The sequence below is a fragment of the Streptomyces sp. NPDC126497 genome (assembly GCF_040302425.1).
Lineage (GTDB): Bacteria > Actinomycetota > Actinomycetes > Streptomycetales > Streptomycetaceae > Streptomyces.
Genome location: NZ_JBEORT010000036.1, coordinates 1 through 53,637, shown reverse-complemented (window position 1 = coordinate 53,637; position 53,637 = coordinate 1). Strand labels below are relative to the sequence as shown.

The 53,637-nt window shown below is 70.7% G+C and carries 60 protein-coding genes, 1 tRNA gene, 1 pseudogene and 1 riboswitch; of the genes and pseudogenes, 37 read left to right on the top strand and 25 right to left on the bottom strand.

Annotated features, from left to right (window positions below):
- Positions 1–39: 39 nt before the first annotated feature.
- Together ABTY20_RS17455 and ABTY20_RS17450 are read right to left on the bottom strand one after the other, a co-directional pair.
- Positions 40–633 carry an isochorismatase family protein gene (locus ABTY20_RS17455; RefSeq protein ID WP_351997877.1) on the bottom strand — a complete coding sequence of 198 codons (594 nt, stop codon included), beginning with the start codon at positions 631–633 and terminating at the stop codon, positions 40–42.
- 161 nt (positions 634–794) lie between these two features.
- Positions 795–2,141 carry a nicotinate phosphoribosyltransferase gene (locus tag ABTY20_RS17450; protein WP_351997876.1) on the bottom strand — a complete coding sequence of 449 codons (1,347 nt, stop codon included), beginning with the start codon at positions 2,139–2,141 and terminating at the stop codon, positions 795–797.
- Between the two features lie 97 nt (positions 2,142–2,238).
- Between ABTY20_RS17450 and clpS the strand changes: the two genes are divergently transcribed.
- The 7 genes from clpS to ABTY20_RS17415 all read left to right on the top strand — a co-directional run bounded on the left by clpS (position 2,239) and on the right by ABTY20_RS17415 (position 7,144).
- Positions 2,239–2,556 (top strand): ATP-dependent Clp protease adapter ClpS, encoded by a 318-nt coding sequence (gene clpS, locus ABTY20_RS17445; protein WP_073931623.1) that lies wholly within the window; start codon positions 2,239–2,241, stop codon positions 2,554–2,556.
- A 71-nt stretch (positions 2,557–2,627) separates the two neighbouring features.
- Entirely contained in the window at positions 2,628–3,230 is a 603-nt protein-coding gene (locus ABTY20_RS17440) for a DUF2017 domain-containing protein (RefSeq protein ID WP_351997875.1), read from the top strand.
- 400 nt (positions 3,231–3,630) lie between these two features.
- Positions 3,631–5,055: an amino acid permease gene (locus tag ABTY20_RS17435; RefSeq protein WP_351997874.1), complete on the top strand. Its 1,425-nt coding sequence runs from the start codon at positions 3,631–3,633 to the stop codon at positions 5,053–5,055.
- A gap of 132 nt (positions 5,056–5,187) precedes the next feature.
- Positions 5,188–5,610 carry a M67 family metallopeptidase gene (locus tag ABTY20_RS17430; RefSeq protein ID WP_351997873.1) on the top strand — a complete coding sequence of 141 codons (423 nt, stop codon included), beginning with the start codon at positions 5,188–5,190 and terminating at the stop codon, positions 5,608–5,610.
- Between the two features lie 98 nt (positions 5,611–5,708).
- The gene (locus tag ABTY20_RS17425) at positions 5,709–5,804 is read left to right on the top strand and encodes a putative leader peptide (protein ID WP_351997872.1); all 96 of its coding nucleotides are present in this window, start codon (positions 5,709–5,711) and stop codon (positions 5,802–5,804) included.
- Positions 5,805–5,908: 104 nt separating this feature from the next.
- Entirely contained in the window at positions 5,909–6,187 is a 279-nt protein-coding gene (locus tag ABTY20_RS17420; RefSeq protein ID WP_351997871.1) for a MoaD/ThiS family protein, read from the top strand.
- 6 nt (positions 6,188–6,193) lie between these two features.
- The gene (locus tag ABTY20_RS17415) at positions 6,194–7,144 is read left to right on the top strand and encodes a PLP-dependent cysteine synthase family protein (protein ID WP_351997870.1); all 951 of its coding nucleotides are present in this window, start codon (positions 6,194–6,196) and stop codon (positions 7,142–7,144) included.
- A gap of 45 nt (positions 7,145–7,189) precedes the next feature.
- Here ABTY20_RS17415 and ABTY20_RS35375 read toward each other — a convergent pair whose 3' ends face one another.
- Positions 7,190–7,330: a hypothetical protein gene (locus tag ABTY20_RS35375; protein WP_502991826.1), complete on the bottom strand. Its 141-nt coding sequence runs from the start codon at positions 7,328–7,330 to the stop codon at positions 7,190–7,192.
- Between the two features lie 201 nt (positions 7,331–7,531).
- Between ABTY20_RS35375 and ABTY20_RS17405 the strand changes: the two genes are divergently transcribed.
- Positions 7,532–8,284: an MBL fold metallo-hydrolase gene (locus ABTY20_RS17405; protein WP_351997869.1), complete on the top strand. Its 753-nt coding sequence runs from the start codon at positions 7,532–7,534 to the stop codon at positions 8,282–8,284.
- 131 nt (positions 8,285–8,415) lie between these two features.
- On the opposite strand, the gene ABTY20_RS17400 is transcribed toward ABTY20_RS17405, so the two are convergent.
- Together ABTY20_RS17400 and ABTY20_RS17395 are read right to left on the bottom strand one after the other, a co-directional pair.
- A complete protein-coding gene (locus ABTY20_RS17400) occupies positions 8,416–9,678 on the bottom strand; it encodes a PTS transporter subunit EIIC (RefSeq protein ID WP_351997868.1) in 1,263 nt (420 codons plus the stop codon).
- Positions 9,679–9,959: 281 nt separating this feature from the next.
- A complete protein-coding gene (locus tag ABTY20_RS17395) occupies positions 9,960–11,267 on the bottom strand; it encodes a PTS transporter subunit EIIC (RefSeq protein WP_351997867.1) in 1,308 nt (435 codons plus the stop codon).
- Positions 11,268–11,457: 190 nt separating this feature from the next.
- Here ABTY20_RS17395 and ABTY20_RS17390 point away from each other — a divergent pair, with 190 nt between their 5' ends.
- From ABTY20_RS17390 to rdgB, 4 genes are all read left to right on the top strand, one after another.
- Positions 11,458–11,706: a PTS sugar transporter subunit IIB gene (locus ABTY20_RS17390; RefSeq protein ID WP_351997884.1), complete on the top strand. Its 249-nt coding sequence runs from the start codon at positions 11,458–11,460 to the stop codon at positions 11,704–11,706.
- Between the two features lie 110 nt (positions 11,707–11,816).
- Entirely contained in the window at positions 11,817–12,554 is a 738-nt protein-coding gene (rph, locus tag ABTY20_RS17385; RefSeq protein WP_351997866.1) for a ribonuclease PH, read from the top strand.
- A 145-nt stretch (positions 12,555–12,699) separates the two neighbouring features.
- Entirely contained in the window at positions 12,700–13,098 is a 399-nt protein-coding gene (locus tag ABTY20_RS17380) for a hypothetical protein (protein WP_351997865.1), read from the top strand.
- A 37-nt stretch (positions 13,099–13,135) separates the two neighbouring features.
- Positions 13,136–13,738: an RdgB/HAM1 family non-canonical purine NTP pyrophosphatase gene (rdgB, locus tag ABTY20_RS17375; RefSeq protein ID WP_351997864.1), complete on the top strand. Its 603-nt coding sequence runs from the start codon at positions 13,136–13,138 to the stop codon at positions 13,736–13,738.
- A 44-nt stretch (positions 13,739–13,782) separates the two neighbouring features.
- On the opposite strand, the gene ABTY20_RS17370 is transcribed toward rdgB, so the two are convergent.
- The 4 genes from ABTY20_RS17370 to bcp form a co-directional block, all read right to left on the bottom strand.
- A tRNA-Leu gene (locus ABTY20_RS17370) sits at positions 13,783–13,867 on the bottom strand.
- Between the two features lie 12 nt (positions 13,868–13,879).
- Entirely contained in the window at positions 13,880–14,545 is a 666-nt protein-coding gene (locus ABTY20_RS17365; protein ID WP_351997863.1) for an HNH endonuclease, read from the bottom strand.
- Positions 14,542–15,186, bottom strand: a complete 645-nt coding sequence (locus tag ABTY20_RS17360) for an HNH endonuclease signature motif containing protein (protein WP_351997862.1) — start codon at positions 15,184–15,186, stop codon at positions 14,542–14,544. Before ABTY20_RS17360 ends, ABTY20_RS17365 begins: the two co-directional genes overlap by 4 nt.
- A gap of 136 nt (positions 15,187–15,322) precedes the next feature.
- The gene (gene bcp, locus ABTY20_RS17355) at positions 15,323–15,790 is read right to left on the bottom strand and encodes a thioredoxin-dependent thiol peroxidase (protein WP_351997861.1); all 468 of its coding nucleotides are present in this window, start codon (positions 15,788–15,790) and stop codon (positions 15,323–15,325) included.
- 147 nt (positions 15,791–15,937) lie between these two features.
- Here bcp and ABTY20_RS17350 point away from each other — a divergent pair, with 147 nt between their 5' ends.
- The 3 genes from ABTY20_RS17350 (at position 15,938) to ABTY20_RS17340 (ending at position 17,157) form a co-directional block, all read left to right on the top strand.
- Positions 15,938–16,267 (top strand): DUF3618 domain-containing protein, encoded by a 330-nt coding sequence (locus ABTY20_RS17350; protein WP_351997860.1) that lies wholly within the window; start codon positions 15,938–15,940, stop codon positions 16,265–16,267.
- 51 nt (positions 16,268–16,318) lie between these two features.
- Positions 16,319–16,675: a GroES family chaperonin gene (locus tag ABTY20_RS17345; RefSeq protein ID WP_351997859.1), complete on the top strand. Its 357-nt coding sequence runs from the start codon at positions 16,319–16,321 to the stop codon at positions 16,673–16,675.
- A 66-nt stretch (positions 16,676–16,741) separates the two neighbouring features.
- A riboswitch (guanidine-III (ykkC-III) riboswitch) is annotated at positions 16,742–16,803 on the top strand.
- A gap of 33 nt (positions 16,804–16,836) precedes the next feature.
- Positions 16,837–17,157, top strand: coding sequence for a DMT family transporter (locus ABTY20_RS17340; RefSeq protein WP_030825380.1), 321 nt, complete (start codon positions 16,837–16,839; stop codon positions 17,155–17,157).
- Between the two features lie 207 nt (positions 17,158–17,364).
- Here ABTY20_RS17340 and ABTY20_RS17335 read toward each other — a convergent pair whose 3' ends face one another.
- The gene (locus ABTY20_RS17335) at positions 17,365–19,716 is read right to left on the bottom strand and encodes a transglycosylase domain-containing protein (RefSeq protein ID WP_351997858.1); all 2,352 of its coding nucleotides are present in this window, start codon (positions 19,714–19,716) and stop codon (positions 17,365–17,367) included.
- A 224-nt stretch (positions 19,717–19,940) separates the two neighbouring features.
- On the opposite strand from ABTY20_RS17335, the gene ABTY20_RS17330 reads away from it, so the two are divergent.
- The 4 genes from ABTY20_RS17330 (at position 19,941) to ABTY20_RS17315 (ending at position 23,361) form a co-directional block, all read left to right on the top strand.
- Positions 19,941–20,741: an ABC transporter permease gene (locus tag ABTY20_RS17330; RefSeq protein ID WP_351997857.1), complete on the top strand. Its 801-nt coding sequence runs from the start codon at positions 19,941–19,943 to the stop codon at positions 20,739–20,741.
- Positions 20,742–20,790: 49 nt separating this feature from the next.
- Positions 20,791–21,555 (top strand): ABC transporter permease, encoded by a 765-nt coding sequence (locus ABTY20_RS17325; RefSeq protein WP_351997883.1) that lies wholly within the window; start codon positions 20,791–20,793, stop codon positions 21,553–21,555.
- A gap of 2 nt (positions 21,556–21,557) precedes the next feature.
- Complete coding sequence (locus tag ABTY20_RS17320; protein ID WP_351997856.1) at positions 21,558–22,565, top strand: ABC transporter ATP-binding protein; 1,008 nt, start codon at positions 21,558–21,560, stop codon at positions 22,563–22,565.
- Between the two features lie 76 nt (positions 22,566–22,641).
- Entirely contained in the window at positions 22,642–23,361 is a 720-nt protein-coding gene (locus ABTY20_RS17315; RefSeq protein WP_351997855.1) for a DUF1707 SHOCT-like domain-containing protein, read from the top strand.
- Positions 23,362–23,478: 117 nt separating this feature from the next.
- Here ABTY20_RS17315 and ABTY20_RS17310 read toward each other — a convergent pair whose 3' ends face one another.
- Positions 23,479–24,846 carry an SGNH/GDSL hydrolase family protein gene (locus tag ABTY20_RS17310; RefSeq protein WP_351997854.1) on the bottom strand — a complete coding sequence of 456 codons (1,368 nt, stop codon included), beginning with the start codon at positions 24,844–24,846 and terminating at the stop codon, positions 23,479–23,481.
- Between the two features lie 209 nt (positions 24,847–25,055).
- Between ABTY20_RS17310 and ABTY20_RS17305 the strand changes: the two genes are divergently transcribed.
- Positions 25,056–26,411, top strand: a complete 1,356-nt coding sequence (locus tag ABTY20_RS17305; RefSeq protein ID WP_502991825.1) for a DUF445 domain-containing protein — start codon at positions 25,056–25,058, stop codon at positions 26,409–26,411.
- Positions 26,412–26,731: 320 nt separating this feature from the next.
- Complete coding sequence (locus ABTY20_RS17300) at positions 26,732–28,240, top strand: MFS transporter (RefSeq protein ID WP_351997852.1); 1,509 nt, start codon at positions 26,732–26,734, stop codon at positions 28,238–28,240.
- Positions 28,241–28,408: 168 nt separating this feature from the next.
- Here ABTY20_RS17300 and ABTY20_RS17295 read toward each other — a convergent pair whose 3' ends face one another.
- Positions 28,409–28,711, bottom strand: coding sequence for a hypothetical protein (locus ABTY20_RS17295; RefSeq protein ID WP_351997851.1), 303 nt, complete (start codon positions 28,709–28,711; stop codon positions 28,409–28,411).
- A 266-nt stretch (positions 28,712–28,977) separates the two neighbouring features.
- Between ABTY20_RS17295 and ABTY20_RS17290 the strand changes: the two genes are divergently transcribed.
- The 5 genes from ABTY20_RS17290 to ABTY20_RS17270 all read left to right on the top strand — a co-directional run bounded on the left by ABTY20_RS17290 (position 28,978) and on the right by ABTY20_RS17270 (position 31,778).
- A complete protein-coding gene (locus ABTY20_RS17290; RefSeq protein WP_351997850.1) occupies positions 28,978–29,406 on the top strand; it encodes an Hsp20/alpha crystallin family protein in 429 nt (142 codons plus the stop codon).
- A gap of 156 nt (positions 29,407–29,562) precedes the next feature.
- A complete protein-coding gene (locus ABTY20_RS17285) occupies positions 29,563–30,039 on the top strand; it encodes a DUF2267 domain-containing protein (protein WP_351997849.1) in 477 nt (158 codons plus the stop codon).
- A 165-nt stretch (positions 30,040–30,204) separates the two neighbouring features.
- A complete protein-coding gene (locus tag ABTY20_RS17280; protein WP_351997848.1) occupies positions 30,205–30,579 on the top strand; it encodes a VOC family protein in 375 nt (124 codons plus the stop codon).
- Positions 30,580–30,637: 58 nt separating this feature from the next.
- On the top strand, positions 30,638–31,222 hold the full coding sequence (locus ABTY20_RS17275; RefSeq protein ID WP_351997847.1) for a sugar O-acetyltransferase: 585 nt from the start codon (positions 30,638–30,640) through the stop codon (positions 31,220–31,222).
- Positions 31,223–31,232: 10 nt separating this feature from the next.
- The gene (locus ABTY20_RS17270; protein ID WP_351997846.1) at positions 31,233–31,778 is read left to right on the top strand and encodes a TetR/AcrR family transcriptional regulator; all 546 of its coding nucleotides are present in this window, start codon (positions 31,233–31,235) and stop codon (positions 31,776–31,778) included.
- Between the two features lie 19 nt (positions 31,779–31,797).
- Here ABTY20_RS17270 and ABTY20_RS17265 read toward each other — a convergent pair whose 3' ends face one another.
- Entirely contained in the window at positions 31,798–32,421 is a 624-nt protein-coding gene (locus ABTY20_RS17265; protein WP_351997845.1) for a hypothetical protein, read from the bottom strand.
- Positions 32,422–33,044: 623 nt separating this feature from the next.
- On the opposite strand from ABTY20_RS17265, the gene ABTY20_RS17260 reads away from it, so the two are divergent.
- From ABTY20_RS17260 to ABTY20_RS17250, 3 genes are all read left to right on the top strand, one after another.
- Positions 33,045–36,470 carry an RHS repeat-associated core domain-containing protein gene (locus tag ABTY20_RS17260; RefSeq protein ID WP_351997844.1) on the top strand — a complete coding sequence of 1,142 codons (3,426 nt, stop codon included), beginning with the start codon at positions 33,045–33,047 and terminating at the stop codon, positions 36,468–36,470.
- An 18-nt stretch (positions 36,471–36,488) separates the two neighbouring features.
- A complete protein-coding gene (locus ABTY20_RS17255; protein WP_351997843.1) occupies positions 36,489–36,617 on the top strand; it encodes a hypothetical protein in 129 nt (42 codons plus the stop codon).
- A gap of 71 nt (positions 36,618–36,688) precedes the next feature.
- Complete coding sequence (locus ABTY20_RS17250) at positions 36,689–36,877, top strand: hypothetical protein (protein ID WP_351997842.1); 189 nt, start codon at positions 36,689–36,691, stop codon at positions 36,875–36,877.
- A gap of 82 nt (positions 36,878–36,959) precedes the next feature.
- On the opposite strand, the gene ABTY20_RS17245 is transcribed toward ABTY20_RS17250, so the two are convergent.
- Positions 36,960–37,337 (bottom strand): nuclear transport factor 2 family protein, encoded by a 378-nt coding sequence (locus ABTY20_RS17245; protein ID WP_351997841.1) that lies wholly within the window; start codon positions 37,335–37,337, stop codon positions 36,960–36,962.
- A 252-nt stretch (positions 37,338–37,589) separates the two neighbouring features.
- Positions 37,590–38,036, bottom strand: coding sequence for a hypothetical protein (locus tag ABTY20_RS17240; protein WP_351997840.1), 447 nt, complete (start codon positions 38,034–38,036; stop codon positions 37,590–37,592).
- Positions 38,037–38,401: 365 nt separating this feature from the next.
- On the opposite strand from ABTY20_RS17240, the gene ABTY20_RS17235 reads away from it, so the two are divergent.
- From ABTY20_RS17235 to ABTY20_RS17225, 3 genes are all read left to right on the top strand, one after another.
- Entirely contained in the window at positions 38,402–38,779 is a 378-nt protein-coding gene (locus ABTY20_RS17235; protein ID WP_351997839.1) for a hypothetical protein, read from the top strand.
- Positions 38,780–39,206: 427 nt separating this feature from the next.
- Positions 39,207–39,782, top strand: a complete 576-nt coding sequence (locus ABTY20_RS17230) for a DinB family protein (protein WP_351997838.1) — start codon at positions 39,207–39,209, stop codon at positions 39,780–39,782.
- A gap of 84 nt (positions 39,783–39,866) precedes the next feature.
- The gene (locus ABTY20_RS17225; protein ID WP_351997837.1) at positions 39,867–40,175 is read left to right on the top strand and encodes a hypothetical protein; all 309 of its coding nucleotides are present in this window, start codon (positions 39,867–39,869) and stop codon (positions 40,173–40,175) included.
- 9 nt (positions 40,176–40,184) lie between these two features.
- Here ABTY20_RS17225 and ABTY20_RS17220 read toward each other — a convergent pair whose 3' ends face one another.
- A complete protein-coding gene (locus tag ABTY20_RS17220; protein WP_351997836.1) occupies positions 40,185–41,213 on the bottom strand; it encodes a hypothetical protein in 1,029 nt (342 codons plus the stop codon).
- A gap of 131 nt (positions 41,214–41,344) precedes the next feature.
- Here ABTY20_RS17220 and ABTY20_RS35370 point away from each other — a divergent pair.
- Positions 41,345–41,938, top strand: a pseudogene (locus tag ABTY20_RS35370) (DUF7919 family protein); the annotation flags it as partial.
- 150 nt (positions 41,939–42,088) lie between these two features.
- Here the strand turns inward: ABTY20_RS35370 and ABTY20_RS17215 are convergent.
- The 3 genes from ABTY20_RS17215 to ABTY20_RS17205 form a co-directional block, all read right to left on the bottom strand.
- Positions 42,089–42,472, bottom strand: coding sequence for a peptidase inhibitor family I36 protein (locus ABTY20_RS17215; protein ID WP_351997835.1), 384 nt, complete (start codon positions 42,470–42,472; stop codon positions 42,089–42,091).
- Between the two features lie 384 nt (positions 42,473–42,856).
- Complete coding sequence (locus ABTY20_RS17210) at positions 42,857–43,075, bottom strand: DUF397 domain-containing protein (RefSeq protein ID WP_351997834.1); 219 nt, start codon at positions 43,073–43,075, stop codon at positions 42,857–42,859.
- On the bottom strand, positions 43,076–43,921 hold the full coding sequence (locus ABTY20_RS17205) for a helix-turn-helix domain-containing protein (RefSeq protein ID WP_351997833.1): 846 nt from the start codon (positions 43,919–43,921) through the stop codon (positions 43,076–43,078).
- A gap of 216 nt (positions 43,922–44,137) precedes the next feature.
- Here ABTY20_RS17205 and ABTY20_RS17200 point away from each other — a divergent pair, with 216 nt between their 5' ends.
- Positions 44,138–44,764, top strand: coding sequence for an ATP-binding protein (locus ABTY20_RS17200; RefSeq protein ID WP_351997832.1), 627 nt, complete (start codon positions 44,138–44,140; stop codon positions 44,762–44,764).
- A gap of 58 nt (positions 44,765–44,822) precedes the next feature.
- Positions 44,823–45,758 (top strand): transposase family protein, encoded by a 936-nt coding sequence (locus ABTY20_RS17195; protein WP_351997831.1) that lies wholly within the window; start codon positions 44,823–44,825, stop codon positions 45,756–45,758.
- A gap of 157 nt (positions 45,759–45,915) precedes the next feature.
- Here the strand turns inward: ABTY20_RS17195 and ABTY20_RS17190 are convergent, their stop codons facing one another.
- The 4 genes from ABTY20_RS17190 to ABTY20_RS17175 all read right to left on the bottom strand — a co-directional run bounded on the left by ABTY20_RS17190 (position 45,916) and on the right by ABTY20_RS17175 (position 49,830).
- The gene (locus tag ABTY20_RS17190; RefSeq protein WP_351997830.1) at positions 45,916–46,773 is read right to left on the bottom strand and encodes a DUF6551 family protein; all 858 of its coding nucleotides are present in this window, start codon (positions 46,771–46,773) and stop codon (positions 45,916–45,918) included.
- 336 nt (positions 46,774–47,109) lie between these two features.
- The gene (locus ABTY20_RS17185) at positions 47,110–47,487 is read right to left on the bottom strand and encodes a very short patch repair endonuclease (RefSeq protein ID WP_351997829.1); all 378 of its coding nucleotides are present in this window, start codon (positions 47,485–47,487) and stop codon (positions 47,110–47,112) included.
- Between the two features lie 215 nt (positions 47,488–47,702).
- Positions 47,703–48,011 carry a hypothetical protein gene (locus tag ABTY20_RS17180; protein WP_351997828.1) on the bottom strand — a complete coding sequence of 103 codons (309 nt, stop codon included), beginning with the start codon at positions 48,009–48,011 and terminating at the stop codon, positions 47,703–47,705.
- A 904-nt stretch (positions 48,012–48,915) separates the two neighbouring features.
- Positions 48,916–49,830, bottom strand: coding sequence for an alpha/beta hydrolase (locus ABTY20_RS17175; RefSeq protein ID WP_351997827.1), 915 nt, complete (start codon positions 49,828–49,830; stop codon positions 48,916–48,918).
- Between the two features lie 107 nt (positions 49,831–49,937).
- Here ABTY20_RS17175 and ABTY20_RS17170 point away from each other — a divergent pair, with 107 nt between their 5' ends.
- Complete coding sequence (locus ABTY20_RS17170) at positions 49,938–50,384, top strand: MarR family winged helix-turn-helix transcriptional regulator (protein WP_351997826.1); 447 nt, start codon at positions 49,938–49,940, stop codon at positions 50,382–50,384.
- 431 nt (positions 50,385–50,815) lie between these two features.
- Here ABTY20_RS17170 and ABTY20_RS17165 read toward each other — a convergent pair whose 3' ends face one another.
- Positions 50,816–51,142, bottom strand: coding sequence for a hypothetical protein (locus tag ABTY20_RS17165; protein WP_351997825.1), 327 nt, complete (start codon positions 51,140–51,142; stop codon positions 50,816–50,818).
- Between the two features lie 514 nt (positions 51,143–51,656).
- Here ABTY20_RS17165 and ABTY20_RS17160 point away from each other — a divergent pair.
- Positions 51,657–52,493: an MBL fold metallo-hydrolase gene (locus tag ABTY20_RS17160; RefSeq protein ID WP_351997824.1), complete on the top strand. Its 837-nt coding sequence runs from the start codon at positions 51,657–51,659 to the stop codon at positions 52,491–52,493.
- Positions 52,494–52,517: 24 nt separating this feature from the next.
- On the opposite strand, the gene ABTY20_RS17155 is transcribed toward ABTY20_RS17160, so the two are convergent.
- Positions 52,518–53,534 (bottom strand): SEC-C domain-containing protein, encoded by a 1,017-nt coding sequence (locus tag ABTY20_RS17155; protein ID WP_351997823.1) that lies wholly within the window; start codon positions 53,532–53,534, stop codon positions 52,518–52,520.
- Positions 53,535–53,637 lie beyond the last annotated feature (103 nt).

The following is a 53,637-nucleotide window of genomic DNA, read 5'->3' as shown; positions in this document are numbered from 1 at the left end:
GCAGGCGCCGGGCTGCGCGACACCCCGGGCCCCGCAGGACTACTGCACGACGGGCTTGCCCGACAGCTCCACCCCCGCCGCGCGCAGCTCCTCCAGCGCGCGCTCGGTGGTCTCCGCCGCCACCCCGGCCGTGAGGTCGAGCAGGACCTGGGTGCGGAAGCCCTCGCGGGCCGCGTCCAGCGCGGTGGCCCGCACGCAGTGGTCCGTGGCGATCCCCACCACGTCCACCTCCTCGACCTCCCGCTCCCGCAGCCACCGCGCCAACGGCGTCCCGTTCTCGTCGGTCCCCTCGAAGCCGCTGTAGGCGGCCGAGTACGCCCCCTTGTCGAAGACGGCGTCGATCGCCCCGGAGGTCACCGCGGGGGCGAAGTTCGGGTGGAACCCGACCCCCTCCGTCCCGGCGACGCAGTGCGCGGGCCAGGACCGTACGTAGTCGGGGTTGTCGGCGAAGTGCCCGCCGGGCGCGATGTGGTGGTCCCGGGTGGCCACCACGTGCCGGTAGCCGCCGGCCGAGCCGGCCTGGCCGATCAGTTCGGTGATGGCGGCGGCCACGTCCGCACCACCGGCCACGGCGAGACTGCCCCCCTCACAGAAGTCGTTCTGCACGTCGACGACGATCAGTGCGCGGCGCATGGTCGGTTTCCTTCGACTATGGGATCGGGTGGGGGAGGGCCCTGCCGGGTGAACCTCCGAGCCTATGGAATCGCGGACGACGCGGACAGGGGCACGGCGGGGCGGGCGGAAGTCCCCGCCCGCGCACCGGGAGCCCTCGCCCGCGTACGGGGGGCACGCTTTCAGCTACCCGAGGGCCCGTGCGCGTACTCCGTCGGAAGGACGGGTTCCCCCCGGGAGAGCTGGGTGGCGGACAGCGGCAGGCCCGCCCGGGCCGCCGCGTGCCGGTCGCGGACCACGTCCAGCGGCTCACGGGCGATCACCTCGCCGCCCTCGACCAGCTTCACCAGGAGCTGCCGGTCGGCCAGCCCGGCGGGCACCGGGCCGGTGCCGATCACCTCGGCCTCGGCGACGCCGTACGCGTCCAGCCGCCGCGCGGCCCACTTGCGGCCGCCGACGGAGGTCTTGCCGCCGGAGGACTTCTTCGCCACCGGCACCAGCGGCGCCTTCGGGTCGGCGGACTCGGCGCGGGCGACCAGCTTGTAGACCATGGAGGCCGTCGGGTGCCCGGAGCCGGTCACCAGCTGGGTGCCCACCCCGTACGCGTCCACGGGCGCCGCCGCCAGCGAGGCGATGGCGTACTCGTCCAGGTCCGAGGTCACGACGATCTTCGTGCCGGTGGCGCCCAGCTCGTCCAGCTGCTGCCGCACCCGGTGCGCCACCAGCAGCAGGTCGCCGGAGTCGATCCGGACGGCGCCCAGCTCCGGCCCGGCGATCTCGACGGCCGCACGGACCGCCTCGGCCACGTCGTAGGTGTCCACCAGCAGCGTGGTGCCGCTGCCGAGGGAGTCCACCTGGGCCCGGAAGGCGTCCCGCTCGTCGTCGTGCAGCAGGGTGAAGGCGTGGGCGGAGGTGCCCACGGTGGGGATGTTGTAGCGGAAGCCGGCCGCCAGGTCGGAGGTGGTGGCGAAGCCGCCGACGTACGCGGCCCGGGCCGCGGCCACCGCCGACAGCTCGTGGGTGCGCCGGGCGCCCATCTCGATCAGCGGGCGCCCGCCGGCGGCGGACGACATCCGGGAGGCCGCGGCGGCGATCGCCGAGTCGTGGTTGAGGATCGACAGGATCACCGTCTCCAGCAGCACGCACTCCGCGAAGCTGCCCTCGACCCGCATGACCGGCGAGCCCGGGAAGTACACCTCGCCCTCGGGGTAGCCCCAGATGTCCCCGGAGAAGCGGTAGCCGGCCAGCCAGTCCAGGGTCTCCTCGTCGACGATGCCCCTCCCGCGCAGGAAGCCGAGGACGCCCGGGTCGAAGCGGAAGTTCTCCACCGCGTCCAGCACCCGCCCGGTGCCGGCCACCACGCCGTAGCGGCGGCCGTCCGGCAGCCGCCGGGTGAAGACCTCGAACACGCTGCGCCGGCCGGCCGTGCCGGCCTTCAGCGCGGCCTGCAGCATCGTCAGCTCGTACTGGTCCGTGAAGAGCGCCGTCGAGGGAACGTCCACCGGCAGCCCAAGGTCCGCTGTGTTCATGAGCGGGATGCTACCCCCATTTCGTCAGTTTGACGATTTAGGTGCGGGCACCGGGACGGCGGACCGGTTTGTGCGACCACCCCCCTGCGGTGGCAGCATGGGCTGTGTGACGTCACCCGCACCCCTGGAGATCGAACGCACCGAGTCCGCGGAGGAGGCCTTCGCCGTACCCGAGCCCGACGTCCCGTGGGTCACCATCGTCCACAACGACCCGGTCAACCTCATGAGCTACGTGACGTACGTCTTCCAGTCGTACTTCGGCTACAGCAAGGACAAGGCCACCAAGCTCATGCTCGATGTCCACCACAAGGGCCGGGCGGTCGTCTCCAGCGGTACGCGCGAGGAGATGGAACGCGATGTCCAGGCCATGCACGGCTACGGACTGTGGGCCACCCTCCAGCACGACCGGAAGTGACCGAGCCGGACATGACCGAACCGGACGTGGACCGACCCCGCCCGCAGGACCGGAAGCAGCGAATCGCCGCCATGCCAGGAACCTTCGAACCGCTCCCCGGCGGCGGCGCGGCCGTCGCCCTCGACGACGTCGAGATCTCCATCATCCGCTCCCTCGCCGTGCAGATGATGGAGCTCATCGGCCCCGGACCCGCCGAGGACACCTCCGGCGACCCGCTCGCCGGTCTCTTCAGCGAGGGCCCGAGCGAACCGCCCTCCGACCCGGTGCTGCGCCGCCTCTTCCCGGACGCCTACGGCGACCCCGAGGGCGCCCCGCGGCCCGAGGAGGCCGAGGAACAGCGCGTCCGCTCCGCCGAGTTCCGCCGCTACACCGAGAACGACCTGCGGGCCGGCAAGCGCGACAACGCCCTCGCGGTGATCCGCTCCCTGGACGCGCTCACCCCGGCCGGCGGGGACGACGTGGTGCTGGAGCTGTCGCCGGACGAGTCCCGGCAGTGGCTCGGCGCCCTCAACGACCTGCGCCTGGCGATCGGCTCCCGCCTGGAGATCAGCGACGAGGACGACAGCGACCTGCTCTTCCGCCTCCCCGACGAGGACCCGCGCAAACCGATGGTGATGGCGTACCTGTGGCTCGGCGGACTCCAGGAGGCCCTCGTCTCCACGCTCATGCCGTGACCCCGCGCCGCGCCTCCCGCGCGGCGGCCCGTGCCGTGAGCCGGTGCCGGACGTCCGGAAGGGTCCGCTGACGCGTTCGCTCAGGGGACGCTCAAATCCGGATAACGATCCCGTCAAAGAGTCCGCCGTCTCTGGGCCCTTCAGGTGCCTTTTGTCCGCGTCTCCCTGTGAGGCGCGCCACACGGCGCCCGTGTGATCAGTATGGCGGCCGTGATAGATCTTCACGACCGCCCGGCGAACACCACCCGTATGTTCCGCCGGGTGCGCCACCGAGCCGGCGACCGTCGGCCAGGCACGGGCGGACTCCCAGAGCCCGCCCAGCTCCATCAGTCCGGGGGGATCGTGACCCGATCCGAGGCCGACAGCGGCTCGGATCGGCATGGAGAAAGGCGCACCACACATGGCCTCACCGCAGGTCGACACGGAGTCCGTACCCGAAGAGGGGTACGAGCGCGGCCTCAACAGCCGCCAGGTCCAGATGATCGCGATCGGCGGCGCCATCGGCGTCGGGCTCTTCCTGGGAGCCGGGGCGAACATCGCCAAGGCCGGGCCCAGCCTGATCGTCATGTACGCCCTCGCCGGCGTCATCATCTTCTTCATCATGCGGGCCCTCGGGGAGCTCCTGCTCTACCGCCCCGTCTCGGGCTCGTTCGCCGAGTACTCGCGCGAGTTCCTCGGCCCGTTCTTCGGCTACTTCACCGGCTGGACGTACTGGCTGATGTGGGTGGTCACCGGCATGGCCGAGCTGACCGCCGCCGCCATCTACATCAACTTCTGGTTCCCGGCGATCCCGCAGTGGACGTCGGCCCTGGTCTTCCTGGTCATCCTCTTCGGGGCCAACCTGATCTCGGTGAAGCTGTTCGGCGAGATCGAGTTCTGGTTCTCCATGGTCAAGGTCACCGCCATCATCGGCATGATCGTGATCGGCCTCGGCGTGCTCACCCTCGGCTTCAGCCAGGCCGGTGACACCGCCGCCGTCTCCAACCTCTGGGCCTTCGACGGCTTCTTCCCCAAGGGCATCGGCTCGTCCCTGATGACCCTGCAGGGCGTCATGTTCGCCTACCTCGCCGTCGAGCTCGTCGGCGTCACCGCCGGCGAGTCCGAGAACCCCGAGAAGACCCTGCCCAAGGCGATCAACACCCTGCCCTGGCGCATCGCCCTCTTCTACGTCGGCGCCCTCACCGTCATCCTGTGCGTGGTCAAGTGGACCGAGTTCTCCGACGGGGTCAGCCCGTTCGTGAAGGCGTTCGCGGTCATCGGCATCCCGGCCGGCGCCGGCATCGTCAACTTCGTCGTGCTGACCGCCGCCCTGTCGTCCTGCAACTCCGGCATGTACTCCACCGGCCGCATGCTGCGCAACCTCGCCGACAACGGCGAGGCCCCGCAGGTCTTCAAGAAGCTGTCCTCCACCAAGACCCCGGCGCTCGGCATCGCCACCTCCGTGGTCTTCATGGGCATCGGCGTCGTCCTGAACTACACCGTCCCGGAGAAGGCCTTCGGCTACGTCACCTCCGTCGCCACCGCCGCCGGCATCTGGACCTGGCTGATGATCCTGATCAGCCACGTCCTCTACCGCCGCCAGGTCGTCGCGGGCCGGCTGCCCGCCTCGTCCTTCCCGGCGCCCGGCGGATCGGTCTGCTCCTACATCGCCATCGCCTTCCTGCTCTTCGTCACCGGCCTCATCGCCTACGACGCGGACTCCAGGATCTGCCTGTACGTGATGGCCGGCTGGGCCGTCGCCCTCGGCATCGGCTGGGCGGTCCTCAAGAGCCGCAACCCGCAGGTCACCCGACGCGACGACAGCCGGTTCGAGAAGGTCGGCTGACCTCCCCGGGACGCCGGGCCGCAGGGGGCACTCGTGGCACCCCCTGCGGCCCTCCGCTCAAGGCGTCCGGCATGCGGGCCGCCGCGTACCACCCCTCGGTACGCGGCGGCCCGCACGCTTATCCTGAGCCCCATGCTGACCATCACCCAGGCCCTGTACGACCGGATCGTCGCCCACGCCCGCGAGGACCACCCCGACGAGGCGTGCGGCGTGGTGGCGGGACCGGTGGGCGCCGGCCGCCCCGAGCGCTTCATCCCCATGCTGAACGCGGCCCGCTCGCCCACCTTCTACGAGTTCGACTCCCAGGACCTGCTGAAGCTGTACCGCGAGATGGACGACCGGGACGAGGAGCCGGTGGTCATCTACCACTCCCACACCGCCACCGAGGCCTACCCCTCCCGCACCGACATCTCCTACGCCAACGAGCCCGGCGCCCACTACGTCCTGGTCTCCACCGCCGACACCGACGGCGCCGGGGAGTTCCAGTTCCGCTCCTTCCGCATCCTGGAGGGCGAGGTCACCGAGGAGGAGGTCCGGGTCGTCGAGTCCTACTGACCCGGCGAACGGACCACGATCCCGCATGGCGGAAGGACGGTGTCCGGAGGATGAGATCACACTCCAGGGGCCGGTCCGGGAATCGATACGATGACCCCATGGTTCTTACCGACGTGAGAGACACGGCGCCGGGCACCCTGCTCGTGGCGCGGCTGCACGTCGACCTGTGCAGGCTGAACAGCGCCATCTGTTGATCCCCCGCTGCCGCCGTACGGCCGAGAGCCGCGGCGGGCTGCCGCGTGCCGCCGCGCGCCCTTCCCGAACCCACGACAGACACTTCCGACAGGAGCCCTCAGCCATGGCCATCGAGGTCCGCATCCCGACCATCCTCCGCACCTACACCGACGGTCAGAAGGCGGTGGAGGGCACCGGGAACACCCTCGCCGAGCTCTTCAACGACCTCGAGACCCGGCACACGGGCATCCAGGCCCGCATCGTGGACGGCGAGCAGCTGCGCCGCTTCGTCAACGTCTACCTCAACGACGAGGACGTCCGCTTCCTGGACGGCATCAACACCAAGCTGACCGACGGCGACAACGTCACGATCCTGCCGGCCGTCGCCGGCGGCATGGCCTGACAGCCGATGCGTTACGACTCCCCGCTGGCCGCGGTGGGCAACACCCCCCTGGTGCGCCTGCCGCGGCTGTCGCCGTCCGCCGACGTCCGGATCTGGGCCAAGCTGGAGGACCGCAACCCCACCGGCTCGATCAAGGACCGCCCGGCGCTGTTCATGATCGAGCAGGCGGAGAAGGACGGCCGGCTCACCCCCGGCTGCACCATCCTCGAGCCGACCAGCGGCAACACCGGCATCTCGCTCGCCATGGCAGCCAAGCTCAAGGGCTACCGCATGGTCTGCGTCATGCCCGAGAACACCTCGCAGGAACGCCGCGACCTGCTCGGCATGTGGGGCGCGGAGATCATCTCCTCCCCGGCCGCCGGCGGCTCCAACACCGCCGTGCGCGTCGCCAAGGAACTCTCCGCCGAGCACCCCGACTGGGTGATGCTCTACCAGTACGGCAACCCGGACAACGCCGGCGCCCACTACGCCGGCACCGGCCCCGAGATCCTCGCCGACCTGCCCTCGATCACCCACTTCGTGGCCGGCCTCGGCACCACCGGCACCCTCATGGGCGTCGGCCGCTACCTGCGCGAGAACAAGCCCGACGTGAAGATCGTCGCCGCCGAACCGCGCTACGACGACCTCGTCTACGGCCTGCGCAACCTCGACGAGGGCTTCGTCCCCGAGCTGTACGACGCCTCCGTGCTGACCACCCGCTTCTCCGTCGGCTCCGCCGACGCCGTCACCCGCACCCGCGAACTCCTCCAGCAGGAGGGCATCTTCGCCGGCGTCTCCACCGGCGCCGCCCTGCACGCGGCGATCGGCGTCGCCAGGAAGGCGCAGAAGGCCGGCGAGTCCGCCGACGTCGTCTTCGTCGTCGCCGACGGCGGCTGGAAGTACCTCTCGACCGGCGTCTACACCGCCGCGACCACCGAAGAGGCCATCGCCACCCTCCAGGGCCAGCTCTGGGCGTGACGCCCCACGCGTGACGAGGGGCCGGAGACCACCGTCTCCGGCCCCTCACGCGTTCCCGGAGCCGTCCCGCCCCCCGGACCCGCGCCGCCGCCGGGGCCGGCGCCCCCGCCCCCACCCGTCGACGAGCGCGGTGACGCACGCGAGCAGTACCACCGCGGCGAGCGCGAGCCACCATGCCGTGTCCATGCCCCGACCGTACCGGCGCGCACCGGCACCACGCGCCCCACCGTCACCGGTATGCGCCGCTTCCAGCCGAACCGGTGACAGCGCAGGTGAGTTCCCCCACAACAGCCCCTGGCAAAGGAGCGACCACAGGTTTCGCGTCTTACGCTCGACGGACCGCACGACCCCCGTCTTCCCACACCCGCCAGCGGAGGTTTCTGCTTCATGAAGCTCACCGTCGTCGGCTGCTCGGGGTCGTTCCCGTCCGCGGAATCGGCCTGCTCGAGCTACCTCGTCGAGGCCGACGGCTTCCGGCTGCTCCTCGACATGGGCAACGGCGCCCTGGGCGAGCTGCAGCGCCACTGCGGTCTCTACGACCTCGACGCGATCTTCCTCAGCCACCTGCACGCCGACCACTGCATCGACATGTGCGGCTACTTCGTCGCACGCTACTACCGGCACGACGGCGGCCGCTGCGAGCCCCTCCCGGTCTACGGACCCGAGGGCACCGAGCACCGGCTGACCACCGCCTACGCCGACACGCCCTCGGCCTCCTCCATGAGCGAGGTCTTCGACTTCCACACGGTCAAGCCGTCCACCTTCGAGATCGGCCCGTTCCTCGTCCACACCGAGCGCGTCGCGCACCCGGTCGAGGCGTACGGCATCCGCATCGAACACGGCGGCAGGACACTGACGTACTCCGGCGACACGGGCGTGACCCCCGCGCTCGACGACCTCGCCCGCGACGCCGACCTCTTCCTGTGCGAGGCCGCCTTCACCCACGGCAAGGAGAACATCCCCGACCTGCACCTCAACGGCCGCGAGGCGGGTGAGACGGCGGCCCGCGCGGGCGCCCGCCGCCTGATCCTCACCCACATCGCCCCGTGGACCGACCCGCAGGTCAACCTCACCGACGCCCGCGCGGTGTACGACGGCCCGGTGGGGCTGGCGGCGCCCGGGGCGACGTACGAGATCTGAGGCGGGGGAGGCCGGCCCGCTCCGGCCGCCCCCCGGCACGCCCGCACGGCGCGTGCGCGACGAGGTGCGGACAGCGCGAAGGCCCGGCCGATCCGGCCGGGCCTCCGCGTGGGTCGGCGGGTCGCCGCGGGTTACTTCGCCTCCGCCTTCTGCAGTTCCGCCAGTTCCTCGTCCGACTCCCGGCCGGGCGTCGGCAGGTTGAACCTGGTGATGGCGAAGCGGAAGACCACGTAGTAGACCGCCGCGAAGCACAGGCCCACCAGGGCCAGGCCCCACGGGTTGCTGGCGATGCCCAGGTTGAGGAAGTAGTCGACCGCGCCGGCGGAGAAGCCGAAGCCGTCCTTCATCCCCAGGGCCCACGTCAGCGCCATGGACACACCGGTCAGCACCGCGTGGATGGCGTAGAGCACCGGCGCGATGAACATGAAGGTGAACTCGATCGGCTCGGTGACGCCGGTCACGAACGAGGTGAGCGCGAGGGAGAACATCATGCCGCCGACCACCTTGCGGCGCTCGGGCCGGGCGCAGTGCACGATGGCCAGGCAGGCCGCCGGCAGGGCGAACATCATGATCGGGAAGAAGCCGGTCATGAACTGGCCGGCGGTCGGGTCACCGGCCAGGAAGCGCGCGATGTCACCGCTCTTGCCCTCGTACTCGCCCGCCTGGAACCACGGGAAGGAGTTCAGCAGGTGGTGCATGCCGATCGGGATGAGAGCGCGGTTGGCCACGCCGAAGATGCCGGCGCCGACGGCCCCCGAGCCCACCAGCCACTCACCGAAGTTGTGCAGGACGGTGCCGAGGACCGGCCAGATGTAACCGAAGACGACGCCGATCACCAGACCGGCGAAGGCCGACAGGATCGGCACCAGGCGGCGGCCGCCGAAGAAACCGGCCCAGTCCGGGAGCTTCGTGCGGTAGAAGCGCTGGTAGAGCAGCGCCACCACGATGCCCATCACCACGCCGCCGAGGACCTTGGCGTCCACCGGCGCGTCCGCCATCACGACCTTGCCGTCGACGACCGTGGCCACCTGGGGGAGGTTCTCGTCGGTGAAGGTGGCCAGCACGTTCTTGAAGACCAGGTAGCCGACGACCGCCGCGAGAGCGGTCGAACCGTCCGACTTCTTCGCGAAGCCGATCGCGATGCCCACGGCGAACAGCAGCGCCATGTTGTCGAGGATCGCGTTGCCGCCGGCCGCCATGAAGCCGGCGATCTTGGTGATGAAGGCGGGGAACGACTCGCGCCCCAGCATGTCGTCGTTGCCGAGGCGCACCAGCAGCGCCGCCGCGGGCAGCACCGCGACCGGCAGCATGAGGCTGCGGCCGATGCGCTGCAGGACGGCCATCGCGCCGGCGCCCTTCTTCTTGTCGGCGGTTGCCGTGCTCGCCGTGGTCATCGTCTTCCTCCAGTGGGCAAGGCGCCGCCAGGGGACACAATGAGGACGGCGGCGTCCCGAACGCGCGGCGGGTGGCCCGCGCGCATGGTCTACACCACCGAGTGGTGTAGACCTGTTGTAGCACGATGAAGGTCGCATAAGGAACCCGCGATTCCCGCTACCGCCGGACCACGCACCGTGCCCGGTGGGGACCGTCGGCCGGAACCCTCCGCAGGGCACGCCGAAAAGCCCCCGGACCCCACGGTCCGAGGGCTCGAACAGTCGCCCGCCGCCCCAAGGCGTCACCCCTTCGCCGCGTCCTCCACCTCCTCCTCCGGCTCCCGCCCCGGAGTCCTCAGACCGAACCGCGTGATCGCGAACCGGAACACCGCGTAGTACACCGCCGCGAACACCAGCCCGATCGGAATGATCAGCCACGGCCTGGTGGCCAGGTTCCAGTTGATGACGTAGTCGATGAGCCCGGCCGAGAAACTGAACCCGTCCTTCACCCCCAGCCCCCACGTCACCGCCATCGACGCACCCGTCAGCACCGCGTGGACCACGTACAACGCCGGCGCGACGAACAGGAAGGAGTACTCCAGCGGCTCCGTGATGCCGGTCACGAACGACGTCAGCCCCACCGACAGCATCAGCCCGCCCACCTCCTTGCGCCGGTGCGGCTTCGCACAGTGCGTGATCGCCAGCGCGGCGGCCGGCAACGCGAACATCATGATCGGGAAGAAACCCGTGGTGAACTGCCCCGCGGTCGGATCACCCGCCAGGAACATGTTGATGTCGCCGTGCACCACCGTGCCGTCCGGCTTGGTGTAACTGCCGAACTGGAACCACATCGGCACGTTCAGGAACTGGTGCAGCCCGACCACCAGCAACGCCCGGTTGGCCACGCCGAACACACCCGCACCCCACGCGCCCAGACCGCTCAGCCAGTCGCTGAAACCCTCCAGCGCGTCACCGATCGGCGGCCACACCCACAGGCACAGCGCCGCGAACACGATCGCCGCGAACGCCATGACGATCGGCACCAGCCGCCGCCCGTTGAAGAACCCCAGCCAGTCCACCAGCTTCGTCCGGTGGAACCGCTGCCAGAAGTACGCCGCCGTCAGCCCGATGACGATCCCCCCGAACACCCCCGGATTCTGGTACGTGAACGCCGTCACCGACCCGTCGGCCACCCGGCAGCCCACCATCGGCACCGCCCTCGAACCCTCCGGGCAGTCCTCCGGGAACTGACGCAGCACGTTGTAGTAGACGAGGAACCCCGCCACCGCCGCCAACGCCGTCGACCCGTCCGCCCTCTTCGCCATCCCGATCGCCACACCCACGCAGAACAGCAGCGGCAACCCCAGCGAACCGTCCAGCAGCGCCCCACCCGCACCCACCATCACCTTGGAGACGCCCGTCCAGCCCAGACCCTCGTCCCCGAACACGTCCGGCTGCCCCAGCCGGTTCAGGATCCCCGCCGCCGGCAGCACCGCGATCGGCAGCTGCAGGCTCCGCCCCATCTTCTGCAGCCCCTGGAACAGACGGTTCCAGCGCTCCCGCGCGGGAGGAGCCGCACTCCCGGCGCCGGCGGCACCCTCGGCACTCATCCGGTCCCTCCCACTGGTTCACTGGAGAGCAGTCTGAAAGCGGCGACTGCGGGTTTGGCGGCAGTCCACCCTGTGGTGTAGACCAGTCAGGCGGGACGGTCCCGCCGTCGTGAGGCCATCCTTCGGCACCCACGACAGGACCGCTCGCAAAGATGGGCCAACTGTGGGTTACTGCGACAAAGCGGTTCGGATCAGGGAGAACGACATGGCCACCAAGGCTGAGAAGATCGTTGCCGGGCTCGGCGGCATCGACAACATCGAAGAGGTCGAAGGCTGCATCACCCGCCTCCGCACCGAAGTCGTCGACCCCACCAAGGTCGACGACGCCGCCCTGAAGGCCGCCGGCGCCCACGGCGTCGTCAAGATGGGCAGCGCCATCCAGGTCGTCATCGGCACCGACGCCGACCCCATCGCCGCCGAAATAGAAGACATGATGTGAACCACGGCACCAGCCGCGGCCACACCCCGAAGGGGCCCCTCCCCACCACAGGAGGGGCCCCTTCCGCATGCGGCGCTTCCGCACACACCGCTGACGCTAGGCTCGACGCCATGTCTCGAATCGACGGCCGCACCCCCGAACAACTCCGCCCGGTCACCATCGAACGCGGCTGGAGCAAGCACGCCGAAGGCTCCGTCCTCGTCTCCTTCGGCGACACCAAGGTCCTCTGCACCGCCTCCGTCACCGAAGGCGTCCCCCGCTGGCGCAAAGGCAGCGGCGAGGGCTGGGTCACCGCCGAATACGCGATGCTGCCCCGCGCCACCAACACCCGCGGCGACCGCGAATCCGTCCGCGGCCGCATCGGCGGCCGCACCCACGAGATCAGCCGCCTCATCGGCCGCTCCCTGCGCGCCGTCATCGACTACAAGGCCCTCGGCGAGAACACCATCGTCCTCGACTGCGACGTCCTCCAGGCCGACGGCGGCACCCGCACCGCCGCCATCACCGGCTCCTACGTCGCCCTCGCCGACGCCATCACCTGGGCCCAGGGCAGGAAACTCATCAAGCCCGGCCGCAAACCCCTCACCGGCACCGTCAGCGCCGTCTCCGTCGGCATCGTCGCCGGCGTCCCCCTCCTCGACCTCCGCTACGAGGAAGACGTCAAGGCCGACACCGACATGAACGTCGTCTGCACCGGCGACGGCCGCTTCGTCGAGGTCCAGGGCACCGCCGAAGCCGAACCCTTCGCCCGCGACGAACTCAACGCCCTCCTCGACCTCGCCGTCACCGGCTGCACCGAACTCGCCGCCGCACAGCGCGCCGCCCTCGACACCGCCCTCGAAAGGTAAAAGAAACACCAAGGCAGGTGGCCGACGCGGGCAACCGCGCCGGCCACCACCGCGTCTGAAGGAGTACGGGCGCACGGATCGACCCCGGGCGCCCGGCCAACGACCAGGGCCGCCCACCGGCCCGACACAGGGGAGGGACCGATCCATGGCCGCAAGCCGCCGACGCCGCACCACAGCCGTCGCCGCCACCCTGGCGGCCGTCGCGCTGACCGCCGGACTCACCACCGGCTGCGACGCCGTCGACAAGGCACTGGACTGCGTCCAGACCGCCGACGCCGTCGCCGACAGCGTCACCGACATGCAGCAGGCCGTCGAGAACGCCGGCAACGACGTCACCCAGCTCGAGGAATCCCTCGAGTCCATAGACAAGAACCTCACCGACCTCGGCGACAAGACCGACAACGCCGACGTCGGCAAGGCCGTCGACGACCTCGAGAAGGCCGTGCAGAACGTCCGCACCTCCATCGAGAACGGCGACGAGACCCCCGACATCAGCCCCGTCACCGACGCGGCCGGCGAACTCACCAAGGTCTGCACACCGTAACGGGCGAGCGGCTCACGGGCCCGGGGATACTGGGCCCATGACCCGCCTGATCCTCGCCACCCGCAACGCCGGAAAGATCACCGAACTCCACGCGATCCTCGCCGACGCGGGCCTGCCCCACGAACTCGTCGGCGCAGACGCCTACCCCGACGTCCCCGACGTCAAGGAAACCGGCGTCACCTTCGCCGAGAACGCCCTCCTCAAGGCCCACGCCCTGGCCCGGGCCACCGGCCTCCCCGCCGTCGCCGACGACTCCGGCCTCTGCGTCGACGTCCTGGGCGGCGCCCCCGGCATCTTCTCCGCCCGCTGGGCCGGCCGCCACGGCGACGACAAGGCCAACCTCGACCTCCTCCTCGCCCAGCTCTCCGACATCGCCGACGAACACCGCGGCGCCCACTTCGCCTGCGCGGCGGCCCTGGCCCTCCCCGACGGCACGGAACGCGTGGTCGAGGGCCGCCTGACGGGCACCCTCCGCCACACCCCGGCGGGCACCGGCGGCTTCGGCTACGACCCGATCCTCCAGCCGGAGGGCGAGACCCGCACCTGCGCGGAACTGACGGCGGCCGAGAAGAACGCCATCAGCCACCGCGGCAAGGCGTTCCGGGCCCTGGTGCCGGTGGTGCGGGAGCTGTTGGGCTGATTCACGAAGACGCCCCCCGCCTTTGTTTCAAAGGTGGGGGGCGGTGCGGCCGGTGGGATTCGAACCCACACGGGCTTTCGCCCACGGGCTTCTAAGGCCCGCGCGTACTGCCTATTTCGCCACGGCCGCGTTGCCGCCATGCTACCGGTCTCGGACTGTTCGCCTAGGCCGGCCTCCTCTGCACCAGGTGCTGGTAATCGCGTGGCAGTTGGGACACAGCAACCGCAGATTCTCGCGCCGGTCGTCGCTCCAGTCCCCGTTGATGTGATCGACCTCCAGGGTCATCGTTTTGCCGAGCCACTCGGGCCCCGTACCGCACTCGGCGCACTCATGCGGCACGCCGACTTCGGAGAGCGCCCGACGCAGGAGCGCGGTCCTCGTCCGGCGTTTGCCGTCATGCTTGACCAGGATGTCCTCGGGGGCCCTGAGGGGGGTTGTACCGGGCTTGCCACGTTGATGGGCCTGCCCCAGAAAGTGCGTCGTCGAGATGTTCTCCTCGGCGACCCACTGACGCAGGAGGGCACGCTGCGTGCCGTTGTCAGGGCGCCCCAGCCGACGAAGTGTCGCCGCGATCGACACGGACTCGGCGACTGCCGTACGCAGTTCTTCGATGGTGGGCTGTGGAGGACTGCCGGAAAGGCCGAAATGCGAGATGTCGATCCCGAAGTGAGCGAACCGCTTCGTGAGGTACCTGCGGAGGTGCCCGTAAGGCTGGGTGCCGAGAAAGGCGATCACCTCCTCGAGGTTGGAGCACTGCGCAGCAGCCTCTGCCAGTCGATCGCGGGTGTACCTCACGCCACTACTCATCGGGTGGCACGTCCCTTGCCGCGTCCTCGGTAAGTGTCCGTTGTCGAGTGGCAGTTGGGGCAGAGGAATCGCAGGTTGTCGATGCGGTTGTCCCGCCAGTTGCCATCCACGTGGTCGACCTCCAAGGAGAGCGGACGTCCTCGCCAGGAGTTGCCGGTACCGCAGAGGGCGCATTGCTCCGGGACACCCAAGGCCGTCATTGCCCACTTGAGCCGGTCGCTCGGGATGCGTCGGGCATGCGTGAGTGGTTGCTCGACCAGCAAGCCTTCTGGTGTCCGCGGGCGCCATGGCTTGTCCCGTCGTGTCGGCATCTGGAAGTGCGACATGTCGATGCCGTATGCCTTGATGCGACGGCTGATGTGCGTATGGTGACCGCCGACCACTTCCAGCCCGAGATGCCGTAGCACCTCGCACATGTTCGTCGAGGCCGAGACCGCTTCCTGGAGCAGTTCCCGAGTCCACTTCACCCCCTCACGCTGGAAGTGCGATGTGTCGACCCCGAGCTTCTTCATCCGTCCGAGCACGTACCGTCGTGTCGAACTCCTCGGATCCACCCCCAACCGCACCAACGCCTCCGTCAACGTCCGCGCTCCCCGAGCCGCCTCTTCCAGCCGCTCCTTGGTGTACGCACTGGCCCCCATCGGACCCCCTCCGCCTCCCGGCCGCCCGTTCGTGGCCTCGTACGGAGTAACGAACCGGATATCGGACAGTCACGTGCGAAAAACGGAACGGCCCGTACCGGCAATCCGGTACGGGCCGTTCCGCAGGTGGGCGGGGTCAGATGCCCAGGTCCTTGATGATCTTGGCCACGTGGCCCGTCGCCCGGACGTTGTAGAGGGCGCGTTCGACCTTGCCCTCCTCGTCGACGACGATCGTGGAGCGGATGACGCCCAGGTAGGTCCTGCCGTAGTTCTTCTTCTCGCCGAAGGCGCCGTACGCCTCGAGGACCTTCTTGTCCTCGTCGGCGAGGAGGGTGACCTTCAGCGACTCCGTCTCGCGGAACCTGGCGAGCTTCTCCGGCTTGTCGGGGGAGATGCCGATGACGTCGTAGCCGGCGCCGGCCAGCAACTCCAGGTTGTCGGTGAAGTCGCAGGCCTGCTTGGTGCAGCCGGGGGTGAGGGCGGCGGGGTAGAAGTAGACGATGACCTTGCGGCCCCTGTGGTCGGCCAGGGACACCTCGTTGCCGTCGGCGTCGGGCAGGGTGAAGGCGGGGGCCTCGTCACCGGGCTGGAGGCGGTCGCTCATCGTCTGGTCTCCTCGTGCGTGCGCGCTGCGTGGATCGGGTGCCGGGATCGAGGGTAACCGGGGGTCCTGACCGTGCGCGGCGGCGTGGAGCTGACAGACTGTCCGGCACAGGCAATACGGGCATCAGTGGATTTCGGAGGCGGCACGGTGGCGGACACGGCGGACACCAGGACCCCGGCGCAGATCGAGGCGGACATCGAGCGCCGCCGTGCGGTGCTGGCCGAGACCCTGGACGAGATCGGGGTGCGGGTGCATCCGAAGACGATCGTGGGGGACGCCAGGGCCCGGGTCGTCTCGCACGTCGATCACACGCTGGGGCGGGCGTACGTCCGGGTGAACGGTGTGGTGAGCGAGGTGAAGGCGCAGTTCGTGGACGAGGAGGGGGCGCCCCGGCTGGAGCGGGTGGTCCCGGTGGCGGTGCTGGTGGTGGGGGTCGTGGGGCTGCTGGCCCTGGGGTCCCGTCGGCGCGGGCGCTGACCGTGGCCCCTCCCGTCCCCGTTCGCGGCGATTGCAGGTAGGTTTCTGGACGTGAGCGCCAAGAGAAACGAGCAGGGTTCCCAGGACGACAAGCTGCCCATCCGGATGCTGCACGATCGCGTGCTCGTGCGGCAGGAGACGGGGGAGGGCGAGCGGCGTTCGGGGGGCGGCATCCTGATTCCCGCGACGGCGGCCGTGGGCCGTCGGCTGGCCTGGGCCGAGGTGGTCGCGGTGGGGCAGAACGTACGGACCGTGGAGCCGGGTGACCGGGTGCTGTTCGATCCGGAGGACCGGGCGGAGGTCGAGGTGCGGGGGACGGCGTACGTGCTGATGCGGGAGCGCGATCTGCACGCCGTGGCCGCGGACCGTTTCGAGGGGTCCGAGGATTCGACCGGTTTGTACCTGTAGTTCGTTGGTGGGGGAGGGCCGGTGACCGTGGTCACCGGCCCTTTTCCCGTTTCGGGGCTAGGCTGGTGGGTCCCGTGAGGGTCCCGACGAGACGCGCCGTACCGGGGTGAAGGCAAAGACGACGCACCCCCGTTTCCGTTCGTGTCCCGGAGGTGCCTGTCATGGCCTGGGTTCTGCTCGTCGTCGCCGGTCTGCTGGAGGTCGGCTGGTCGGTGGGGATGAAGTACACCGATGGTTTCACCCGGCTGGTGCCGAGTCTGCTGACCGGTGCGGGGATCGTGACGAGCATGCTGTTGCTGTCGTACGCGGCCCGTACGCTGCCGATCGGTACGGCGTACGGGGTGTGGGTGGGGATCGGTGCGGCCGGGGCGGCGGTGCTGGGCATGCTGGTGCTGGGCGAGCCGGTGACGGCGGCGCGGATCTTCTTCATCTGTCTGCTGCTGGTGGCCGTGGTGGGGCTGAAGGCGACGTCCGGGCACTGAGGGCGGCGGAGCGCCCGGGGGCTGGGGCCTCTCGTTTGGATCATGTCGGCGTCGCGGGGCTTGGCACGCGCATCTGCCGCGTTGTCGTCAGTTGCCGACGCTCCGCGTTGGCGCCCTCCTCCGCCTTGCATCTGCACGCACCAAGCCCCGCTCGGGTCGGCCACGACGCACCGTCGGTCGCGGCCGACCTGATCCAAACGAAAGGCCCTAGGTCCACCGGCCGTTCTGGGTGAGGGCGCCGGTGAGGCCGCCCGGGCCGGGGGTGCGGTCCCCGTTGGTGTCGTCGTCGCCGGTGCCGTCCGTGGTGTCCGGGCCGTCGGTCGTTCCGTCGTCGTCCCCGGTGTCGCCGCCTGCGGTGGTGCCGTCGGTCCGTTCCCGGGACGGTTGCGGTTCTTCCTGGCCGGTGGGTTCGTCGTCGGTCCCGGTCCCGTCGGGTGCCTGGCTGCCGGTGCCGCCGCTGTCGTTCTCGGGGGCGCCGGTCGAGGAGGGGCCGGTGCTGGAGGCGCCGGGGGGCGGCTGGGTCTTCCAGGCGCCGGGCTGGAGGCGGAGGGTGAAGGGGGTGGTGGGTGTGCCCTCGAGGGCTTCGCGGGTGTACTGGCCCCAGATCTCGGCGGGGGCGCCGCCGCCGTTGACGCGGGGCAGGCCCATGGCGCCGTAGAGGGGTTTGTGGCCGGCGGTGACGGGGTCCTGGCCCATGACGGCGACGACGGTGGCGAGGTCGGGGGTGTAGCCGGCGAACCAGGCGGCGGTGTCCTCCTCGGCGGTGCCGGTCTTGCCGGCGGCGGGGCGTCCGGCGGTCTGGGCGGCGGTGGCGGTGCCGCTCTCGACGACGCCGCGCAGGACGGAGGTGGTGGTGTCGGCGGCCTGGCGGCTGACGGCCTGGCGGGTGTGGCGTTCGGGCAGGTCGACGGTGCGCCCGTTCCTGGTGATCTTCTCGATCAGGGTGGGGTCGCTGTGTTTGCCGTGGTTGGCGAGGGTGGCGTAGGCCTCGGCCATGTCGAGGACGCTGGCGGTGGCGACGCCGAGGGCGATGGAGGGGCCGGCGTCGTCGAGGCTGGGGGTGTTCTCGGACAGGCCGAGGTCGATGGCGGTGCGGCGGACCTTGTCGGGGCCGACGTCGGCGGCCATCTGGGCGTAGACGGCGTTGACGGACTTGTCGGTGGCTTCGCGGACGGTGATGTCGCCGTAGTCGCGGTGGTCCTCGTTCTCGGGGGCGTAGCGGTCGCCGGGCCAGCCCTGGACGGGGCGTTCGCTGGTGCCGTCGTAGACGGTGTTGGGGGTGATGGGGCGGCCGTCCTGGGTGCGGGAGCCGTTCTCGACGGCGGCGGTGAAGACGAAGGGTTTGAAGCTGGAGCCGACCTGGAAGTCCCGGCGGGTGGCGTTGGGGGTGTACTGCTTGACGTAGTCGATGCCGTTGTACAGGGCGACGATCTTGCCGGTCTTGACGTCGATGGAGGCGCCGCCGGCGCGGACGTAGGTGTCGACCTTGCGGTTCTCCTTGTCGAGCCGGTCCATGAGGTTGTCGTTGACGGCGTCGACGAAGGCGTCCTGCTTGTCCTTCTGCAGGGTGGTGGTGATGCGGTGGCCGCCGGTGTCGAGGGCGGCCTCGTCGACGACGTCGTTCTGGACCAGGTGGTTCTTGACGATGTTGACGATGTAGCCGCGCTGTCCGGACAGGCTGGTGGAGACGGTGGTGCGCTGGGGCACGGGGAAGGTCAGGCGGTCGCGTTCGGCGGCGTCGAGCCAGCCTTCGTCGACCATGCCGTCGAGGACGTAGTTCCAGCGGCGTTCGACGGTGTCGCGGTTCTCGGGGTGGGTGATGACGTCGTACTGGCTGGGGGCGTTGACGAGGGCGGCGAGGTAGGCGGCGCGGGCGGCGTCGAGTTCGGAGGCGTCGATGCCGTAGTAGGCGTGGGCGGCGGACTGGATGCCGTAGGCGCCGCGGCCGAAGAAGCTGGTGTTGAGGTAGCCCTCGAGGATCTGGTCCTTGCTCTGTTCGCGGTCGAGCTTGATGGAGATGAAGAACTCCTTCACCTTGCGGGTGACGGTCTGTTCCTGGCGCAGGTAGTAGTTCTTCACGTACTGCTGGGTGATGGTGGAGCCGGACTGTTTGCCCTTGCCGGTGGCGGTGTTCCAGGCGGCGCGGATCATGGCCTGGGGGTCGATGGCGGACTCGGTGTAGAAGTCGCGGTCCTCGGCGGCGAGGACGGCGTGCTGGGCGTCCTTCGAGATCTGGGAGAGGGTGACGTTCTCCCGGTTGACCTCGCCGTCGCGGGCGATGACGGAGCCGTCGGCGTAGAGGTAGACGTTGGCCTGCTGGGTGGCGAGGGCGTTGGCGGCGGGGATCCCCACGAGGTGGTAGCCGAGGAGGAAGCCGCCGACGACGAGTGCGGCGGTGGCGAGGAGGCCGACGAGCAGGGTGCGCCGGGTGGGGACCAGGCGGCGCCGGCCGGTGCGCGGGGGTCTGCCCGGTGTCCTGTCCTCGGGGGCGGCGGCCGCCCGGGGCTTGTTCGGTGCCCGGCCCTTTCGGGGCTGCTGCGGCTGCGGCTCGTCGCTCATGTCGTGCTCGGGCTCCTGTTTCGCCTGGTTCGTTCCACTGCGGCGTGGTGTGTGCCTCTTATTCAAGACTGTCCCATCCGGTGGCGCGTCCCCGCTGACGCCGCGCGTGGCGCGGGCGCGCGGCTTGTCACACACATGGCCTCAACGAAATCGCGTGGCGGGGGATGTGGTGGGCGCACTAGGCTCCTGCGCTTCGGTGCCGGAGGCGGGGGGAGGGGCGGGACGTGGGTGCGGCGCGGTTGTACCTGGCCGTGACGGTGGGGGGTTTCCGGCGGTACGCGTCGTACCGGGTGGCGACGGCGGCCGGGGTGTTCACCAACACGGTGTTCGGGCTGATCCTCGTGTACACGTACCTGGCGCTGTGGGAGGAGCGGCCGGGGCTGGGCGGGTACGACCAGGCGCAGGCGGTCACGTACGTGTGGCTGGGGCAGTGCCTCTTCGCGACGCTGGCGATCCAGGGCGGTGGCGCGGAGAAGGATCTGATGGAGCGCATCCGTACGGGTGAGATCGCCGTGGACCTGTACCGGCCGGTGGACCTGCAGCTGTGGTGGCTGGCGGGGGACGTGGGGCGGGCGGCGTTCCAGCTGCTGGGGCGGGGGGTGGTGCCGTTCGTGGTGGGGTCGCTGTTCTTCCGGGTGGCGCTGCCGGCGGAGGCGGCCGCGTGGGCGGCGTTCGCGGTGACGCTGCTGCTGGCGGCGGTGGTGAGTTTCGCGATCCGCTACCTGGCGGCGCTGGGGGTGTTCTGGCTGATGGACGGCAGGGGGGTGAGCCAGGTGCTGATGATCACGGGGGTGTTCTTCTCGGGCATGGTGCTGCCGTTGAACGCCTTCCCGGGCGGGCTCGGTGACGTCGTGCGGGTGCTGCCGTGGGCGGCGCAGCTGCAGGTGCCGGCGGACGTGCTGATGGGGGAGACGGACGTGTGGGGGGCGTTCGCGTTCCAGGCGGCGTGGGCGGTGGTGCTGCTGGCGGCGGGGCGGCTGGTGCAGTCGGCGGCGACGCGGCGGGTGGTGGTGCAGGGTGGGTGAGCGCGGTGTGTTCGTGGAGGGGGTGCGGGCCTACGGGCTGATCGCCGGGATGTGGGTGCGGTCGGGCATGACCTACCGGGCGTCCTTCGTCTTCATGGTGGTCGGGAACCTGCTGGTGACCGGGCTGGACTTCGCGGGGATCCTGCTGATGTTCGCGCAGGTGGACTCGCTGGGCGGCTGGTCGCTGCCGGAGATCGCCCTGCTGTACGGGCTGTCGGCGACGTCGTTCGGGATCGCCGATCTGCTGCTGGGTTCGATGGACGTGCTGGGCGGGCGGATGCGGGACGGTTCGTTCGACGTGCTGCTGGTGCGTCCGGTGCCGGTGCTGGCGCAGGTGGGCGCGGACCGTTTCGCGGTGCGCCGGCTGGGCCGGGTCACGCAGGGGGCGGTGGTGCTGGGCTGGGCGCTGGCCTCGGTGGACGTCGACTGGAGTGCGGTGAAGGTGCTGCTGGTGCCGGTGATGGTGGTGAGCGGCGCGGCGATCTTCTCGGCGGTGTTCGTGGCGGGTGCGGCGTTCCAGGTCTTCGCGCAGGACGCGGCGGAGGTGCAGAACGCGTTCACGTACGGCGGGAGCACGCTGCTGCAGTATCCGCCGAGCGTGTTCGGGAAGGAGCTGGTGCGCGGGGTGACGTTCCTGCTGCCGCTGGCCTTCGTCAACTGGGTGCCCGCCGCGTACGTGCTGGAGCGGCCGTACCCGGTGGGGCTGCCGGGGTGGGCGGCGTTCGTGTCGCCGCTGGTGGCGGTGGGCTGTTGTGTGCTGGCGGGGCTGGCGTGGCGGACGGGTCTCAGGTCGTACCGGAGTACGGGGAGTTAGCGGTGACGGACGCTTTCATCGAGGTCGAGGGCGTGGAGAAGGTCTTCGACGTGCGCAGGAAGACCGGTTTCATGCGGCGGGAGCGGCACCGGGTGCGGGCGGTCGACTCGATCTCCTTCACGGTGGCGCGGGGCGAGATGGTCGGCTACATCGGTCCGAACGGCGCCGGGAAGTCGACGACGGTCAAGATGCTGACGGGGATCCTCACGCCGAGCGGCGGCCGGGTGCGGGTCGCCGGGATCGACCCGTCCCGTGAGCGGACGCGGCTGGCGCACCGGATCGGGGTGGTGTTCGGGCAGCGCACGACGCTGTGGTGGGACCTGCCGCTGATCGACTCGTACAGGCTGATGCACCGGATGTACCGGATCCCGGACGCCCGCTACCGGGAGAACCTGGGCCGGCTGACCGAACTCCTCGACCTGGGCGAGCTGCTGGACGTGCCGGTGCGGCAGCTCTCGCTCGGCCAGCGGATGCGCGGGGACGTCGCGGCGGCGCTGCTGCACGACCCGGAGGTGCTGTACCTGGACGAGCCGACGATCGGCCTGGACGTCGTCTCCAAGGCCAGGGTGCGGGACTTCCTGCGGCAGTTGAACGCCGAGCGGGCCACGACGGTGCTGCTGACCACGCACGACCTGCAGGACATCGAGCAGTTGTGCTCCCGGGTGATGGTCATCGACCGCGGCCGGATGGTGTACGACGGTCCGCTCGCCGGGCTGCACGGGGCGGGGGAGAGCGAGCGGACGCTGGTGGTGGACCTGGAGCGGGAGCTGCCGCCGATCGAGGCGCCCGCGCCGGCGCGGGTGGTGCGGGTGGAGGGGCCGCGGCAGTGGCTGGCGTTCCCGGCGTCGGCGTCGGCGGCCGAGCTGGTGGCGCGGGTCGCGGCCCGGTACCCGCTGGTGGACCTGTCGGTGCGGGAGCCGGACATCGAGGCGGTGATCGCCCGGATGCTGCGTTCCCCCGGGGACGCCTCCGAGCCCCCGCCGGAGCGGGCCGGGCGGGTCCTCCCGTAGCCGGGGCGGGTCCTCTCGTAGCCGGTGCGGGTCCTCTCGTAGCCGTGCGGCGCGGACAACTCGTAGGCTGCTGACCATGACCGAAGACGCACCCCTCCCCGACCTCCGCGCCTCCGACGCCGACCGTGAACGGGTCGCCGAGATCCTGCGGGACGCCCTCGCGGAGGGCCGCCTCGACATGGGGGAGTTCGAGGAGCGGCTGGACGCGACGTACAAGGCGCGCACCTACGGGGAACTGACGCCGATCACCCGCGACCTGCCGGACCCGGGGGCGGCCGCACCGGCCGTGTCCCTGGCCAAGGAGCCGGCGCGGGAGGGCGGTTGGGGGAGCAGGATCGTCGGTGGCGACGACGCGGGGACGTCGTCGTGGGCCGTGGCGGTCATGTCGGGCTTCCAGCGCAGGGGCCGCTGGACGGCGCCGCGCCGCTTCAACTGCTTCGCCTTCTGGGGCGGCGGCGAGATCGATCTGCGGGAGGCGTACTTCGCGGACCGCGAGGTCGTCATCAACGCGGTCGCGATCATGGGCGGGGTGGAGGTGATCGTCCCGCCCGGCGTCGAGGTCGTCGTGCGCGGCATCGGCGTCATGGGCGGCTTCGACCACCGCGAGGAGGGCGTGCCGGGCGAACCGGGCGCCCCGCGCGTGATCGTCACGGGCTTCGCCTTCTGGGGCGGCGTCGGTGTCGACCGCAAGCTCCCCCGGGCGGAGAAGCAGCGCCTGCGCGAGGAACGCCGCAGGGAGAAGCTGGAGCGCAGGGAACAGCGCCGCCGCGAACCGGAGGGCTCCGACGACCGCTGAGCCGTCCCAGCCCCTCCGGCTGAACTCAGCCCCTCCGGCGTCCGAGGAGCGGGGGTCCGGGGGCAGCGCCCCCGGGGACGGGACGGGGCGGCGGGGGCGAAAACACCCCCCGGCCCCCTACAGCCGCGCCGGAGCCCCGCCCTTCAGATCGTCCGGGTCGAACTCCTCCGCCATCCGGGTGTACCCCCGGTCACTCGGGTGCAGATGGTCCCCGGAGTCGTACTCCGCCCGGAACCGCCGCGGATCGTACGGATCCCGCAGCGCCTCGTCGAAGTCGACGACCGCGTCGAACACCCGCCCCGCCCGGATCTCCGCGTTGATCCGCTGCCGCACGGCCTCGCGCGCGTCGGTGTACCCGCGGTGCCCCCCAAACGGCATCAGCGTCGCCCCCACGACCTTCAGCCCCCGCGCGTGGGCCCGCTCGACCAGCGTGTTCAGGCCGCCCAGGATCCGGTCCGGGTCGGCCGTCCCCGGCTGCCGCAGGATGTCGTTGATCCCGAGCGCGACGACCACGACCTCGACGTCGGCCCGTCCCAGCACGTCCCGCTCGAACCGGTTCAGCCCGCTGGGGTTCTCGGCGGGCCGCCCCAGTCCGTCGGCGAGGATCCGGTTCCCGCTGATCCCCTCGTTGACGACGCTGTACCGCGGCACGTCCCGCCCGGCCCCGACGGCCGACCGCAGCCGGTCGGACAGGACGTCCGGCCACCGGTTGTTCGCCCCGGTCGTCGAGGTGACGCCGTCGGTCAGCGAGTCCCCGAGGGCCACGACCGTGCCGTCCGCCTCGTCGCTCAGCACGTCCAGCGCGGTCACGTACCGCCAGGCCTTGCTCCGCCCGGTGTACGCCGTCCCCGTCGCGTCCCGGGTGTGCTCGCCGTCGGCGACGTACGAGATCTGGCGCGCGTGCGGGTGCCGGGTGACCGGCCCGGACGGGGTGGGGGAGTACGTCGTGACCAGCACGTCCCCGTCGCGCGGGACGGCGATGCGCACCGCGTCGCTCGTCACCTGCTCGCCCGCCGGGACGACCACCGCCGGGTTCCCGGCGAAGGTCAGCGGCCGCACGGTCCCCGCGAGCGCCGCCGCGGTGTCCGGGTCGGCCGACACGGCGACGGAGGCGTGCGTGACGGTCAGCGGGGACTGGCCGTAGAGGTTGGACAGCGTGACGCGGGCACTCGTACCGCCGGCGCTGGTGTGGACGACGTTGCGCACCGAGCGGCCCGCGAGCCCCGTCATCTCGGTGCCGGGCTCGCCCCCGACCGGGGAGGCGGCCCAGGAGGTGACCCAGGTGGCGGCGGAGGCGGGCGCGGCCGGGTTGTCGTGCACGCCGCGGCCACCGGCCGAAGGGCCGTGCTCCCGCGTGCCGCCGTCGGCTCCGACACCGACGTACAGGGCGGCGCAGACCGCCAGGACCGCGGCGACGACCGCGGCGAGCAGGGTGCGCTGCTTGGCCGGGGGCGTCTTCGCGCCCGCGTCACGACCCCGGGTCATGCTGTTCTGTTCTCCTCGGGAGGCGGGAGCCCGATGCTCCGATCCGACGAACCCATGATGATCCATGGGAGGGGTAGGCCGGTAAGCGGGACCCTTGGGCGACCCCCGGGACGAACCCCCACCGGACAGACGCCGGGAACTCCTTCCACGTTCCAGGAGTCGGTCGGGAAGGGACAATGTGTGAGGGATCACCGGACGGGCGGGAGCGGATGGAACGGACCGAAACGGAAGAAACGGTGGAAACCGGCGGCCGGGAGGCCGAAGGGCGGCCCGCCCGCGCCGGCGCCTTCACCAACCGCGCCATGAACACGTTCAGCCCCGCGGACGAGGAGAAGCGGCGCGGAGTGCGCCGGATGAAGCTCACCGCCACCGGACTGCTGCTGTTCGTCGCCGTCGTCTACGTCCTCACCACCTGGGCCTCCCACCGGGGTGCGGGCCCCTGGGCGGACTACGTCGCCGCGGCGGCCGAGGCCGGCATGGTCGGCGCGCTCGCCGACTGGTTCGCCGTCACCGCCCTCTTCCGCCACCCCCTGGGCCTGCGCATCCCGCACACCGCGATCATCCCCACCAAGAAGGACCAGCTCGGCGTCTCCCTCGGCGAGTTCGTCGGGGAGAACTTCCTCTCCGAGGCCGTCGTGCGGCAGCGGCTGCGCGCCGTCGGCATCGGCAGCCGGCTCGGCGCCTGGCTCGCCGTCCCCGAGCACGCCGACCGGGTGACCGCCGAGCTGTCGGCGGCCCTGCGCGGGGCGCTGACCGTGCTGCGCGACTCCGACGTCCAGGCGGTGGTCGGCGAGGCCATCACCCGCCGTGCCGAGGCCCAGGAGATCGCGCCCGGCATGGGCAAGATGCTGGAGCGGATCGTCGCCGACGGCGGCCACAAACGCGCCGTGGACGTCATCGTCACCCGCGGGCACGACTGGCTGGTGCTGCACAGCGACACCGTGATGGACGCCGTCCACGGCGGCGCGCCCGGCTGGACCCCCAAGTTCGTGGACCGCAAGGTCGGCGAGCGCGTCTACAAGGAGCTGCTGCGCTTCGTCACCGAGATGCGCGACATGCCCACCCACCCCGCGCGCGGCGCCCTCGACCGCTTCCTCACCGACTTCGCCTCCGACCTGCAGTCCGACAGCGACACCCGCGCCCGCGTCGAACGCCTCAAGAACGAGATCATCGGCCGCAGCGAGGTGCAGGACCTGATCGCCTCCGTGTGGACGGCCGTACGCTCCATGATCGTCTCGGCGGCGGAGGACGAGCGCAGCGAACTGCGGCTGCGGGTGCGCGCCTCGCTGCTCTCCCTGGGCGCCCGCATGTCGCTCGACCCCAAGGTGCAGGGCAAGGTCGACGGCTGGCTGGAGAGCGCCGCGGTGTACGTGGTCACCACCTACCGCAAGGAGATCACCTCCCTGATCACGGACACGGTGGCGAGCTGGGACGCCGAGCACACCACGAAGAAGATCGAGGCCAACATCGGCCGCGACCTCCAGTTCATCCGCATCAACGGCACGGTGGTCGGCTCCCTGGCGGGCCTGCTGATCCACACCCTGTCCCAGGCCCTGGGGGCGTAGCGCGGTCCGGCATGCCGCACCGCGCCACGCAGCCGGCCGAGGGCCACGGGGCGCGCCGCCGCGGGCGCGCAGTGGCGGGTCGCGCGGTTCCCCGCGCCCCCGGGGAACGGCCCCACCGCGGGTCCCCCCGTCCCCTCGCCTTCCCGCCCGCCACGCCCTCCAGGGGCGCGGGGAACCGCGCGACCGACCCCCCACGCACCCGCAGGGACGCCGCACCGCACCCCGAGAAGCCCCACAGGCCCCGCCCGCCCTTTCACGCCGGGGCGTGAGAACCCCCACCCGGGGGCATACGGAGGTTCGCTTCGCCAGGGAGGGAGCCCATGACCACCGCGCAGTCCGAGCCCGGACGCACCATCACCACCAGCATCCCCGCCCGCCTGGACCGCCTCCCGTGGTCCCGCTGGCACTGGACCGTCGTCCTCGGTCTCGGCACCGTGTGGATCCTCGACGGCCTGGAGGTCACGGTCGTCGGCAACATCGCCAGCCGCCTCTCCGAGCCGGGCAGCGGACTGCCCATCAGCTCCGGCGAGGTCACCGGCATCGCCGCCGCCCTCTACGTGGCCGGCGCCTGCGCGGGCGCCCTCTTCTGGGGCCGCCTGACCGACGTCTGGGGCCGCAAGAAGCTCTTCATGGTCACCCTCGCGGTCTACCTCGGCGCCACCGCCCTCACCGCGATCGCCTTCGACACCTGGTGGTTCTTCCTCTTCCGCTTCCTCACCGGCTTCGGCATCGGCGGCGAGTACGCGGCCATCAACTCCGCGGTCGACGAACTGATCCCGGCGAAGTACCGCGGCCGCGTCGACCTGATGATCAACGGCAGTTTCTGGCTGGGCGCGGTCGGCGGCTCCCTGCTGTCGATCCTGGCCCTGAACACCGACCTCTTCCCGGCGAACGTCGGCTGGCGCCTCACCTTCGCCCTCGGCGCCGTCCTCTCCCTGGTCATCCTCCTGGTACGCCGGCACGTCCCCGAGAGCCCGCGCTGGCTGCTGATCCACGGCCGCGACGAGGAGGCGGAACGCATCGTCGGCGACATCGAGCGGCAGGTCGAGGCCGAGCGGAACGAGCCGCTGCCCCGCGCCGAGGGCGAGCTGACCATCCACCAGCGCGGGAACGTCACGTTCACCGAGATCGCCCGCACCGTCTTCGCCAAGTACCGCAGGCGCTCCGTCCTCGGCTTCTCCCTCTTCATCGGCCAGGCGTTCCTCTACAACGCCATCACCTTCGGCTTCGGCGCGATCCTGACCACCTTCTTCGACGTGCCGTCCGGCAGCACCGGCTACTACTTCGCGGTGATCGCGGTCGGCAACTTCATGGGCCCGCTGCTGCTCGGCAAGCTCTTCGACACGGTGGGCCGCCGGATCATGATCTCCGGCACCTACCTGCTCTCGGGCGTCCTGCTGTTCGGCACCGCCTGGCTCTTCGACCGGGGCTCGCTCGGCGCGACGACCCTCACCGCCTGCTGGTGCGCGGTCCTCTTCTTCGCCTCGGCCGGCGCGAGCAGCGCGTACCTGACGGTCTCCGAGGTCTTCCCGATGGAGACCCGCGCGATGTCCATCGCCTTCTTCTACGCCCTCGGCACCGCCGCCGGCGGCATCAGCGGGCCGCTGCTGTTCGCGAAGCTCACGGAGACGGGCGTGGTCGGCGACACGGTCCTCGCCTTCCAGATCGGCGCCGGCCTGATGTGCGCGGCGGGCCTGGTCGCGGCCTTCCTCGCGGTGAACGCGGAACGCCGCTCCCTGGAGGACATCGCCGAACCGCTCGCCGCCGCGCCGAAGGCGAAGGACAAGGCCCGTACGGACGCGGGCGGCTCGGAACCGGCGACGGCGTGACGGAGCCGGACTCCACGCACCCGCGCGAACCCGCCCGCCCCACAGGACGCCGACGCGGTGCACGGGCGGGCGGTGCGCCGCTTCCGCGCCCGTGACCCGAACGGCCGAGCGGTGAACGTGCCGACGCACCGCTCCCGACGGGGACGGGCCGGTGGCCGGACCGGCGTCTCAGCCCCGCCGGTCCGCCACCGCCCACGAGGCGAGCGCCACGGCCCCCGCCACGCCGAACACGGCGGGCCAGGCGCCCACCTTCTTCGCCAGCGGGTGCGACCCGGCGAACGCGGCGACGTACGCCACCGACAGCGCCCCCGCCGCCCCGCTCCCGGCCCGCTCCCGCCACTGCTGCGCGGCGGCGGCCCCGGCGGCGGCGAGCACGACACCGCCCAGCTGACGCTTCCGGGTCCAGCGGGCCACGCCGTACCCCCCGACGAGTCCGCCCGCGGCCACCACCGAACTGGGAACCTTCGCCATGCCTGCTGCCTCCTGCCGCTGCGCCGGCCCGTCGGGCCGGGTCGTCCGGACTCCGAGGCTAGCGCTCCGGAAGACGACCCCCGCGCCCGGACCCGCGCGAGGCCGTGGCGGGGTCCGCGCCCGCGTCCACGCCCGTGACCAGGACCGCGTCCGGTCGTGCGACACAACCTGAGTCCCGGCTTGTCAACTTTCCTCCTCCGAGCTATATAAGAAGGCAAGACCGTAAGGGCATCGCAGATGACACCCACGGAAGGAGATGACCCGTGATGCTCATGCGCACCGACCCGTTCCGCGAATTCGACCGCCTCGCGCAGCAGGTCTTCGGCACCACCTCCAACGGCCGTCCCGCGGCGATGCCGATGGACGCCTACCGGGCGGGGGACGACTTCATCGTCCACTTCGACCTCCCCGGCATCGACCCCGAGACGATCGAGCTCGACGTCGAGCGCAACGTCCTCAACGTGCGCGCCGAGCGCCGCTCCCCGGCGCCCGAGGGCGCGGAGACCGTGGTCGCCGAGCGCCCCACCGGCACCTTCACCCGCCAGCTGTTCCTCGGCGACACCCTGGACACCGAGCGCATCGACGCCTCGTACGAGTCCGGTGTCCTGACCCTGCGCATCCCGGTCGCCGAACAGGCCAAGCCGCGCCGCATCCAGATCACCGGCGGCGACAGCCGCAAGCAGATCGGCGGCTGACCCCCGCACCCCGCGCGTCCCGCGGACCCGGACGGTCCGCGGGACGCGCCCCCACGCACATCCGGCCCGGCGGGCGGCACATGCCCGGGAAGAACCGGGGCACTGGAGAACCGGAGACCGGGGCACTGGAGAACCGGAGAAGGAGAGAAGCACCGGATGACCACGCTGACACCGCAGAAGCCCGCGACCTCGAAGCCGGCCGGGGGCATCCCGGCCCCGGCCGCCGCGCCCCGGGACGACAGCTGGCACCAACTGATCGACGCCGTCAGGGAGTCGGGCCAGTACCCGACGCGGTCGGAGGCGGAGAGCGTCACCCGGATCGTCCTCTCCGCCCTCGGCGGTCACGTCGTCGGCGACGAACGCGTCGACCTGGCCCGCGCCCTGCCCGAGGAGGCGGCGAGAGTGGTCGCCTCGCAGATCCCGGTGACCCGCGGCCTGACCGCCGCGGAGTTCGTGGACTCGGTGGCCGCCCGCATCGAGGGCGCGACCCCGGCGACCGCCCGCTGGGACGTCAGCTCGGTCCTGAGCGTCCTGCCCGGCCTGGTCGGCGACGCCCTGGTGACCCGCCTCCTGGCCCAGCTGCCGCCGGGCTACGCCCTGCTCTTCGGCCGGGCGGAGCTGTCCCCGGCGTGACGGCCGGGCGGCGTCCGCCCCCTCCCGCCCGCGCCCCGGCCCCGGACCCGCGTCCGGGGCCGGGGCGTGTCCGGAACCCCGTCACCGCCCGCCAAATGGTTCGACGCCGTCCCTCCCCGTGCGCCATCCTGCGAGCCGGAAACCGCACCCCGTCCCGGAGGACCGTTGAACCCCGTCATCCGCCACGTCACCTTCGACTGCACCGGCGACCCCTACGACCTCGCCACCTTCTGGAGCGCGATGCTGGGCAACCCGCTCGCCGACGACGACAAGCCCGGCGACCCGGAGGCCCTGATCGCGGACCCGTCCGGCGGGCCCGGCCTGCTCTTCGTGCGCGTGCCGGAGGGCAAGACCGTCAAGAACCGCCTCCACTTCGACCTCAGGCCGACCGGCCGCACCCGCGCGCAGGAGGTGGCCCGCGCCATCGGGCTCGGCGCCCGCCAACTGGCCGACCACACCCGCCCCGACGGCGGGGGCTGGGTCACCCTGCTCGACCCCGAGGGCAACGAGTTCTGCATCGAGCGCGGCGACCTGGACTGACCCGGCCGCACGACGACCGAAGTGTACGATCGTACGCTCAAGGGGTACGATCGCGGGCATGTCGACGGACGACCACTTCGCGGACGACCCGCGCACCCACCTCGAGCGCATGCTCGCGGGGGACCTGTACATCGCCGACGATCCGGAGATCGCCCGCCGCCAGCAGCACGCGATGCGACTCGCGGCCCGCTACCAGGCCCTCTACCCCGAGAACCCCGCCGAGGCGAGGCCGATCCTGACCGAGCTCCTCGCCTCGGTGGGCGAAGGCGCCGAGGTGCGCCCGCCGCTGTACGTCGACTACGGCAGCAACATCAGCATCGGCGCCCGCACCTTCGTCAACTACCACCTGACCGCCCTGGACGTCGCCCGGATCACCATCGGCGAGGACTGCCAGATCGGCCCGAACGTCCAGCTCCTCACCCCCACCCACCCCGTGGAGCCACGGCTCCGCCGCGACAAGCTCGAGGCCGCGCTGCCCATCACCATCGGCGACAACGTCTGGCTCGGCGGCGGCGTGATCGTCTGTCCCGGCGTCACCATCGGCGACAACTCCGTCATCGGCGCCGGCGCGGTGGTCACCAAGGACGTCCCCGCGAACGTCGTGGCCGTCGGCAACCCGGCCCGCCCGGTCCGCACGATCTGACCCCGCCCGCATGGCCACCGGACACACCGACCCCCACCGCCGCGCACGCATCCTCGCGGCGACGCTCGACCTGATCGCCGAGGAGGGCGTCGCCGGCGTCTCCCACCGCAAGATCGCCGCACGGGCCCGGGTCCCCCTGGGCTCGATGACGTACCACTTCACCGGCATCGACGACCTGCTGCTCCAGGCCTTCACCGGCTACGCCGACCACGTGGTGGGCGTCTTCGAGCAGCACCTCGGCGGCGCCGTCACCGCCGACGAGGCCCGCGAGGCGGTCACCGACCTGATCCACACCCTCTCCGAGGGCACCCGCCGCGACCTGATCCTCACCCAGGAGCTCTACACCCTGGCCGCCCGCCACGAGCCCTACCGCGCCCTGTGCGCCCGCTGGATGCGCCGCAGCCGCACCCTCCTGGAGCAGCACTTCCCTCCGCCCACGGCCCGCCGACTGGACGCGCTCATCGAGGGCCTGACCCTCCACCGCGCCCTGGACGACACCCCCTCCGACCGCGCCCTGACCCGCGAGGCGGTCGCCCGCATCACCGCCGCACCCTGATCCGCGGTGCGGGCCGGCTTCAGTTCAGCATGTTCCAGATGACCGCCGAACGGGCCTCGGAGATCAGGTCGTCGAGGACCGAGCCGCCGTCGCCACCGCCCGAGGGATCCGGTGTCCGCTGTTCCGGCGTCTCCGGCGTGAGGTACCACAAGGGAGCGCCGCCGGGGAGGGCGGCGACGGCCGGGAAGCGCAGGTCACCGGCGAACCACAGCACCCCCCGGCCGTCGGCCATCCCGAGCCGGACGTCGGTGGGGACGGCTCCCCGGAAGGACGCCGCGACGCTCCTGTCCGGGGCCAGCAGCACGACGCGGCGCTCGGACGACTTCCCCGGGACCTCCTCCAGCCGGCACGGCCACACCTGCCAGCGGTTGCCCTCCAGGATGCGCACCACCCGTTTCGGGCCCAGCCTCGTCATCCCCGCCCAGGCGGCCACGAGGACGACGGCGGCCGGAACGGCGAGGAAGGGAAGGAGCTCCGTCCCGAACACCGCGCCGAGGACCAGGACCTGGAGGAGCACGAACGAGGCCGCCCAGAGGACCCCGCGGCGTGCGGCTCTCCTGACCTGCTCCAGCTGCGCCCGCACCCCGGGCGCGTCCACCGCGGGGTGCGGTGACACCTGGTACCCGTACTCCTCGGCAAGCATCCGTCCCCCGGTACGTCGACCGTGCCCCACGCGTCGGCCGCATGCTAGGGCAGCCGTCGGCGCACCCGCCAGACGGATCCGTGCCGGACCGGCGGCCACCCGCACGGCGTGTGCCACGCCCCGGCCCCGATCCGGACCGAGGGGCCGCCCACCCGCCGGCACGGCGAGCGGCCCCTCGGACCCTTCCGACGCGTCGAGCCGGCCGCCGCGGCCCCCCGCGGTCGCCCGCCCGGGGCGGTGACGCGGGACTCCTCCACCCGGCGCCCCGGACATCCGGCGCCCCGGACACCCGGCGCCCCGGCCGCGTCGGCCCTGGTCCGGGCGGTCCGGAACCTCCGCCCGCAGGTGCCGTTCCCGGCCCGCAGCCGGAAGGAACAGCTCGACGGATTTCGGCCAAGGTGCCTCCCGCCGCCCATGACGGAACCACTCGTTCCGCCCGTTCGGCGCGGCGCTCGAGACCGTGAAGCCCGATTTGTTCCGCTGAAGCGGCGGGGCTGATTCCGGCCCGCATGCACAAGTCGTTCGGGGGGACGCCGCGCCGATGTGTGCGCTTCTTGTGACAACTTGTGTGCCGCCGGTGATCACTGGGGTCACTGGTTCTGACTTCCTGTGGGGGGAAGCTGATGCACTCGCGTGCCGTGGGTACGCCGTTCCGGCGTGCCCGGAGAACCTCGCGTCAGGGGCTCGTAGCGGCCCTGGCGGCGCTGGCCCTGATCGCTCCGGCCACACCGGTGTTCGCCGCGCCGGCACCCGGGCCGGCGGATCCGGGGCCGACGTCGGCGTGGGGCAGGAAGACCGACTTCGACGTGCCGCCGGTGAAGGTGGGCGAGACCAAGCCGGTCCCCGGTGAGGCCGAGGCCGAGCCGACGAAGGAGCAGGCCGCGTGGCGGGCGGAACAGAAGGAGCGCGCCCGCACCGGTGAGACCCCGAAGCCGGCGGCCTCGTCCCGGTCGGCGGCGGCCGACGCCGCGACGACGGTCTACGTCCCCGAGGACCAGGGCGCGGTGCCCTGGCACCAGATCTCGGACTTCCGGATCACCGACTCCCTGGTGGCGAGGATCAACCTCTCCACCGGCAACCTGATGCTCGCCGCCACCGACTTCGAGATCGCCGGCGTGGGCCAGAAACTCCGCCTGGCGCGGACGTACAACTCCTTCGACGCCCCCTGGGGCAAGGTGTCCCAGCGCTGGTGGCAGGAGTACGAGCGCTACCTCCGGTTCTTCTCCGGCGAGGTCATCCTCTACGACTCCACCGGCGCCACCGTCAGCTTCACGGAGAACGCCGACGGCACCTTCACCACGCCCAAGGGCTACTCCAAGGACCTGAGGAAGAACGCGGACGGCACCTACACGCTGACCGACCGCAAGTCGGGCTCCAAGGACACCTACGACGAGTACGGCACCCTGACCGAGGTCACCGACAAGAACCACGGCGTCATCAGGGTCGACCAGCACGACGAGGGCTCGGAGCACAAGGGCTTCAAGATCACCGAGACCCGCTCCGGCCGCTGGATCGACCTGGTCAAGACCTACGGCGACCAGTGGCAGGCCAAGGACCACACCGGCCGCACCGCCGTCTTCGACCTCAACGCGGCCGGCGATCTGGCGAAGACCACCGACACCGAGGGCAAGTCCACCGTCTTCGGTTACGACTCCTCCCGCCGCCTGACGAAGATCACCACCCCGGAAGGCCGGGTCACGGTCTTCACCTACGACGACGACAACCGCGTGCGCTCCATGCTGCGCGCCACCGAGTTCGACGCGGCGGCGGGGCACACCGGGCCGACGTACACCTACGCCTACTCGAACGCCGACCCGTCGGCGGCCGGCACGACGACGGTCACCGACCCGGAGCAGCACGCGACGAAGTACGAGCACAACGCCGACGGCGGCGTCACCAAGGTCACCGACGCGCTGAACCACACGCGCAAGCGGACGTTCGACGCCAACCACAACATCGACACCGCCGAGGACGCCATGGGCGTGGGCGGAGGCGCGGGCAACGTCACCGCCTACGGCTGGGACTCCCGCAACAACCCCACCTCCGCCCGGCTGCCCACCGGCGCGACCGCGACGCTGACCGGGTACCAGACCATCGCCGGCGCGGACCTGCCCGGGACCTTCACCAGCGCCGACGGGGAGAAGACCGACTACACCTACGACACCGCGGGCAACACCAAGTCCGTCGCGGTGACGGGTACCGGCGGCGGCAAGCGGACCTTCGACTACAACCCGGCCACCCCGACCTGTGACGGTTTCGAGGGCCAGGTCTGCAAGGTCACCACGACCATGTCGGCCACCAGGTCGGTGTCCACGTCGTTCGACTACGACGCCAAGGGCAACCTGTCCAAGGTCGACCCGCCCGCCCCGCTGGGCGACACCACCTACACCTACGACGCGCTCGGCCGCCCGGAGACGGTCACCGACGGCCGCGGCGTCAAGACCGTCTACACGTACGACAACCGTGACCGCATCGTCGAGGTGTCCTCCACCAACGACACGGTGCGCTACCACTACGACGGCGACGGCAACCTGCGTCAGCGCGACGACGGCACCGGGGTCACGAAGTACGCGTTCGACCCGCTGTCCAGGGAGACGGTCCGCACGCTGCAGAACGGCTCGCAGACCAGGATCACCTACACCCCGGCCGGCAACATCGACACCTACCAGGACCCGTCCGGCGTGACGGACTACACCTGGAACGAGGTCAACAAGCTCACCGCGCTGAAGGACCCCACCGGCAGGACCACCACGTACGAGTACAACGCCAACGACTTCCGCACCACGACCACCTACCCCGGCGGCACCGTCCAGGAGGTCACCCCGGACGGGTCCAGCCGCCCGGAGAGGATCAAGGCGACCTCGCCCCGGGGCACCCTGGTCGACCTCACCTACTCGTACGCCGCCGCGGGCACGGACGGCGCCAGGATCCGCACCCGCACCGACGCGGTCACCGGCCTGAGGACCACCTACACCTACGACGGCGCCGGCCGCTTCTCCTACGCCAAGGAGGAGAAGGGCACCACGCTGAACTCCTCCTGGCAGTACTGCTACGACCAGGCCGGCAACCTCACCTCCCAGGGCGTGGAACAGGGATGCCCGCGCGGCACCACCTACACCGTCAACGACGCCCAGCAGATCACCGCCAAGAACGGCAGCAGCACCAACTGGTCCTACGACCCGATCGGCAACGAGACCGCCGGGGCCTCCACCCCCGAGGGCACCCGCACCGGTGAAGTCTGGTCCGACTACAGCCAGATGACGTCGATCACGGTCGGCGGCAGGACCTACGCCGGCCAGTACGGCTCGACCGACCAGAGCGAGCGCATCAAGCTGGGCGACACCTTCTTCCACAACGGCCCGCTCGGCCTGTCCGCCAAGACCACCGCCGGCGTGGACATGGGATTCAACCGGGAACCCGGGGGCACGTTGAACTCCATGACGACCGGGGGCAAGTCGTACTACTACCTCACCGACGCGATCGGCTCCGTCGTCGCGCTCGCCGACGAGACCGGCACCAAGGTCAACACCTACGCCTACAGCCCCCGCGGCGTCGAGCGGAGCACCACCACCGAGAAGGTCCCCCAGCCGTACCGGTTCGCCGGCGGCTACCAGGACCCGACCGGCCTGTACCACTTCTCCGCCCGCTACTACGACCCGAACATCGGCCGCTTCACCAGCCCCGACCCCTCCGGCCAGGAGAAGAACCCCTACCTCTACGCCGAGGGCGACCCCGTCAACCGCATCGACCCCCAGGGCCTGCTCTCGTTCGACATCGGCGGCGAGGCCTGCTTCTGGGTCTGCGGCGGCGCCGGTGTGAGCATCAACGAGGACGGCAGCCTCCACCCCTACGTCAGTGCCGGGGTCGGCACCCCCGGCGGCAGCGTCGACGCGAGTCTCGCGTCGGGATCGGCCGACCAGGGATGGACCGGCGAGGTGGCCTGCGGCTTCGGTCCGTTCGACGTGTCGGTGGCCACCGACGGCAGTGAGGGCGTGGGCACGGGCGGCAGCACCGGCAAGTGCTCGGGTACCGCCAAGTACACCTTCTGACCCCTTGGGAGGCCACGCATGCTCGATCTGATCCACCTCGCCAACGACCGGCCCGACGGACCGTCGTGGTCTCCTTACCTGGCCATCGGCATGTTCGTCGCAGCCATGGTCTTCGTCGGCGTCATGTACGCCAAGCGGCGTCGCTGACCGGCCGAACACACGGGTGGGGGCCTCCCCTTCGGGGAGGCCCCCACCACCGACAGTCAGGAGATGCCGACATGACCATCGTCGTGGGTGTTCTCATCGCCTCGTTCGGGCTGGCCCTGGCCCTCGTGGGCCCGCGCGTGGCGAACACGCTCGGCGGACGGGCCGGCGGCCGGTTCGAGACGTCGAACGCGCTCGCCTTCCGTCTGATCGGGACGGCCCTGGTGGTCCTGGGACTGCTCTACGCCACGAGGGGCGGATGAGAGCGGGACGGGCGGACACCCCGGCCGTCCGCACGGGGCGACGACCGCGTCCCGGGCGGAGGCGGGCCGGGCGGAGGACGGCTCAGGAGGGGGAGGGCCCGATCTCCCCCGCGAAGACGATGACCTGGTCGATGAGGCTCCGCCGCAGGTGGACGACGTCCGTTCCGGCCAGGCGGGGGCCCCCGTCCGGAGTGGTGAAGACCCACTGGTACCGGGCCCACTCGTCCGGCATGTCCACCGCCGAGCAGCGCACCATCGTGCCGGTCCCCGCCGGGTGGCGCCGGATGTCCAGCACGAACCGTTCGACCGCCTCGATCCCCTCGCTGCGCCCCAACGGCCCCCAGAAGACGACGTCCGAGGTCAAGGCCTGGGAGAGCAGCCCCGTCACATAGCTGTCGTCCGAGGCGTTGAACGCGGAGATGAACGTGTCGATCGCGGACTGCGCGGTCTCTTCATGCATGCGCCAGTCATACCAGCCCGTCCGCGGCGAAGTCCGCCCCACGGCCCGCCTTCCGGACACGTCGGACCATCCCGGTCACGGCACGGGCCCCGCCCTCCTGAGCCGAGTTCAAGGACGCGTGGCGACGCGGATCAGGTCGGCGACCGCACGAAGGCGGCTGCGGCCCCGCCCCTTCGCCGAGGACGAAGGCGGTTCACCGCGGCCGACGCACAGGATCCGGTGCCGGTGACGTCGTCCCGGGGCCCGGCCTCCTCAGCGGCGGAGGACCCGGCGCACCACCGTGAGGGCCCCCGTCCCGAGGGCGAGCGCGCACAGGGCCAGCCCCGTGAAGACCACCGGATTCACCCAGCCCGGCACCAACTCGGTGCCCCGGCCGTCCGGGGTGACGCACCGCACGCTGACCGGCGGCGTCTCCCGCGTCACGATGCGGTCGCCCGGCGCGCCGCGCCCCGCGCACAACTGGTCCGGATCCAGGACGTAGAAGCCCGACATCACGCCCCACGCGTGCGCGCCGAGCGCCGCCGCACCGGCCAGGACCGCCACCAGCACGCACGTCGTGACCCCGGGCCGGCGCCAGCCGCTCCCCGGCAGCCCGGCACGGGCCCGCCGGACGAGCTCCACGGCGGCGCCCAGGACCACGAACGGCGCCAGGAACGGCGCGAGGACCAGAAGGAGGTACAGAACGCTCTCCCTGCTCAACCGGACAGCACCCGGACAGGATCGGTTTCCCCGGTCAAGGTACGCGGACGCGGACACGGGCCCCCCGGGCGGACGGACTTCCGGCCCTGCGCCGACCGCCCGCCCGAATCCGCAACCCCGCCTGCCGACGGGTGCTGCCGCAACGCCCCGACGACGGGCCCCTGATGCGCGAGGCCGCCGGGCGCCCGTGGCCCCACGGCCCGGACCGGGACGACGCCGCGGCGGAGCCGACGAGACGGGCGGACGCCGGGGCGGCATGACGCGCGGCGGCTTCGCACCGGCCGAGGAAGGCCGAAAAGTAGTGCTTGACGATTCAACATACTTGTTGTGATCATGCGCGTGACCCCCTGAGATCGGAGCCCCTCATGCGTCTGAAGTCCCTGGCTCTCGCGGCGGTACCCGCGGCCTTCCTCGGTGTCATGGCCTCCGCGCCCAGTGCGTCGGCGTGGTCCCCCGGGAACTGTCAGACGGGCACGTTCTGCGTCTGGCCCGAGTTCTGGTACGGCGACACGGACATGCCGCCGTCGCTGGTGACCGAGGGCGAATGGTCGGGCAGTGCTCCCGGCCACATCTTCTACAACAGGACGTCCCGGGACGTCACGATGACGTACGTCGTCGTCGGACACGAGGAGCAGGGGCCCGGGACGGCGTGCGTCTCCAGCAACAACGGCAGCTACTTCACGATGCCCATGTACGTCACGGACATCGCCTGGCGCGAGGACGACGGCAGTCCTTGTTGGTGACCGCGCCGTGTCCGATGCTCATGAGAAGTGAGGGCACCCGGCTGCCGGCCGCAGCCGCGCCACTCGGATGGCGCGGTCCGGGCGGACGGACTCCCCCCAGCACGTGCACTGAGCTGCCGCCAACTTGAAGTCGCAGGTCAAAAGACTGGTGTGACCGGTCCCCGGGGTGCTCGCGGTGGCCGGGGGCGGCTGCCTGCGGTGTAGGTCGTTTGTCAGCGTGGCTGTGTTGGTCCCTGCGCAGAGTTTCTCGACGGGCTGAGGAGAACAGTTGTTGATCAACCAACTCGCGACTATCAGGGGAAATGGCAGCATGCATTCGGCTTGATGGACTTGAACTCCGCGGAGGCGAGGCGGGGCGGTCGGCCTCCGGCGGGCCCGGGTGCGATATTCAGTGGTGGACGAAGTCGATGAGCATCACGATGCGACCATGGACTCACGCAAGCACAACAACGAAGTAGCGGTGACTCGGTGGACACCTGCCACCATCTACCCCGACATGTGGGTCGATCCGGATGACGACCCGCGCGAGACCAAAGCCGAGACGGTCGACGAACGCGGCACGCTGCTGGAAAGCCTGCGCCACTTCCGGCTCACCATCGAGATGAAGTGTGTGGGCCTGGACGCCGAACAAATGGCCCGGCGCTCCGTACCGCCGTCCACGATGTCCCTGCTCGGGCTGGTGCGGCACATGGCCGAGGACGAAAGGCACTTCCGCCGGCTGGCCGGCGAGGACTCGCCCAGGATCTACCGCACCGTTGAAGACCGTGACGGGGACTGGAACGGGGCGATCGCCGACCCCGCGATCGTGGAGGACGCCTGGCGGCAGTGGCGGGCCGAGAGCGAGGTGACCGACCGTTTCATCGCCCGGTTCGCCGACCTCGGCACGCAGACCGGGGAGGCGACACTTCGCGAGATCCTGGTCATGCAGATCACCGAGTACGCGCGGCACTGCGGCCACGCCGACCTCCTGCGCGAGCGGATCGACGGCAGAGTAGGCCAATGATCAACGGCGCTGTGGAAGGTGTGGCGGGAACTGTCCGTCCGGTTCCTGCCTTCTGCGGTCGGACGGCCTCCTACGATCTGGTGCATGCTGGATCCCGAGCTGCTGGAACGGACCACCGCGCGGCGCGCGGAACTGGACGAACCCGAAGAACAGCCAGCCAGACAGCCGGCGGAAGCGCGGTCCGAGCGGGACGAACCCGCTGTTGCCGAACGTGTCCTTGAACGGATGACCGGGCAGCTCGCCGAGGAGCGCGCCTCCGCCGGGCCGACGCCCGGGCAGGTGGGCGGCCGGACGGTGATGCTCGCGCCCACAACCAGCACGAATACCCCGAGGACCGAGCACACCAGCCCTTTGACCTGGCCCTTCAAGTTGGCGGCAGCTCACTGGTCATGACCGAGCGGCCTACTGGACGCTCCAGCGGTGCGGATGAGCGGGTTGCTCGGGGCAGGCGAAGATGTTGAGTTCGCCCCAGCGGCCCACGGTGACCCCGGTCGGCGTAGCGGACCGGTGGGTGGGGAGGTCCCGTTCCTCCAGTGGTCTCCAGCTGCCGCTGCCGCCGTCCCATTCCGAGCTGTCGACGGTCAGCAGCAGGTGCATCGGTGCCGAGCAGGTCCGGCAGTTCACGGGGGACGGGTCGGTGGTGTGCCAGGAGGCGAAACCGCCGACGCGCCAGCCCGGTGGAATGGACAGGTCGTACTGGTAACCGACCACCGCCGTGGCGTCCTCGCCCGCCGACTCCGCGGCCTCCTCCAGCGCTTCTTCCCAGGCGTCGATCCGGTCGCACAGGTCCTCCGGGAGGAGGCCGGCGAACGGGTAGGTGACCACTTGCTCCGGGTGCAGCACACACGGTTCGGGCACGTACCCCTCGAAACCGACGACGTGAGGCCGCGGTGGTGAGGTCAGCACCTCGGTGACCTCCCACGACCGGCGCCAGCGCAGGTCCAGCAGCATCCCGTGGCGGGTCGGGCCGTGCGCGTCGAAGGGGCACCAGAACACCTGGAGCAGATCACAGCCCTCCGGCCCGGCCGGCAGGTCGGGGACGTCTCTCCGGTAGAGCTGCGCGAGGCCGATCAGGGGGAGGGGAGCGGTCGCGGCGACCTCTTGGACGTGGTGTTCCTGGCTCAGCTGCTCCAGCAGCTGCCGTTCCTCCTGCGTGAGACCGGAGTTCGGTTCACGGAGCCGTACGGAAGCCAGGATCTGCCGCTGCCGGCGGATGTCCGCCGGGCGACGGCCGCGTACGTGGTCGTGGGGCTCGGTGCATACCGGCCAGGGGTCGTTCGTCGGCCACAGCAGCGGACCGCCCACGGAGCTGTCCGCCACGTCCGGTCGGCCCGGACGCGGATGGAGCCGGGTGGTGGTGCCCCGGTAGGCCGACAGCTCCGGGAACAGCGCCTCGACATCGAGCGGGCGCGGCGGTGTGGTCCTCGACATGCAGGTGACCCTAGACAGCCGCAGGCCGCCGTGACCCGGCACCCCTGAGGGCAACCGCTGCACCTCCGTGCTGTCGGAAACCGAGGACCTTTCGATTCGCACGCGGGCGCCGACCGCCTCCCCAGACCGGTGTGCGACTGCTGCCCGTGCGTCCTCGTGGACGAAGCCAGGGGGCGGGAATCCCATCGAGGAACGACTCCGAGGAGGAGGCGGCCGGCCGTCATGGCCGTCCCGACGAGCCTGGACCCGAGCCCCCGGGGAGGCGGCTCCGGCTGCTCCCGAACCGGCGAGCAGCGCACCCGCCTTCCCGCGTACCGCCGGGCGGCGCGGGCGATGATGGGCGGGTGTTCCACGAGGACCTCAGCGCGTACGACCACCTGGACGACGACACCTTCACGGACCTGGAGTCCGGCTTCTACGGGCTCTGGTACCGCCCCGCGTACACCCGTCTGAACGTCGGCTGGCTGGAGGCCGGCAAGCCGTACGCGACGGGGTCGGTCCCCGACGGGTTCGTGGAGAAGCTGAAGGCCGTCCAGCGGGTCCAGTGGATGAACGTCTGCCTGGGCGTGCACGAGTGCGACCTGTGCCCGGCGGGGGACGAGCCGGCCCCGGAGGGCAACGGGGAGCTCCGCATCCCGGGCGACCCCGGCACCGCCTACGCCGCCCCGTTCCTCGTCACGCACTACGTCACCGCCCACGGCTACCGCCCGCCGCAGGCCTTCATCGAGGCCGTCCTCGCGGTCGACACCGACGCGTGGGGCTCCGTGCGGTGGCCGGCGCATGCGCCCACGGTGTCTCACGGGACGTCGCCTGGCCGCATCCCGCCGTCCTCCCGCGAAGCGCGGGCGGACGGCGGGTTCGGTCAACCGGCCGGTTCAGCCTCCGCACTGATTGATCGAGAAGCTGGACACCGCGTTGTCGTAGAGGAACATAAGTTCCTGTGTCGCACCCGGCGCGATGGGGAAGAAGATGCCGTTGTAGCCGGCATCGGTCCAGATGCAGAGTTCATCGCCACTGCGGTTCCACACCGAGCTGGCCCGGTCGTTCCACACTGAGCCGATGTAGGGGGTGTTCACCGGATAGAGCTGCACGATGTCCCCGGTGAGGTTGTGGCCGTCGAAGAAGCAGACCATACCTTCCCGACAGCTGCTCACGATCCCTTCCTTGGCGGGGTTGGCCGATGCGGCTCCCGGAGCCGCCAGTACGGCGGTGGAGGCGAGGACTGCTCCCAATACCGCGGTCTTGACTGTCAGCTTCATGCCTGCCTCTTTCCCGTTGCTGCCTGTGGAAGCGCGGCCACGGTCGCCGCGTCCAGCTGTCATTCCTCGGAGGAATCCGGTCGTAAGACCGTCACCGCGCGCATGCGGTTCACAGGGATGAGGTAGATCACAGTCTCCGGAAGAGGTGGGCCATGGCGTTCTCGCGGCCCGCCGATCGTTTCGGCCCGGCCCCGCAGACGCCAGCACGTCACCCCACTGCAGCCGACCTGGATACCGCCGACGCCGCGGCGGACGAGGAGGGAGCAGCGGGGCGACATGTTCCACAGATCATCCGACACTCGCAGAGGTCTGTTGTCGGCCCCGCCCACAGCCAAGCCCTACACCAAGCTCATTCTGAACTGATCAGTAAGTGACCCGGGGTTGTCACGTGAGCGCGGCCGGTTGCTCCTGCCTCAATCCACCTACGAAGCTCTCCCATGCACCAGCGCCGACAGCAACAACAGAGCCGTCCGCGTCCTTGGAGTCACGTATGAGCACCCCGTGCGTGACGTACGCGCACTCCACGCATTCGGTTGTGTTCGCGCCGCTGTAAGACGACTTGAACCAGACCAGCCCATGAGGGGCGGGAGAACGGGCGGGCATCTACAGCTCCTTGCGTGCGCGATGGATCAAGGCGGAGGAAGCCTCCATGTCCAACGCTTGTGCGCGAAGGTACTCGAACGCAAGTCTGTATCGCTCCAACTCCTCGTCCTTCTCCAGGAAGAGGGAGCCGGTGTGGAAGTCGACGTAGACCACGTCAAGGGCTGACTCCGTACCGCCGATGATCACAAAGCTGCCAAGAGCGGCACCATGGGCCCCGTTGGAGAAGGGCAGCACTTGCAGTGTGATGTGCGGTGACTCGTTGACTTCGAGGAGCCGCCCGAGCTGTTCCTTCATGATCTCTGGCGAGCCCACGACCCGGCGGATCACGGACTCGTCGAGGATGGCCCACAGCCGGAACGGCTTCGGCCGGGTGAGGATCTCCTGGCGCTTCATGCGGATGTCCACCAACCGCTCGATCTCGGCTGGTTCCAGGGGGATCTCGTTGGCCTTCTGCAGAGCGGTGCTGTAGGCGCGGGTCTGGAGAAGGCCGGGGACGTAGACGCATGAGAAGTGGTCCTCGCGTACAGCCTCGTCCTCAAGGGTGAGCAGGAGGTTCATGCTCTCCGGGATGGAGTCGGCGAACGAGCTCCACCACCCCTGCTGCTTGGCGTCCTTCGCCAGGCGCACCACGGCTTCCCGCTCGGCGTCCGTGGCTCCGTACTCACGGCACAGGGCGTCCACGACGATCCACTTCACCGGTCCCGCCTGCGTCTCGTACCGGCTGACCGTCGCCTTCGATACGCCGACCAGTCCGCCGGCCTCCTCCAGGGTCAGCCCTTTGCGGGCGCGCAACTTGCGCAGCATCGAACCGAGTTGGCGACGGCGTGTGGTGGTCCGCACGGACATGGAACTCCTCAAGCGCTCACCCGGGCAGGCGCTCGGGGTGTGAACAGGCTAGGTAGCGCGGCAGCCGGCTCACTATGCGGTTCACTCGATCGAGGCTCGTGAGAAGTTACATGGGGAGACTTCTCTGTGTCATTCTCGGTGACGGACCGCTACGCATTGCAGCCGTTCGGACACGGCGGGCGCAGCACGTGCGTGGCACGGGAGGGAGAACCGCTTATGCCCGGGACCGACACCAAGGACCGTCAGCGCCGCTGTGTCCTGCCCTTCGAGGCGCTGCCGGCGGAAGTGCGTCTGCTGCGGCGGGCCGCCGCCATACAGCTCTACCAATGGGGCGTGCCGACCGCCAGCGATGCGACGCAGCTCGTGGTGACCGAGCTGGCGACGAACGTCATCAAGCACGTGGGCGAAGGCTCGCCGGCGACCCTGATCCTGGAGTGGAAGCGCGAGCGTCTGCGCGTCGAGATGCACGACAAGAGCAGCTCGCTGCCCTCGCTGCGCACCGCCGATTGCGACGCGGAGTGCGGCCGCGGCCTGCACATGCTCGCCGCCATGGCCGTGGACTGGGGGACCGCCGTCACGGCGCTGGGTAAAGCCGTGTGGTGCGAGATCGAGCTGGGCTCGGAGGCCGTGTGTCTGCGCATGGAACGGGCCATCGACGCGCTGGAGAGCTACCGGGAGCGCGGCGGGTCCGTCCTGCACGGACGGTGCGAAGCGGTCCTGGAGGAGTCAGCGGTCGAGCTGATCGCCGACCTGCTGCACTGGACGTCCGCGCGGGGCCTGGACCCGGACGACGTGCTGGACCGGGCGCAGATGCACTACGAGGCCGAGGCTGATGCGGCCTAACGAGCTCGTGCACGGTAGACGATGAGGCGTCGATCTTCTGATCGTCGATCATGGTCGTGTGGTGGGGAACGCATCTCGTGCAGCGATCATCAGCGACCGGAGGATCACGGGCCTGTCGGCCGACGTGATCGCCGAACTCGTGGCTGAACTGGGCCCGTTGTGGCATGAACGGCACCAGGCCAAGCTTGCGTCCCGGCTGCGGAAGCGCGCTGTGGGCGCGGGTGCGAAGCACCGGTTGGTGTTCGTCGACCGGCTCCTGGCCACGCTCGTGCACCTCCGACATGCGACCACGCACGACGTGCTCGCCTGCTGGTTCGGGGTCGACCGCTCCACCATCACCCGCGCAATCGGCGAGGTACGACCACTGCTCGCCGAGCGAGGGTGCACCGTCAGCCCGGGTCTGCGGCTGCGGACCCTGGCCGAGGTCATCGACCACCTCGGTGCCGACGGGAAGACCGGGATCATCGACGGCACCGAGATCCGGGTCCGCCGGCCGGCCGCCGGGCGCAAGGACCGGGACAGGTTCATCTCCGGCAAGAACAAGCAGAACGCCGTCAAGACCATGGTCATCACGGACGGCGACGGGCGGGTGCTGTTCTGCAGCCCGACCAGGCCCGGAAGCTGCGCGGACATCACTCACGCCCGCCAGCTCGGGCTGGTCAAGCTCCTGGCCGACGGACCCGCGGTGGAGATCCTCGCCGACGCCGGCTACCAGGGCCTGGGCGCGCAGACCGGCGGCCGGGTGATCACACCACCACACCGCAAGTTCAAGAAGAACGCCCCCGACTGGTACGAGGAGATGCACGAGCGCCAGCGCAAGGCGCACTCCTCGAGGCGGATCCGCGTCGAGCACGGTATTGCTCACTTGAAGAACTGGCGTGCTTTGACTCGCCACCTCGGCCGCCGCGAGCACATGAGTCACACCGTCCAGGCCATCGCTGGCCTGCTGTCCCACCAGCAGACCGCGGACCTGGCCTCGGCACGGCAGATGTGAACGCCGAGCCCCGCCGCGATTCTCGACGCCTCACCGCCTACCGTGCACGAGCTCGTAAACGTTGTCCCGTAGATCACTCATGGGACAACACTCTAGTGGAAGCGGGCGCGGTGCCTCGCGCCGCAGTAAGTGGGGCGAGGCACCGCGAGCTTCGGAGTTATTCGAAGATGTTCGGGACGGGGATGCGGTTGACGCGACGGTTAGCGTTCCAAGCGGAGGCGACCGCCAAGTGAGCCGCCTTAAGGCGTCCCTTGGTGCCGTCGTGGCGGGTGTTGTTGTTGGTAGCGATGGTCTGGATCTTGGCCCTGAAGGAAGTGGGATCACCCTGGCGCTTGAGCTTCTGCGCCAATTCCTGTGGGTTCACCACATCGGAGTGCTTGGACATCACCGTGGCGATGCCTCCGATAGTGACGGAGTGCCAGGTGTCGGGGGTGCGGCCCCAGGCGTCCTCGGCAATGGTGAGTGACAGGTCCAGGATTCCGGGGCCATGCTCCATGACAACGCTAAGGATCCCCTTGATGCCGCGCACGCCGTTGACACTGCTGCTACCAACCTTGAGTTGGTGCTTCTCCAGGACGGTGTTGGTGTCCTGGAAGAGGGGGTGCCCAGCCAGCACGCCGATCCTGAACTCGTCATTCGGGCCGACCTTCGAAGACTCCTTGTTCTTGATGATGAACAGCGACGCTTCATTGGCCATCGAGAGGCCGGAGTGGACCTCGCAGGTGATGGCCTGGACAGCCTCGCGAACCTCCTCAGAGGCCGAGACCTTGCCAGTCAGGATGAGCTGGCATGCATAGACGCGGTGCATGCCGTCCACCGCGTACAGGTCGTCATCACGCTGCGAGAGGATCGGCGTTCCGAGAGCAGTGGGGACCAGCTTCTCGGCGATGGCCGCCGCACGAGCCTTGTTGAGGTTGCGCTGCGCGCGGGGGTCGAACTTGATGATCCTCGGGTCCACCTTGATGTACTCGATCGAGTGGTCCGGGATGTCATAGCTGTAGTCCTTGCTGGGCAAGGTGTCTCCTTTTGTGTCAGCACCCCAGTGGGGGTGACGGCGACACATGTCAGCTCCCGAATGCGGGAGACGGCGACTGGGCGGTGATCACACTATCGGACAACTGGGTCACCTAGGAGGGAAGTTAACGAATTGAGGTACGTGACCCTGAGGTGAGGATCTAGCAGTGTCAAGTCCACCCCAGGATCGCCCGCCATGAGCCGTCCGATGAACTTTTGGCCTCTTCCAGAGCCTTACGTCCCGCGCCCTTCCCGGCTACCGCGTACGTCTCTGGCGCGGAGGGCCGCCGGCGGCATGTTGATCTTCGGCGGGAGCAACTCGAAGAACTCCCTTTCGTCATCCCAGACGCCGTTCTACGGCCGCCTTCACCCGAGAAGCCACCTCTTCCGGATCCTCATGCTCCCAGAACCGCAACACCGTCCATCCCGCCGCGGTCAGATGTTCCGTCGTCTCTAGGTCGCGAGCCATGTTGCGGTCCAGCTTCCTGCGCCACCACTCAGCGTTGGACTTCGGGTGCGTGGCGTGCTGGGGGCACCCGTGCCAGAAGCACCCGTCAATCAGGACGGCCACCTTGGCACGGGTGAACGCCACATCGATACGACGCCGCGCCATGCCCGGCACGGGGTACTCCACGCGATAGCGCAGCCCGGCCGCGTGCAGCAACCGCCGTACGGCCAGCTCGGCCCCCGTGTTCTTGCTCGCCTGCCTGCTCATGCGGGCCGAGACGCTGGGAGAGGAAGGGGTCATGCTGTTCACTGTCGTCAGGCCTCACGCACGTGCGTCGTCACGGTCGATGATCGCAGTTTCCGCCCTGGTCGAGTCGATCGTACGGAACCGCACCAAGGGACGATCGTCCCGCGACGTCCTGCCTGTGTGCGAGCGCGAATCCTGAGAGAACAGCGTCGTCCCAACGCCCATGGCGGGTGTCGTCACCGCTTGCCCGGCGTGTGCTCCACCAGAGCTCCTCCCAGCTGTCGGGCGGCTTTCTGCCCTGTGGCGGTGTCGCAGAACTGGATCGTCCAGTTGCCGGCGGTGACGAGGTGGTGGGGCGTGTAGTCGTCGCTGAGGAGCAGCCGGAGGTGGTCGTCGCGGGCTGCGGCACTGGCATGGAGGCTCAGCCCGGCGTCACGTCCGTCGCCTGATGCGTCGCAGGGACGCGTCTCGACCGCCTTCGTGCTGCACGACAACTCGCCCGAGGACTTCTTCCGTTGGGTGTAGCCGACGGACTCGTCCAACACGTCGGCGAGGGCGTCGGCGCTCTCGTACCTGGGCGTCTTGGGGATGGAGGGCAGATAGCACAGGGGGGGAGGACGACCGCGTCGACGGCCTCGGCGATCTCCTGGGAATAGGCGGGTGTGCCGTTCGGTAGGGCGCGGATGGAACAATTGCCAGCTGCTACCAGGGTGTTGCCGCTGGTACGCCAACTGGCGATCGAGTCCCCGACCTCGTTCCGGCTGAACTCCTCGGGATCCAGCACCTGGATCTCGTTCTCCACCCACGCGCCGTCGATCCGGGCCTTGCAGTCCATACCGCCGGCCCTGCGCCGCAGCACCGCGCAGTCGACGCCTCCCTGCTTCAGCGCCGTGACCACCTCGTCCGCCGTCCGGTACTCGGGTGTCTCGGGGACGTTGTCAGGCATGGGTGTGAGCTGCTCGGGCTCGGGGCGTCGAAGGCGTCGCATGCGGTGAGCAGCACCGCCAGGAGGCACACAAGCAACGGCCGCGCGGTCCTGTTCATGGTGATCAGTGAGCTCCTGGCGATGTGGGGGCCGGACCGGGGTTCGGTGACGGTGTTCCCTGCCGGGGCTCACCGGTACCGGTCCCTGCGGTCTGACTGGTGCTATGGAGCGGTTCGAGGGATGTGCGGTGTCTCGCTGAAGTCTGTGACTCAAGTCGCTGGACGGCTTTCATGCCTTCCTCGTCCGATCACCCCGGAAGGATAGAACCGCGCCGAACCGTCCGAAGCATCCCGAGTCACAGGAATCCCTGTCCGCGGAAGGATTTCCCTGGCCGGCACCTTCCGCGATCCGCCGAGTCGGGCCGGTGGAAGATCGCGCGGGCACGGGAAGGGAATCGCGATGTCGGCGGCGCCGCCCGCAGGAGCGCCGCCGCCGACATCACCTGGAGGCCGTCGGGACCGGATTCAGTGGACCGGTTCGGGACGGTCGGCGGCCAGGTGGGCGGTGAGGAAGCGGGCGGCGCGGTCGAGTGCGGCGTCCGCCTCGTCGAGGCGACCGTAGTGGTGCTGGAAGACGTGGGGGAGGCCGGGGCCGACCTCGAGCGTGACCTCCACGTCGTCGGCGCCCGCGCGGGCGGCCAGCCGGACCGCGTCGTCGAGCAGTATCTCGTTCGCCCCGACCTGCACCAGGAGCGGGGGCAGTCCGGTGAGGTCGGCGAAGACCGGGCTGGCCAGGGGGTGCGCCCGGTCGCCCGCGCCGACGTAGAGATCGGCGTAGGCGCGCACGTCGTCCGCGGTGAAGATGGGGTCGGCGTCCTCCTTGGACCGGATGCTCTCCCCGGCGAGGGTGAGGTCGGTCCAGGGGGAGAGGACGACCACGGCGGCCGGTTGCGGCAGTCCGGCCTCCCGGGCCGCGAGCAGCGTGGCGATGCTCAGGCCGCCACCGGCGGAGTCGCCGGCCAGGACGAGGTCCCGCGGGTCGGTACCCGCCGCCAGCAGCTCGCGGTAGGCCGCGAGCCCGTCGTCGACGGCCGCGGGGAAGGGGTGCTCGGGCGCCAGCCGGTAGTCCACCGACAGTGCTCGCAGCCCGGCGCGGCGGGCCAGTTCACCGACCAGTCCCGCGTGGGTGTCCGGTGAGCCGATGACGTAGCCGCCGCCGTGCAGGTAGAGCAGCCGTCCGCGGCCGGAGGCTCCGGCCGGCTGCAGCTCCAGGGCCGGCCGTCCGCCCAGGACGGTCCTGCGGGTGACCACGTCCTCCGGCGCGGGGCGGGTGATGGCCGCGTCGAAATCGCTGCGCTGCTCCTCGGGGGTGAGCTGCTTCTCGCTGCGGGAGAGGGAACGGAGTACGACGTCCAGGGCTTTGCGCTGCTGGCGGGACATGCGGGCCTCCACGGGTCGGGTGCGAGGATGGATTCCTGGGAATCCATCTGCCCGACCCCAACAGGATTCCGAGGAAGATGATTCCCGGGAATCCATTGGAGGCTAGCGTGAGTCACATCACTTCGATCTTCGCCGACCTCGTCCGCGTCGAGACCCGGCTCTACAACGCGGTCAACGCCCGGCTGCGCGCCGAACGGGGGCTGGGGCTGGGGCAGTTCGAGTTCCTGGAGGTCATCGACCGGGTGCCGGGGTGCCGTGTGCTCGACCTCGTCGGCGAACTGGCGATCACCGTGGGGGCCGTCAGCAAGGCGGTCGACCGGCTGGTGGCCGCGGGCTGGTGCCTGCGGGTCGCGCACCCCCAGGACCGTCGCTCGTCCGTCCTGCGCCTCACCTCCGAGGGCGAGGAGCAGCTGGCCGCGTCCCGGCCCGTCGTCGAGAGCGAGCTCCTCGCGCTGACCGGGGCGGTTCCCCCCGGCGACCTGACCCGCGTCGCCTCGACCCTGGCCGCCCTCCGCGCGACCCTCGAGGCGGGCTCCCACGGCCGGCCGGGCTGAGGGGGAGGGGAGGGGGCCTCGTGTCGCGGTCCCCGGGCTCCGGTCCCCGGTGGGTTCTCCGGGGACCGGGAGGGCCGGCCGGCGGACGGGCCGTGCGTCCGCCCCGCCGCTACGGTCCTCTGCGTGATTCTTCCCGGTGTCCGCAGGCCGGCCTGTCGGTCCACGGCTGAAGCCGGTCGGTGAGGTTCCCGGTCACCTCACACGGCCCCTCCGGGCGGAACGGCGCTCGGACGCGGCGGTGTGCAAGCGCCCCTCCTGCGGGACCTCTCCACCGGCGGAACGGTGCCGCGACCTCGTTCTTCGACACGGGAACGCGGGTGGGGGTCGATAGGGTTCCGCGCCTGGGGGATGTTTCCCCTCTCGCGGCCGAGAGGGCTCTCGGCGAGCCCTCTCGTTGCGGTTCGGCAGATCGGAAAAGGACGGCGCTCCTTTTACCCCTGGAACACTTCGTAGTCCAGGTGGTAATTCGCCTCATCGGACTGGAACCACGCCCGGTGCCACCCCTGACCGAGTTCGTCCCTCCTGATCGCGTGGGCCCCCAGGTGGTCGTCTTCATCCGGCGAGTCCTGGTCGGTCAGCGAGACGATGCCCGTGGGTGAATTGGGGAAGAGCTGGAACGAATCCGTGTTCCTGTCCCTTCCGCCCTTCATCTGGCCGCTCCAGAACTCGTGGCCGTTCCACCGGAGGACGCACTCGTCCTCGCCGCTGTCCTCGGTCTCGTAGCAGTGCAGTATCGCGAAGTGCACTTGCAGTGCCATGATCACTCACTCCCTTCCCTCGTCCGCTCGTGGTTCCAGGCGGATGATGAGCTCTTTCTGTCTCGACCGCCGCCTCTGGACGCGGTGGGCGTCATTCGGCGAAACCTGCTGAATGGAGGGCGAGATCCGAAGGGGTGGGATGCCCCTGTATCTGCTTCGCTCACTCGCAGTCGAGTGGCGCCGGGAGGCATCTGGGTCACTGCCGTATCCACGTTACGCCGCTTCCGGGTGCCGGACAATGGAGAGGCACACCAAGGTTGTTGCCCCTTCAGGTGTTCCGCGTTCAATATTTCCGGCACCTGTAGGGGGGCGATTCACGAAGCTCGTATTCCGGTGTCCGCCGGCGACTCGCGCGGCGGACACCGTCTCATGACGAGTCGTCCGGCCGCGGCGAACAGGGGAACCACGGTCGCCGACGGAGCGCGAACTCGGCGAGGGGCGGGCCGCGGGTGTGGATCCGTTGCCGCTGCGCACTCGGACGCGGGGGACCCGTGAACGACGGAGGGAGTCGGCCGTGCGGCAGAATCCGCCCGAGGGCACCGCGGAGGTCCTCTTCATCGGCAACGCCACCCTGCTGATCCGCTACGGGGAGCTGACGCTGCTGACCGACCCGAACTTCCTGCACCGGGGGCAGTTCGCCCACCTCGGCTACGGGCTCCGCTCGCGCCGGCTGACCGAGCCCGCCCTGGACGTGACGGAGCTGCCCCACGCGGACCTGGACGCCGTCGTGCTGTCGCACCTGCACGGCGACCACTTCGACCGGGTGGCCCGGCGCGGGCTGGACCGGGGGCTGCCGTTCGTCACCACCCCGCACGCCGCCCGCCTGCTCAAGGGCCTGCACGGCTTCCGGCGCGCCACCGGCCTGCGCACCTGGCAGAGCCACACCCTGCGGCGCGGGGACTCCTCCGTGCGCGTCACCTCGCTGCCCGGCCGTCACGCGCCCGGCCCGCTGCGGGCCCTGCTGCCGCCCGTGATGGGCAGCCTGCTGGAGTTCGGCGACCGCTCGGGGGAGATCCGGCTGGTCCTCTACCTCTCCGGCGACACCCTGATGTACGACGGGCTGCGCGAGATCGCCGTGCGTCACCCGGACATCCACCTGGCCGTCCTGCACCTCGGCGGCACGACCCTGCCGGGCGGCCTGGTGGTCACCATGGACGCCGGGCAGGGCGCCGACCTGCTCGACCTGCTGCGCCCGCGACGGGCGCTGCCCGTGCACCACAGCGACTACACGGTCTTCCGCTCCCCGCTGGGGGACTTCCTCGCGGAGGCGGAGCGCCGGGGCCACGGGGCGCGCCTGGTGCGGTGCGCCCCGGGCGAGCGGGTGACCGTCGGCGGCCGGGCCACGGCCTGATCCGCACGCCCGTGCCCCGGGGCGTCACGCGTCGGCGCCGTGGCACTCCCCGTAGGGCCGGCCCGCACCGCACCAGCACGCCGCCGACCGCTCCGGGGGCCAGGCCACCGCACGGCCGCGGGCCGCCAGCGTCGTGGCGTACTGGGGCAGCAGCGCCGGGTCGGCGGGGGAGGCGGACTCGGAGGCGGCGAAGGCCTCGTACGACGGGACCGTGCCCGTGACGATGCCCAGGTTCCCGGTGCCGGAGACGGCCAGCTCGCGCAGGGCCGTCTCTATCGAGGCCAGGTGCTCCCCGTGCGAGGGGTACTCCCGCGCGAGCGCCGGGTACGCCGCCAGCAGCTCCGCCAGTTCACCGGCCGGCCAGTGCAGCACCGCCACCGGGAACGGGCGGGACAACGCCTCCCGGTACGCGCCCAGCTCGGCGCGCAGGCGGACGATCTCCGCCTCCAGCTCCACCGGGTTCTCCGAGCCCAGCGACCACACCCGCTTGGGGTCGTGGAGTTCGTCCAGGCCGATCGGGAGGGTGTGGACGGTGTCCGCCAGGGCGTCCCACTCGTCGTGCGCCGCGCCGAGCATCCTGCGCACCCGGTGGCGGCCGAAGAGGAGCGGATGGGCGGCGCGCGGGGGCTTCTCGACGCCGGCCAGCAGGAGGTGCACCGCCTCGGTGAACGTCTCGTGCGCCTGTTCCAGCTCGTCGTGGGCCTCCAGGGACTCCGCGACGATCACCCAGGGGGCGGGGTCGCGCGGGGCCGCCGTGCGGATGCCGGTGATGATCGCGCGGGCCTCCGCCTCGTGGCCGTACTCCCAGAGGTTGGACGCCTTGAGGGCCCGGACCAGGTACGGGTCGTCCAGCTCCTGCGAGGAGGCCAGCAGGCGGTCGTAGAGGGCGGTCGCGGCGGGGCGGTCGCCGGAGAGCTCCCGGTGGGCGGCGGCCCGCAGGAGCAGGGCCTCGGCGTCCTCGGGGTACCGGTCGGCGATCCGCTCCAGGCGGTCGGCTTCGGCGGTGTGGTCGACGTTTTCGGCAGGCGTGTCGGGGCGCATGGGGGACACCGTACTGCCGGTCGGTGACAAAGGTGAGACGGCCACGGGCCGGTACGGGGCGCGGGCCCGCCCGGCCGCCGTCGCCCCGCCGCCCCCGCGCCCC

What these genes read in the sequence shown, in the direction of transcription:
- ABTY20_RS17455 (WP_351997877.1), bottom strand. Translation starts at nt 633, where the DNA reads ATGCGCCGCGCACTGATCGTCGTCGACGTGCAGAACGACTTCTGTGAG.
- ABTY20_RS17450 (WP_351997876.1), bottom strand. Translation starts at nt 2,141, where the DNA reads ATGAACACAGCGGACCTTGGGCTGCCGGTGGACGTTCCCTCGACGGCG.
- clpS (WP_073931623.1), top strand. Translation starts at nt 2,239, where the DNA reads ATGGGCTGTGTGACGTCACCCGCACCCCTGGAGATCGAACGCACCGAG.
- ABTY20_RS17440 (WP_351997875.1), top strand. Translation starts at nt 2,628, where the DNA reads ATGCCAGGAACCTTCGAACCGCTCCCCGGCGGCGGCGCGGCCGTCGCC.
- ABTY20_RS17435 (WP_351997874.1), top strand. Translation starts at nt 3,631, where the DNA reads ATGGCCTCACCGCAGGTCGACACGGAGTCCGTACCCGAAGAGGGGTAC.
- ABTY20_RS17430 (WP_351997873.1), top strand. Translation starts at nt 5,188, where the DNA reads ATGCTGACCATCACCCAGGCCCTGTACGACCGGATCGTCGCCCACGCC.
- ABTY20_RS17425 (WP_351997872.1), top strand. Translation starts at nt 5,709, where the DNA reads ATGGTTCTTACCGACGTGAGAGACACGGCGCCGGGCACCCTGCTCGTG.
- ABTY20_RS17420 (WP_351997871.1), top strand. Translation starts at nt 5,909, where the DNA reads ATGGCCATCGAGGTCCGCATCCCGACCATCCTCCGCACCTACACCGAC.
- ABTY20_RS17415 (WP_351997870.1), top strand. Translation starts at nt 6,194, where the DNA reads ATGCGTTACGACTCCCCGCTGGCCGCGGTGGGCAACACCCCCCTGGTG.
- ABTY20_RS35375 (WP_502991826.1), bottom strand. Translation starts at nt 7,330, where the DNA reads ATGGACACGGCATGGTGGCTCGCGCTCGCCGCGGTGGTACTGCTCGCG.
- ABTY20_RS17405 (WP_351997869.1), top strand. Translation starts at nt 7,532, where the DNA reads ATGAAGCTCACCGTCGTCGGCTGCTCGGGGTCGTTCCCGTCCGCGGAA.
- ABTY20_RS17400 (WP_351997868.1), bottom strand. Translation starts at nt 9,678, where the DNA reads ATGACCACGGCGAGCACGGCAACCGCCGACAAGAAGAAGGGCGCCGGC.
- ABTY20_RS17395 (WP_351997867.1), bottom strand. Translation starts at nt 11,267, where the DNA reads ATGAGTGCCGAGGGTGCCGCCGGCGCCGGGAGTGCGGCTCCTCCCGCG.
- rph (WP_351997866.1), top strand. Translation starts at nt 11,817, where the DNA reads ATGTCTCGAATCGACGGCCGCACCCCCGAACAACTCCGCCCGGTCACC.
- ABTY20_RS17380 (WP_351997865.1), top strand. Translation starts at nt 12,700, where the DNA reads ATGGCCGCAAGCCGCCGACGCCGCACCACAGCCGTCGCCGCCACCCTG.
- rdgB (WP_351997864.1), top strand. Translation starts at nt 13,136, where the DNA reads ATGACCCGCCTGATCCTCGCCACCCGCAACGCCGGAAAGATCACCGAA.
- ABTY20_RS17365 (WP_351997863.1), bottom strand. Translation starts at nt 14,545, where the DNA reads ATGAGTAGTGGCGTGAGGTACACCCGCGATCGACTGGCAGAGGCTGCT.
- ABTY20_RS17360 (WP_351997862.1), bottom strand. Translation starts at nt 15,186, where the DNA reads ATGGGGGCCAGTGCGTACACCAAGGAGCGGCTGGAAGAGGCGGCTCGG.
- bcp (WP_351997861.1), bottom strand. Translation starts at nt 15,790, where the DNA reads ATGAGCGACCGCCTCCAGCCCGGTGACGAGGCCCCCGCCTTCACCCTG.
- ABTY20_RS17340 (WP_030825380.1), top strand. Translation starts at nt 16,837, where the DNA reads ATGGCCTGGGTTCTGCTCGTCGTCGCCGGTCTGCTGGAGGTCGGCTGG.
- ABTY20_RS17335 (WP_351997858.1), bottom strand. Translation starts at nt 19,716, where the DNA reads ATGAGCGACGAGCCGCAGCCGCAGCAGCCCCGAAAGGGCCGGGCACCG.
- ABTY20_RS17325 (WP_351997883.1), top strand. Translation starts at nt 20,791, where the DNA reads ATGTGGGTGCGGTCGGGCATGACCTACCGGGCGTCCTTCGTCTTCATG.
- ABTY20_RS17315 (WP_351997855.1), top strand. Translation starts at nt 22,642, where the DNA reads ATGACCGAAGACGCACCCCTCCCCGACCTCCGCGCCTCCGACGCCGAC.
- ABTY20_RS17310 (WP_351997854.1), bottom strand. Translation starts at nt 24,846, where the DNA reads ATGACCCGGGGTCGTGACGCGGGCGCGAAGACGCCCCCGGCCAAGCAG.
- ABTY20_RS17305 (WP_502991825.1), top strand. Translation starts at nt 25,056, where the DNA reads ATGGAACGGACCGAAACGGAAGAAACGGTGGAAACCGGCGGCCGGGAG.
- ABTY20_RS17300 (WP_351997852.1), top strand. Translation starts at nt 26,732, where the DNA reads ATGACCACCGCGCAGTCCGAGCCCGGACGCACCATCACCACCAGCATC.
- ABTY20_RS17295 (WP_351997851.1), bottom strand. Translation starts at nt 28,711, where the DNA reads ATGGCGAAGGTTCCCAGTTCGGTGGTGGCCGCGGGCGGACTCGTCGGG.
- ABTY20_RS17290 (WP_351997850.1), top strand. Translation starts at nt 28,978, where the DNA reads ATGCTCATGCGCACCGACCCGTTCCGCGAATTCGACCGCCTCGCGCAG.
- ABTY20_RS17285 (WP_351997849.1), top strand. Translation starts at nt 29,563, where the DNA reads ATGACCACGCTGACACCGCAGAAGCCCGCGACCTCGAAGCCGGCCGGG.
- ABTY20_RS17275 (WP_351997847.1), top strand. Translation starts at nt 30,638, where the DNA reads ATGTCGACGGACGACCACTTCGCGGACGACCCGCGCACCCACCTCGAG.
- ABTY20_RS17270 (WP_351997846.1), top strand. Translation starts at nt 31,233, where the DNA reads ATGGCCACCGGACACACCGACCCCCACCGCCGCGCACGCATCCTCGCG.
- ABTY20_RS17265 (WP_351997845.1), bottom strand. Translation starts at nt 32,421, where the DNA reads ATGCTTGCCGAGGAGTACGGGTACCAGGTGTCACCGCACCCCGCGGTG.
- ABTY20_RS17260 (WP_351997844.1), top strand. Translation starts at nt 33,045, where the DNA reads ATGCACTCGCGTGCCGTGGGTACGCCGTTCCGGCGTGCCCGGAGAACC.
- ABTY20_RS17255 (WP_351997843.1), top strand. Translation starts at nt 36,489, where the DNA reads ATGCTCGATCTGATCCACCTCGCCAACGACCGGCCCGACGGACCGTCG.
- ABTY20_RS17250 (WP_351997842.1), top strand. Translation starts at nt 36,689, where the DNA reads ATGACCATCGTCGTGGGTGTTCTCATCGCCTCGTTCGGGCTGGCCCTG.
- ABTY20_RS17245 (WP_351997841.1), bottom strand. Translation starts at nt 37,337, where the DNA reads ATGCATGAAGAGACCGCGCAGTCCGCGATCGACACGTTCATCTCCGCG.
- ABTY20_RS17235 (WP_351997839.1), top strand. Translation starts at nt 38,402, where the DNA reads ATGCGTCTGAAGTCCCTGGCTCTCGCGGCGGTACCCGCGGCCTTCCTC.
- ABTY20_RS17230 (WP_351997838.1), top strand. Translation starts at nt 39,207, where the DNA reads ATGGACTCACGCAAGCACAACAACGAAGTAGCGGTGACTCGGTGGACA.
- ABTY20_RS17225 (WP_351997837.1), top strand. Translation starts at nt 39,867, where the DNA reads ATGCTGGATCCCGAGCTGCTGGAACGGACCACCGCGCGGCGCGCGGAA.
- ABTY20_RS17220 (WP_351997836.1), bottom strand. Translation starts at nt 41,213, where the DNA reads ATGTCGAGGACCACACCGCCGCGCCCGCTCGATGTCGAGGCGCTGTTC.
- ABTY20_RS17215 (WP_351997835.1), bottom strand. Translation starts at nt 42,472, where the DNA reads ATGAAGCTGACAGTCAAGACCGCGGTATTGGGAGCAGTCCTCGCCTCC.
- ABTY20_RS17210 (WP_351997834.1), bottom strand. Translation starts at nt 43,075, where the DNA reads ATGCCCGCCCGTTCTCCCGCCCCTCATGGGCTGGTCTGGTTCAAGTCG.
- ABTY20_RS17205 (WP_351997833.1), bottom strand. Translation starts at nt 43,921, where the DNA reads ATGTCCGTGCGGACCACCACACGCCGTCGCCAACTCGGTTCGATGCTG.
- ABTY20_RS17200 (WP_351997832.1), top strand. Translation starts at nt 44,138, where the DNA reads ATGCCCGGGACCGACACCAAGGACCGTCAGCGCCGCTGTGTCCTGCCC.
- ABTY20_RS17185 (WP_351997829.1), bottom strand. Translation starts at nt 47,487, where the DNA reads ATGAGCAGGCAGGCGAGCAAGAACACGGGGGCCGAGCTGGCCGTACGG.
- ABTY20_RS17175 (WP_351997827.1), bottom strand. Translation starts at nt 49,830, where the DNA reads ATGTCCCGCCAGCAGCGCAAAGCCCTGGACGTCGTACTCCGTTCCCTC.
- ABTY20_RS17165 (WP_351997825.1), bottom strand. Translation starts at nt 51,142, where the DNA reads ATGGCACTGCAAGTGCACTTCGCGATACTGCACTGCTACGAGACCGAG.
- ABTY20_RS17155 (WP_351997823.1), bottom strand. Translation starts at nt 53,534, where the DNA reads ATGCGCCCCGACACGCCTGCCGAAAACGTCGACCACACCGCCGAAGCC.